The 56,475-nt window shown below is 70.1% G+C and carries 55 protein-coding genes (1 of these 55 only partly in view); 41 read left to right on the top strand and 14 right to left on the bottom strand.

Features of this window, described 5'->3' with window-relative positions; translation table 11 throughout:
- The 11 genes from SREC43747_RS0103120 to SREC43747_RS0103065 all read left to right on the top strand — a co-directional run.
- Positions 1-76: the final stretch of a type VII secretion-associated protein gene (locus SREC43747_RS0103120; RefSeq protein WP_029719695.1), read on the top strand. The gene continues 1,712 nt to the left of window position 1, outside the view; only the last 76 of its 1,788 coding nucleotides appear in the window; the start codon falls outside the window, past its left edge; it ends in the stop codon at positions 74-76.
- 241 nt (positions 77-317) lie between these two features.
- Positions 318-629, top strand: a complete 312-nt coding sequence (locus SREC43747_RS0103115) for a WXG100 family type VII secretion target (RefSeq protein ID WP_029719694.1) — start codon at positions 318-320, stop codon at positions 627-629.
- A gap of 54 nt (positions 630-683) precedes the next feature.
- Positions 684-971, top strand: coding sequence for a WXG100 family type VII secretion target (locus tag SREC43747_RS0103110; protein ID WP_029719693.1), 288 nt, complete (start codon positions 684-686; stop codon positions 969-971).
- 434 nt (positions 972-1,405) lie between these two features.
- Positions 1,406-1,849, top strand: a complete 444-nt coding sequence (gene rplM, locus SREC43747_RS0103105) for a 50S ribosomal protein L13 (RefSeq protein WP_029719692.1) — start codon at positions 1,406-1,408, stop codon at positions 1,847-1,849.
- Positions 1,850-1,872: 23 nt separating this feature from the next.
- Positions 1,873-2,313, top strand: a complete 441-nt coding sequence (gene rpsI / locus SREC43747_RS0103100; RefSeq protein ID WP_051387636.1) for a 30S ribosomal protein S9 — start codon at positions 1,873-1,875, stop codon at positions 2,311-2,313.
- A gap of 144 nt (positions 2,314-2,457) precedes the next feature.
- Positions 2,458-3,792, top strand: a complete 1,335-nt coding sequence (gene glmM / locus SREC43747_RS0103095) for a phosphoglucosamine mutase (protein WP_029719690.1) — start codon at positions 2,458-2,460, stop codon at positions 3,790-3,792.
- A gap of 51 nt (positions 3,793-3,843) precedes the next feature.
- Positions 3,844-4,008, top strand: coding sequence for a hypothetical protein (locus tag SREC43747_RS21590; protein WP_162832378.1), 165 nt, complete (start codon positions 3,844-3,846; stop codon positions 4,006-4,008).
- Positions 4,009-4,015: 7 nt separating this feature from the next.
- Positions 4,016-4,141, top strand: coding sequence for a hypothetical protein (locus SREC43747_RS22140; protein ID WP_269077828.1), 126 nt, complete (start codon positions 4,016-4,018; stop codon positions 4,139-4,141).
- A gap of 199 nt (positions 4,142-4,340) precedes the next feature.
- On the top strand, positions 4,341-4,646 hold the full coding sequence (locus tag SREC43747_RS0103080; RefSeq protein ID WP_201768616.1) for a WXG100 family type VII secretion target: 306 nt from the start codon (positions 4,341-4,343) through the stop codon (positions 4,644-4,646).
- Positions 4,646-7,573 carry a WXG100 family type VII secretion target gene (locus tag SREC43747_RS21245; protein WP_051387625.1) on the top strand — a complete coding sequence of 976 codons (2,928 nt, stop codon included), beginning with the start codon at positions 4,646-4,648 and terminating at the stop codon, positions 7,571-7,573. Before SREC43747_RS0103080 ends, SREC43747_RS21245 begins: the two co-directional genes overlap by 1 nt.
- A gap of 3 nt (positions 7,574-7,576) precedes the next feature.
- Positions 7,577-8,068, top strand: coding sequence for a hypothetical protein (locus SREC43747_RS0103065; protein ID WP_029719687.1), 492 nt, complete (start codon positions 7,577-7,579; stop codon positions 8,066-8,068).
- A gap of 132 nt (positions 8,069-8,200) precedes the next feature.
- On the opposite strand, the gene SREC43747_RS0103060 is transcribed toward SREC43747_RS0103065, so the two are convergent.
- Positions 8,201-9,034, bottom strand: coding sequence for a dienelactone hydrolase family protein (locus tag SREC43747_RS0103060; protein WP_037331246.1), 834 nt, complete (start codon positions 9,032-9,034; stop codon positions 8,201-8,203).
- Positions 9,035-9,405: 371 nt separating this feature from the next.
- On the opposite strand from SREC43747_RS0103060, the gene SREC43747_RS0103055 reads away from it, so the two are divergent.
- Positions 9,406-10,956 carry an acyl-CoA synthetase gene (locus SREC43747_RS0103055; protein ID WP_051387623.1) on the top strand — a complete coding sequence of 517 codons (1,551 nt, stop codon included), beginning with the start codon at positions 9,406-9,408 and terminating at the stop codon, positions 10,954-10,956.
- A 6-nt stretch (positions 10,957-10,962) separates the two neighbouring features.
- On the opposite strand, the gene SREC43747_RS0103050 is transcribed toward SREC43747_RS0103055, so the two are convergent.
- On the bottom strand, positions 10,963-11,409 hold the full coding sequence (locus tag SREC43747_RS0103050) for a MarR family winged helix-turn-helix transcriptional regulator (protein WP_029719684.1): 447 nt from the start codon (positions 11,407-11,409) through the stop codon (positions 10,963-10,965).
- A 115-nt stretch (positions 11,410-11,524) separates the two neighbouring features.
- On the opposite strand from SREC43747_RS0103050, the gene SREC43747_RS0103045 reads away from it, so the two are divergent.
- The 8 genes from SREC43747_RS0103045 (at position 11,525) to tsaE (ending at position 20,097) form a co-directional block, all read left to right on the top strand.
- Entirely contained in the window at positions 11,525-12,433 is a 909-nt protein-coding gene (locus SREC43747_RS0103045) for an SDR family NAD(P)-dependent oxidoreductase (RefSeq protein WP_029719683.1), read from the top strand.
- Positions 12,433-13,323: a 4-hydroxyphenyl-beta-ketoacyl-CoA hydrolase gene (couO, locus tag SREC43747_RS0103040; protein WP_029719682.1), complete on the top strand. Its 891-nt coding sequence runs from the start codon at positions 12,433-12,435 to the stop codon at positions 13,321-13,323. The genes SREC43747_RS0103045 and couO overlap by 1 nt, the downstream gene beginning before the upstream one ends.
- A gap of 136 nt (positions 13,324-13,459) precedes the next feature.
- Positions 13,460-15,322, top strand: a complete 1,863-nt coding sequence (gene glmS / locus SREC43747_RS0103035) for a glutamine--fructose-6-phosphate transaminase (isomerizing) (protein WP_029719681.1) — start codon at positions 13,460-13,462, stop codon at positions 15,320-15,322.
- 27 nt (positions 15,323-15,349) lie between these two features.
- Positions 15,350-15,721 carry a holo-ACP synthase gene (locus tag SREC43747_RS0103030; protein ID WP_029719680.1) on the top strand — a complete coding sequence of 124 codons (372 nt, stop codon included), beginning with the start codon at positions 15,350-15,352 and terminating at the stop codon, positions 15,719-15,721.
- 117 nt (positions 15,722-15,838) lie between these two features.
- The gene (locus SREC43747_RS0103025) at positions 15,839-17,335 is read left to right on the top strand and encodes a bifunctional ADP-dependent NAD(P)H-hydrate dehydratase/NAD(P)H-hydrate epimerase (RefSeq protein ID WP_029719679.1); all 1,497 of its coding nucleotides are present in this window, start codon (positions 15,839-15,841) and stop codon (positions 17,333-17,335) included.
- Positions 17,336-17,402: 67 nt separating this feature from the next.
- On the top strand, positions 17,403-18,548 hold the full coding sequence (alr, locus tag SREC43747_RS0103020; protein WP_029719678.1) for an alanine racemase: 1,146 nt from the start codon (positions 17,403-17,405) through the stop codon (positions 18,546-18,548).
- Positions 18,549-18,583: 35 nt separating this feature from the next.
- Positions 18,584-19,615, top strand: coding sequence for an alpha/beta fold hydrolase (locus SREC43747_RS0103015; RefSeq protein ID WP_051387634.1), 1,032 nt, complete (start codon positions 18,584-18,586; stop codon positions 19,613-19,615).
- Positions 19,612-20,097: a tRNA (adenosine(37)-N6)-threonylcarbamoyltransferase complex ATPase subunit type 1 TsaE gene (gene tsaE / locus SREC43747_RS0103010; protein WP_152528301.1), complete on the top strand. Its 486-nt coding sequence runs from the start codon at positions 19,612-19,614 to the stop codon at positions 20,095-20,097. Before SREC43747_RS0103015 ends, tsaE begins: the two co-directional genes overlap by 4 nt.
- Positions 20,098-20,119: 22 nt before the next feature.
- On the opposite strand, the gene SREC43747_RS0103005 is transcribed toward tsaE, so the two are convergent.
- Positions 20,120-20,899, bottom strand: a complete 780-nt coding sequence (locus tag SREC43747_RS0103005; protein ID WP_029719675.1) for an IclR family transcriptional regulator — start codon at positions 20,897-20,899, stop codon at positions 20,120-20,122.
- Positions 20,900-21,135: 236 nt separating this feature from the next.
- Here SREC43747_RS0103005 and aceB point away from each other — a divergent pair, with 236 nt between their 5' ends.
- From aceB to SREC43747_RS0102990, 3 genes are read left to right on the top strand one after another with little or no spacing between them, the layout of a single operon-like run.
- Entirely contained in the window at positions 21,136-22,728 is a 1,593-nt protein-coding gene (gene aceB / locus SREC43747_RS0103000) for a malate synthase A (RefSeq protein WP_029719674.1), read from the top strand.
- 56 nt (positions 22,729-22,784) lie between these two features.
- On the top strand, positions 22,785-24,038 hold the full coding sequence (locus SREC43747_RS0102995; protein ID WP_029719673.1) for a DUF6986 family protein: 1,254 nt from the start codon (positions 22,785-22,787) through the stop codon (positions 24,036-24,038).
- Between the two features lie 54 nt (positions 24,039-24,092).
- The gene (locus SREC43747_RS0102990; protein WP_029719672.1) at positions 24,093-24,404 is read left to right on the top strand and encodes a hypothetical protein; all 312 of its coding nucleotides are present in this window, start codon (positions 24,093-24,095) and stop codon (positions 24,402-24,404) included.
- On the opposite strand, the gene SREC43747_RS0102985 is transcribed toward SREC43747_RS0102990, so the two are convergent.
- The 8 genes from SREC43747_RS0102985 to SREC43747_RS0102945 form a co-directional block, all read right to left on the bottom strand.
- The gene (locus tag SREC43747_RS0102985) at positions 24,401-25,318 is read right to left on the bottom strand and encodes a serine/threonine-protein kinase (RefSeq protein ID WP_029719671.1); all 918 of its coding nucleotides are present in this window, start codon (positions 25,316-25,318) and stop codon (positions 24,401-24,403) included. The genes SREC43747_RS0102990 and SREC43747_RS0102985 overlap by 4 nt on opposite strands.
- Positions 25,319-25,665: 347 nt before the next feature.
- Positions 25,666-26,724 (bottom strand): S8 family serine peptidase, encoded by a 1,059-nt coding sequence (locus SREC43747_RS0102975; protein ID WP_029719670.1) that lies wholly within the window; start codon positions 26,722-26,724, stop codon positions 25,666-25,668.
- Positions 26,725-27,006: 282 nt separating this feature from the next.
- Positions 27,007-28,404, bottom strand: a complete 1,398-nt coding sequence (locus tag SREC43747_RS0102970) for a nucleobase:cation symporter-2 family protein (protein WP_051387621.1) — start codon at positions 28,402-28,404, stop codon at positions 27,007-27,009.
- 191 nt (positions 28,405-28,595) lie between these two features.
- On the bottom strand, positions 28,596-29,486 hold the full coding sequence (gene pucL / locus SREC43747_RS0102965) for a factor-independent urate hydroxylase (protein ID WP_029719668.1): 891 nt from the start codon (positions 29,484-29,486) through the stop codon (positions 28,596-28,598).
- Positions 29,487-29,492: 6 nt separating this feature from the next.
- Positions 29,493-29,828 (bottom strand): hydroxyisourate hydrolase, encoded by a 336-nt coding sequence (gene uraH / locus SREC43747_RS0102960; RefSeq protein ID WP_029719667.1) that lies wholly within the window; start codon positions 29,826-29,828, stop codon positions 29,493-29,495.
- The gene (gene uraD / locus SREC43747_RS0102955) at positions 29,825-30,340 is read right to left on the bottom strand and encodes a 2-oxo-4-hydroxy-4-carboxy-5-ureidoimidazoline decarboxylase (protein WP_029719666.1); all 516 of its coding nucleotides are present in this window, start codon (positions 30,338-30,340) and stop codon (positions 29,825-29,827) included. Before uraD ends, uraH begins: the two co-directional genes overlap by 4 nt.
- 219 nt (positions 30,341-30,559) lie before the next feature.
- Complete coding sequence (locus SREC43747_RS0102950) at positions 30,560-30,916, bottom strand: helix-turn-helix domain-containing protein (RefSeq protein WP_029719665.1); 357 nt, start codon at positions 30,914-30,916, stop codon at positions 30,560-30,562.
- 9 nt (positions 30,917-30,925) lie between these two features.
- Complete coding sequence (locus SREC43747_RS0102945; protein ID WP_029719664.1) at positions 30,926-31,183, bottom strand: thiamine-binding protein; 258 nt, start codon at positions 31,181-31,183, stop codon at positions 30,926-30,928.
- Between the two features lie 160 nt (positions 31,184-31,343).
- Here SREC43747_RS0102945 and SREC43747_RS0102940 point away from each other — a divergent pair, with 160 nt between their 5' ends.
- From SREC43747_RS0102940 to tsaD, 9 genes are all read left to right on the top strand, one after another.
- A complete protein-coding gene (locus SREC43747_RS0102940; RefSeq protein WP_029719663.1) occupies positions 31,344-32,153 on the top strand; it encodes a hydroxypyruvate isomerase family protein in 810 nt (269 codons plus the stop codon).
- Between the two features lie 11 nt (positions 32,154-32,164).
- Positions 32,165-33,040, top strand: a complete 876-nt coding sequence (locus tag SREC43747_RS0102935; protein WP_029719662.1) for a 2-hydroxy-3-oxopropionate reductase — start codon at positions 32,165-32,167, stop codon at positions 33,038-33,040.
- Positions 33,041-33,056: 16 nt separating this feature from the next.
- Positions 33,057-34,187: a glycerate kinase gene (locus SREC43747_RS0102930; RefSeq protein ID WP_152528300.1), complete on the top strand. Its 1,131-nt coding sequence runs from the start codon at positions 33,057-33,059 to the stop codon at positions 34,185-34,187.
- 70 nt (positions 34,188-34,257) lie between these two features.
- Complete coding sequence (gene allB, locus SREC43747_RS0102925) at positions 34,258-35,613, top strand: allantoinase AllB (protein ID WP_029719660.1); 1,356 nt, start codon at positions 34,258-34,260, stop codon at positions 35,611-35,613.
- Between the two features lie 38 nt (positions 35,614-35,651).
- On the top strand, positions 35,652-36,803 hold the full coding sequence (gene alc / locus SREC43747_RS0102920) for an allantoicase (RefSeq protein ID WP_029719659.1): 1,152 nt from the start codon (positions 35,652-35,654) through the stop codon (positions 36,801-36,803).
- A gap of 158 nt (positions 36,804-36,961) precedes the next feature.
- A complete protein-coding gene (locus SREC43747_RS0102915; RefSeq protein ID WP_201768614.1) occupies positions 36,962-40,705 on the top strand; it encodes a glycoside hydrolase family 2 TIM barrel-domain containing protein in 3,744 nt (1,247 codons plus the stop codon).
- Positions 40,706-40,754: 49 nt separating this feature from the next.
- Positions 40,755-41,414, top strand: a complete 660-nt coding sequence (gene tsaB / locus SREC43747_RS0102910; RefSeq protein ID WP_029719657.1) for a tRNA (adenosine(37)-N6)-threonylcarbamoyltransferase complex dimerization subunit type 1 TsaB — start codon at positions 40,755-40,757, stop codon at positions 41,412-41,414.
- Positions 41,411-41,914 carry a ribosomal protein S18-alanine N-acetyltransferase gene (gene rimI, locus SREC43747_RS0102905; protein WP_037331243.1) on the top strand — a complete coding sequence of 168 codons (504 nt, stop codon included), beginning with the start codon at positions 41,411-41,413 and terminating at the stop codon, positions 41,912-41,914. The genes tsaB and rimI overlap by 4 nt, the downstream gene beginning before the upstream one ends.
- Entirely contained in the window at positions 41,911-42,963 is a 1,053-nt protein-coding gene (gene tsaD, locus SREC43747_RS0102900; RefSeq protein ID WP_029719655.1) for a tRNA (adenosine(37)-N6)-threonylcarbamoyltransferase complex transferase subunit TsaD, read from the top strand. The genes rimI and tsaD overlap by 4 nt, the downstream gene beginning before the upstream one ends.
- A gap of 2 nt (positions 42,964-42,965) precedes the next feature.
- Here tsaD and SREC43747_RS0102895 read toward each other — a convergent pair whose 3' ends face one another.
- Positions 42,966-43,505, bottom strand: a complete 540-nt coding sequence (locus SREC43747_RS0102895) for a SanA/YdcF family protein (protein WP_152528299.1) — start codon at positions 43,503-43,505, stop codon at positions 42,966-42,968.
- A gap of 672 nt (positions 43,506-44,177) precedes the next feature.
- Between SREC43747_RS0102895 and groES the strand changes: the two genes are divergently transcribed.
- Entirely contained in the window at positions 44,178-44,468 is a 291-nt protein-coding gene (gene groES, locus SREC43747_RS0102890; RefSeq protein ID WP_029719653.1) for a co-chaperone GroES, read from the top strand.
- A 124-nt stretch (positions 44,469-44,592) separates the two neighbouring features.
- On the top strand, positions 44,593-46,209 hold the full coding sequence (groL, locus tag SREC43747_RS0102885) for a chaperonin GroEL (RefSeq protein ID WP_029719652.1): 1,617 nt from the start codon (positions 44,593-44,595) through the stop codon (positions 46,207-46,209).
- Positions 46,210-46,326: 117 nt separating this feature from the next.
- On the opposite strand, the gene SREC43747_RS0102880 is transcribed toward groL, so the two are convergent.
- Positions 46,327-46,632, bottom strand: a complete 306-nt coding sequence (locus SREC43747_RS0102880; RefSeq protein ID WP_029719651.1) for a WhiB family transcriptional regulator — start codon at positions 46,630-46,632, stop codon at positions 46,327-46,329.
- Between the two features lie 206 nt (positions 46,633-46,838).
- Between SREC43747_RS0102880 and SREC43747_RS0102875 the strand changes: the two genes are divergently transcribed.
- The 4 genes from SREC43747_RS0102875 (at position 46,839) to SREC43747_RS0102860 (ending at position 51,011) form a co-directional block, all read left to right on the top strand.
- Positions 46,839-47,924, top strand: a complete 1,086-nt coding sequence (locus SREC43747_RS0102875; protein WP_408005198.1) for a MerR family transcriptional regulator — start codon at positions 46,839-46,841, stop codon at positions 47,922-47,924.
- 309 nt (positions 47,925-48,233) lie between these two features.
- Entirely contained in the window at positions 48,234-48,830 is a 597-nt protein-coding gene (locus tag SREC43747_RS0102870; RefSeq protein ID WP_029719649.1) for a response regulator transcription factor, read from the top strand.
- A 525-nt stretch (positions 48,831-49,355) separates the two neighbouring features.
- The gene (locus SREC43747_RS0102865) at positions 49,356-49,928 is read left to right on the top strand and encodes a sigma-70 family RNA polymerase sigma factor (protein ID WP_029719648.1); all 573 of its coding nucleotides are present in this window, start codon (positions 49,356-49,358) and stop codon (positions 49,926-49,928) included.
- Positions 49,929-51,011, top strand: a complete 1,083-nt coding sequence (locus SREC43747_RS0102860) for an anti-sigma-D factor RsdA (protein ID WP_029719647.1) — start codon at positions 49,929-49,931, stop codon at positions 51,009-51,011. It begins immediately after the preceding gene.
- Positions 51,012-51,074: 63 nt separating this feature from the next.
- Here the strand turns inward: SREC43747_RS0102860 and SREC43747_RS0102855 are convergent, their stop codons facing one another.
- Positions 51,075-51,443: a DUF5319 domain-containing protein gene (locus tag SREC43747_RS0102855; RefSeq protein WP_029719646.1), complete on the bottom strand. Its 369-nt coding sequence runs from the start codon at positions 51,441-51,443 to the stop codon at positions 51,075-51,077.
- Between the two features lie 242 nt (positions 51,444-51,685).
- On the opposite strand from SREC43747_RS0102855, the gene guaB reads away from it, so the two are divergent.
- From guaB to SREC43747_RS0102840, 3 genes are all read left to right on the top strand, one after another.
- Complete coding sequence (gene guaB, locus SREC43747_RS0102850) at positions 51,686-53,197, top strand: IMP dehydrogenase (protein WP_029719645.1); 1,512 nt, start codon at positions 51,686-51,688, stop codon at positions 53,195-53,197.
- 122 nt (positions 53,198-53,319) lie between these two features.
- A complete protein-coding gene (locus SREC43747_RS0102845; RefSeq protein WP_029719644.1) occupies positions 53,320-54,453 on the top strand; it encodes a GuaB3 family IMP dehydrogenase-related protein in 1,134 nt (377 codons plus the stop codon).
- A 188-nt stretch (positions 54,454-54,641) separates the two neighbouring features.
- The gene (locus tag SREC43747_RS0102840; protein WP_029719643.1) at positions 54,642-56,345 is read left to right on the top strand and encodes an FAD-dependent oxidoreductase; all 1,704 of its coding nucleotides are present in this window, start codon (positions 54,642-54,644) and stop codon (positions 56,343-56,345) included.
- Positions 56,346-56,475 lie beyond the last annotated feature (130 nt).

Here is a 56,475-nt window from a genome sequence, read left to right as displayed (position 1 = left end):
CCAGTACACCGAGGACACCAAGGCCGCGGTGCAGCGCGCGTGCGAGCAGGTCGTCAGCTCGCTGCAGGTGCGCTGAGGTCGAACCGCGGCGACGAGAACGCCCCCGACGTCGGCCGGCCGGTGCCGGGCGGCACCGGTGGTCGCGCGGATCCGCGTCGATGTGACCCGCGCTGTGCCGTTGTCCTGCGGTTTTGGTGATGAACGTTTACATCAGCAACGGGTTTGGTGGAAACCGGGGACAACGGGGAACCGGCATGGCAATGTCAACATCACAGGTTCATCCGGACTTATGAAGATCACGAAGGGGGTCATCCCGAATGGGCGGTTTCGGTACCGATGCGGAGCTGATGCAGAAGGCCGCGGGCCAAGTCGAGGAAGTCCGCGCCAACGTCGAGAACGCCGTCAACCAGCTCCAGTCCAACCTCGAGCCGGTGCTGGCCGAGTGGCGCGGCCAGGCGGCTGACGTCTTCCGCAAGCTGACCGAGCAGTACCGCGAGAACGCCAAGGTCATCACCGACAAGCTGGGTGAGATCAGCGAGAACATCCAGTCCTCCGGGCAGGAGTACCTGCAGCAGCAGGAGGAGACCGCGCAGGAGATCTCCAAGATCGAGAACCTGCTCAACGGCTGATCCAGGCCCGTCGAGAAGTCCCGCTGGCACTAACTCACTGGAGGGGAAAAGACAATGGAGATTAGCGTTAACTTCGCGGCGCTGAGCCAGGCCGCCGACGACCTCTCGCAGACCTCCCAGAAGATCCAGGCCGAGCTGGATCAGCTGGAGAGCTACCTCAAGCCGCTGATCCAGACCTGGGAAGGTGCGGCCCAGGAGGCCTACTACGCCGCGCAGCGGGAGTGGGACAAGGCCGCCGCCAACATGCAGGAGATCACCGCCAAGATGGGGATGGCCGTCAACGCCGCCAACGAGGCCTACCAGGCCGGTGAGCGCCGCAACGCCGCTCGCTTCGGTGGCTGAGCCGAGCCGGACGACGTCTGCGATGTGACCGATGGTGGCCTCGGCGCTGCGCCGAGGCCACCGTTGTGCGACGGCGCCTCGCAGCTCGCTCGAATGCCCAGGGCATCCTGGGTGTACCGGTGCAGAACCAGGGGGCGGCGTCAGCCGCTCGTCATGGACCGCTATTCTCTATGTTGGCGATGACCCTGGTTATCGGTTCCCGTTCCCGGGCCGAGCAGGCCACCCCGCTACCGGGACCCGTTTTGACCGGGGCAGAAGCCACCAAGTACCCTGATTTTTTGTTGTGCGGTGCGCGACTGCAGTGCACGCCGAGATACGGAGTTTCCGGCGTATGCGCTGGCACGTCGGTTCCCCGGGAGCCGAGGAACCGACCGGTGTGATTGAGGCGGGCTCCGCACTGACGATTCCGACGCGAACGACGACGAGGTAGACCCGTGCGCACGTACAGCCCGAAGCCCGGCGAGGTGACCCGCGCCTGGCACTTGATCGACGCCGAGAACGTGGTGCTCGGCCGGTTGGCGACTCAGGCCGCGACGCTGCTGCGCGGCAAGCACAAGCCGACGTACGCACCGCACGTCGACACCGGCGACTTCGTCGTCATCGTCAACGCCGAGAAGGTCGCCCTCACCGGGAACAAGCGCGAACAGGCGTTCCAGTACCGGCACAGCGGCTACCCCGGCGGTCTGCGGAAGCAGTCCTTCGGTGAGGTGCTGGAGAAGCACCCCGAGCGGCTGCTCGAGAAGGCGATCAAGGGCATGCTGCCGAAGAACAAGCTCGGCCGGGCCATGGCCAAGAAGCTGAAGGTCTACGCCGGGCCGAACCACCCGCACCAGGCCCAGAACCCGCAGCCGTTCGAGATCACGAAGGGCGAGAAGTGACCGACGAACTTCAGGAAGAGCAAGTGAGCACCCCAGCCGAGGCCGTTGCCGACGTCGCTCAGGTGCCGGCTGCGGCTGGTCGTCCCGTGCAGACCGTCGGCCGCCGCAAGGAGGCCGTTGTCCGGGTCCGGCTGGTTCCGGGCAGCGGGGAGTTCAAGCTCAACGGCAAGACCCTCGAGCAGTACTTCCCGAACAAGGTGCACCAGCAGGTCGTCCGCGAGCCGCTGGTGACCGTGGACCGCGTTGACAACTTCGACGTGGTGGCCACCCTGCGCGGTGGCGGTCCCTCCGGTCAGGCCGGTGCGCTGCGGATGGCCATCGCCCGGGCCCTGGCCGCCTACGACCCGGACGACCGTCCGGCGCTGAAGAAGGCCGGCATGCTGACCCGGGACGCCCGCGAGAAGGAACGCAAGAAGTACGGCCTCAAGAAGGCCCGCAAGGCGCCGCAGTACAGCAAGCGCTGATCAGAACTACGATTTGCGGGAGCAGTGCTTCGTCCCCACTGGACGAGGAACTGCTCCCGCAGTCGTTTCCACGGGTCCTCCGGAGGCGGATCCCGTGCTGGCCCGTCCCCCGACCCGGTGGGATTTGAAGGAGGCTTCACGAGCATGTCCCGGCTGTTCGGTACCGACGGGGTGCGGGGACTGGCCAATGCCGACCTGACTCCAGAGCTGGCGATGCAGGTCGCGTCCGCGGCGGCGCGCGTCCTCTACGACCGGAACGGTGATCGTCGCAGGGTCGCCCTGGTGGGGCGCGATCCCCGCGCCAGCGGCGAGATGCTGGAGGCGGCCGTCACGGCCGGCTTGGCCGCGGCCGGGGCCGACGTGCTCCGGGTGGGGGTGCTGCCCACGCCCGCGGTGGCCCACCTGGTCGCCGAGCTGGAGGCGGATCTGGGCGTGATGATCTCGGCCTCGCACAACCCGATGCCGGACAACGGGATCAAGCTGTTCGCCGCCGGCGGGCACAAGCTGCCGGATGCGCTGGAGGACGAGATCGAGGCCCGGTTGGCCGAGCAGACCGCCCGGCCCACCGGGGCGGAGATCGGCCGGGTCCGGGACGTTCCCGATGCCGTTCAGCGCTACGTGGACCACCTGCTGGCCGCGGCTCCGCAGTCGCTCACCGGGTTGAAGGTGGTCGTGGACTGCGCGAACGGGGCTGCCGCGGTGGCGGCCCCCGAGGCCTACCGGCAGGCCGGTGCGGAAGTGGTCGCCATCAACGCGGAGCCGGACGGCATCAACATCAACGAGGGCGTTGGTTCCACCCACATCGACGGACTGCGCGAGGCGGTGCGGCAGCACGGCGCGGACCTGGGGATCGCGCACGACGGTGACGCCGACCGCTGCCTGGCCGTGGACGCCGACGGCGCTGTCGTGGACGGCGACCAGATCATGGCGGTCCTCGCCCTGGCGCTGCAGGAGCGGGGGGAGCTCGCCGACAGCACCTTGGTGGCCACCGTGATGAGCAACCTGGGGCTGCACCTGGCGATGCGCGAGCACGGCATCAAGGTGCGGACCACCGCGGTGGGGGACCGCTACGTGCTGGAGGAGCTGCGCGCGAACGGCTACTCGCTCGGTGGTGAGCAGTCCGGGCACATCGTGCTGCCGGCTTTCGCCACCACCGGTGATGGTCTGCTCACCGCGCTGCGCTTGATGGGGCGCGTGCGCGAGACCGGGGCTTCGTTGGCTTCGTTGGCGCAGGTGATGCGTCGGTTGCCGCAGGTGTTGGTGAACGTGCCGGTCGTCGACAAGGAGGCGGCGGTGGCCGCTCCGGAGGTGACCAGCGCGGTGGCGGATGCGGAAGCCGAGCTGGGGGAGAACGGCCGGGTGCTGCTGCGGCCTTCGGGCACCGAGCGGCTGGTGCGAGTGATGGTGGAGGCGCCGAGCGAGGAGCTGGCGCAGCGGGTGGCCGACCGGATCGCCCAGGCGGTTTCCGCCAATCGGTGATTTTGTGAATTGGATCTCTTTGTTCGCTCGAACTTATGAGATCCTTCTCACATGGGTGCCATTGTCGTCACCATGGTCGTAGGACTCGTCGCCGTCGGCCTCGTCGCGGTCGTGCTGCTGCTGGCGATGCTGGCGATCGCCGGGCTCAAGGTGGTCAACGCCGCGCACGAGAGCCGCTCCTGGTTGGTCGACCACTTCTCGCTGAGGCGCAGGTGAGGCCGACATGCGTGGACGGTTCTTCGGTGACGTGCTCACCATCTTCATCATCCCGTTGCTCCTGATGCTGCTCGCCGCGTTGGGCGCGGTTCTCATCTCCCAGGGCGCGTTCGTCGGGGAGATCATCAGCTAGTCCGCCGCTGCCCCACCCCTCTGCTCTCCGCGAGTCCTTTCGCGCGCCGCAGGCGGCGGGCCCGTTCGAGTCACGCGCCGGTTACGAAAGTGAACTGATTTCTGGTTCTGCCGTGCGCGGAGATCGAGTTTGTCAAGATTGAGCAGGGTGTGACCTCGCTGTCTCACATCGTGTCATCGATCTTCGCGCAGGGGGTGCCGTGTCTGGAGCGCAAACATCGGGCAGCGATCTCCAAAAAGCCGCGAGGGCTTTTTCAGACAGCTCGGAAGAGATCAGCAACCAGGTGAAGAAGATCGCCGAGTCCGGGGTGACGGCGGACAAGGCGGGCTGGAAGTTCGTCGAGGCCGGCCAGGCCTACATGGATCTCCTCGAGCGGCTCGGTGACAACGTCAAGGCGTTCTCCGAGCACAGCATGAAGCTGTCCGAGAGCTTCCAGGAATCGGCCAAGGAGTACCAGAGCAGCGATCAGAGCGGCGCGAGTGAGATCGGGAAGGTGGAAGTCTGATGGCTCCTCGTGGGCTGCGGCCTGACAAGCGTGGTGGAGGGAACAACGACGGGGGCAACAGCCACCACACCCCGAACAAGGGGGAGGAGAAGACTTCCACCACGACCACGACCACGACCACGCCGACGTACGAAAAGAAAACGAGCACCGAGTCGACGACGGGCGAGCACGACTCCTCCACGAACTCGAACACCAGCGAAACCTCGTCGAACTCGAACACCAGCAGCGTGACGCCGCAGAGCTACGACGGCGACAACAGCGCTTCGGAGTCCTACTCCAGGAGCGACCAGACGACCGGTCAGCAGAGCACCGACCAGGGTTCGGACGACGACTCCGGCGATCAGAAGGAGCCGAAGAAGCGCACCGGTGGCGACAGCACCGGTGACGACGAGACGGACGGTCACCAGAACGGCAAGAACCGGGGCAACGGCAACAAGGACCAGCAGGACGAAGGGGACTCCGGCCAGGACGACCAGGGGGATTCGAACTCGAGCCCCATAGACGACGTGATCGAGATCGCCGAAGATCTCTGGGAGGCCGGCAAATGGCTCGCTGACAAGTGGGATGAAGCCACCAACCCCTACCACGGGCGGGAGGAAGAGGTAGGCAAGGCCGAAGAGCGGCTGCACTCGACCGGTCCCGTCAACAAGTCGGACGAGTTGCTGGACGACGCCAAGATGGGGTTGGACTTCTTCCGGGACTTCATCCCGCTGTACCGGGACTGGACCGGTGGGGGCCCGCTCTACGAGACGGACGTCCTCGACGTCTACAACCAGCTGCGCGGCATCGACTTCGCCGCTTTCCGGGAAGACGCCGATCGGTTGGGCGCGGTGCACCAAGCGCTGACCGAGCAGACCGACGAGATGAAGCACGCCTTCCGCACCGCCCGGCAGACCTGGCAGGGCGAGGCGGCGGAAGCGGCCGATGCGAAGGTCGAGGGGTTCACCGAGGCCGGCACCACGGTTTGCGCGGAGACCGAGGACTTCGCCGGTGCGATCTCCCCGGCGATGGACGGCATCCAGCAGGTCGTCCGGGAGTACGCCAGTTTCGTGCTGGAACTGGGCAAGGAGATGAAGTGCGCGGGGAAAACCCCGCAGGAAACCCAGGACGAGATCCGCAAGGCGCGCGGTGACCTGGAGTTCAGCGACCTCGCCGACGTCGGGATCGACGACCTCTTCTCCGGTGCTTGGGCCGCTTTCAAAGAGCACGGGATCAGCTTGATCCTGGGCATGACGTTCAAGGTCCCGTCCTGGCTGGAGCCAGGGGTGAAAGAGGCGTGCGACACGATCCGCAACCGCCTCATCGAAGAGGCCAAGGCCTGGTTGGACACCTCGTTCAAACCCGAATTCGACGCCAAGTTCAGCCAGTTCCAGCAGCAGAGCCAAAGCACCCAGCAGCAGGTCCAGGAGATCTACGACAAGCTGCTCGGCACGCAGATCTCGGAGTCCCCGTTCGATCCGCCGGCGGAGAAGCCCCCGGCGGAGACCACCCCGTCCAGCACCAACCAGCCCAGTGCCAACGATCGCGGCGGTGGGGACATCGGCGGGGGCGGCAACGACACCGGTGGCGGTGGCATCAGCCCCCCGGACAGCGGTGGCATGCCGGAAGGGGGCATCGAACCTCCTCCGGAGGCCTCGGAGCCGCCGGACTTGCCGCAGGACGGTGAGTCCGAAGCGGACACCGAAGAGCAGTCCGTCACCCTCGGCGAGGGCGAGAAAGCCGTCACCATCCACAAGCCGGAGCAGGACGGCAAGGTGGAGGTCGAGCTCCTCGGCGAGGACGGCAAGCCCAAGAAGTACCTGCTGGACTTCGGCGACGGGTCCGGAGAGGGCACCGCGGCGCCGCTCGGCCAGTCCGCTGCCGGTCAAGCTGGACAGCAGGTGCCCGGCCAACCCGGACAGCAGATTCCGGGCCAGCCCGCCGATCCCGGTGCTGTCGGAGGTGTGCCCGGCGCCGACGAGGACGTCATCCCGGTGCAAGCCGGTGAGGACGGCAAGATCGTCATCGAGGAGGGCGACCGGACTCTCGTCTTCGAGCGCACCCCCGAGGGCGACATCAAGGTCACCGTGGACAACGGGGACGGACTGCCGCCCGTCAAGGAGACCGTGAGCTTCGGTGGCGGCGAGGACAGCGCGTTCGGGGACCTGGGCAGGTCGGAGTTCGGCGCGCCGGGAGCCGACGGTGCCGTTGGTGGGCCCGGGGTTGGGCCCGGCGCTGTGGGCGCCGAAGCCGGACTCGGGATGCCGGGGCCGGAGGCCGCTGTCGGCGAGCCCGGGATCGGTCCGGGCGGTGTGGGCGCCGGGCCTGGTGTCGGTGTACCGGGCCAGGTGGGCGCGGAAGGCGCGGTGGGAATGGCCGATTCCCCCGCCGGCGCGGGCGCGGCCGGTTTCACCGGCGGCGCGGGTGGTTTCGCCGGCGGCGCAGCCGCAGCCGGAGGTGACCCGCTCGGTGCCGTCGGGGCCGATGGGGCGCAGGCGGCTTCGGTGTCCCCGCAGTCCTCCGGGTTCACCACGTTCAGCAGTGAGAGCTCGGCGCATTCCTTCGGCAGCGCTTCCGGGCAGCTGTTCGGGGGGAGCGGTGAGGACAGCGCCCCGGGCGGTGCGGACGAGCAGCGCGCGCCGGGCGGGACCGCCGGCATCGGGAGCATGGGCCAGGCGCAGGTCGGGAGCCCGGCCGGGGCCACCGGGCTGGGGTCCATGCAGGACGCCGGCGCGGGAACCCCTGCTGGGGGGCAGGCCGGCCAGGGCGGCATGATGGGCGGCATGATGGGCATGGGCGGCATGGGCCATGCCGGTCAGCAAGGTGGTGACCAGGAGCGGAGCAACCCGAGTCCGTGGCGCACCCAAGGTGACCTGTTCGACGACGGGATCACCGGCGCCAACTACCGGTTCCGCTCCGTGCTCGGGGAAGACCAGGGGAGGGTGTGATCGGTGATCCTGATCAACCAGCGGATCGCGGACGACATCGCCACTCTGGTCGCCCGGCACCGCTACGCCATTGAGGACGCGCGGGACGCGGTCAAGGCGGCTGAAGCCGCCTCCGCCCAGCGGAACGAAGAGCTCAAGCGGGAGTCCGAGCAGCGCAGGCAGGAGATCCTCGAGAAGGCCAAGGAGGCTCGGGAAGCCGCCGAGCAGAAGGAGGAGGAAGAGGAGCAGCGCCGGCGCAACGACTGGATGGAGAACCGGCCGGCCGACCAGGGGTCGGAGATCCGCATCGGGGGAGACGACGCGGAGTTCTACGACGACCACGAGAGCGCTCCTCCGCAGTCGTCCCGGCCAGCGGCACCACCGCCTCCGCCGCCTCCGCCACCGGCGGCGTCCGCGCCGACGCCCCCGCCGGCGAAGCCGTCCCGACCCGCCCGGCGGCAGCAGGAGTTCTACGACGACGAGGAGGACTTCGAGAACATCAGCTGGTTGCAGTGAACGCCCGGTGCGGGCGTCGCCCGCCCCGCCGGCGGCTGGTGGAACGCGAAGACCGGAGCAAGGGAACTTTCCTGTCGGAAGAGGCAGGGAAGTTCCCTTGCTTTTTGCCGGTCCGGTGGCTGGTGCGGTCGGTCACCCGGTCAGGTCGCCGCGGCTGAGCGCCTGGTCGATCTTGCTGCCGCCGACGTTGCTGCTCAGCAGCGACGCGCCGCGCCGATCGCCGGCGAGCAGCTGCAGGAAGAACGCGGTGAGCAGGGCTTTCGCCGTTCGCTGCGCGCTGTGCTGCGATTTGCCGTGCAGCACCAGCTCGGTCCAGTGCCGTCCATCGGTGAAGCTGAGGTGGTTGGCCTTCTTGACGGTGCGCAGCTGAACCGGGCCGCCCCAGGCGCGGGTCAGTGGCTGGGCGTTGGCCACCGCCGGTGCCAGCAGGTCTTCCCCCGCGGCGATGTGCAGTCCGGGGACGGTCACCCGGGTGGCGGCTTCGAAGGCGGACGGGCGGGTCTCGGCGGGGGTCAGGGTGGCGACCGCTTTGATCCGGGGATCGTCGGCCGCGGCGAGCACCGCGCAGCCGCCGCCCATCGCGTGGCCGGCCGCGCCCATCCGGTCCGGGTCCACGCTGATGTCTCCGTCGCCGAGCCGCACGTTGGCGCAGATGTCCAGTGCGGTGCGCAGGTCCGCGGTGAAGAGCCGGTGCGAGGCGAACGCGCCTCGTTGCGTTCCGGGCGCTGCGGCGACGATTCCCCAGGAAGCCAGGTGCCGCAGCAGGCCGATGTACCGGCGGGGTGGCTGCAGCCAGCCGTGCCCGAACACGACGGCGGGCAGGCCGAGCCCGCTGCGCGGGGTGCACACCAGACCCGGGAGACCTGCCACGGAGAGGTCACCGTGCAGTACTTCGTGGGGGCCGCGCCGGGACAGTTCGTCGAACACCGTCCGCAACGGCGGAGCCTTCTTGGCAGTTCGGGCCATGGAAAGCACGGTAGCGGACCTGTGCCCGGGGTGCGGTGATCACTCGGCCGCTCGTGCGCTCTGCTCGTCGCTCCGGTGCGGGGGGAATGCGCTGACCAGGGCGAATCCGCTGCCGCGGGCGCGCAGGGGCTGTCGGCCGGTCGTCCGCCGGGTGGTGCGTTCCGGCAAGGGAACTTCCGTGCGGGTGGTGGCAGGAAAGTTCCCTTGCTGCCGCGTTTTCCGACCGCTGCCGCAGGGCGGAATTAATTATTGACTACTTCAATCATTGTTGTTTTTATGTTCCCGGTTGCGTTCAGTGATCGACCTAACACCAGCCGGCTCGGTGAACTGCGGACTGCTCGAAGCCTGCCCCCGTGGGAGGAGAGTCGCTCATGCACAACCAAGGTGTGGGGTCCTGGCCGTACCGGCGGGCTCGCCTGAGCCCGGAGCGGGTCGCGATCAGTTTCCGAGAGCAGAGCTGGACCTATGCCGAGCTCGCCGAGCGGGTCACCCGACTCGCTCACGCGCTGCGCGGCCTGGGGGTGGGCAAGGGGGATCGGGTCGCCCTGTTCAGCGCGAACCACCCCGCCTACCTGGAGGTGCTGTTCGCCTGCGGGCTGCTCGGGGCCGTCTTCGTCCCGCTCAACAGCCGGCTGACCGCGCCGGAGGTGGCGTTCGCGCTGCGCGATTCGGGGGCGTCGGTGCTGATCCACTCGGCGGAAGCGGGTGGGACGGCGACCGAGGCCGCGGCTCAGGCCGGCGATCCGGTTCCGGTGGTGATCGGCGATCCCAGTGCCGGTGCCGGGTACGAGGAGCTGATCGCCGAGGCGGGCACCGGCCGGTTGGACGTGCCGGTCGACCACGAGGACCCGTGCCTGGTCATGTACACCTCCGGCACCACGGGGCGCCCCAAAGGGGTGGTGCTGACCCACGGGAACGTCACCTTCGCGGCGCTCAACCCCATCGTCGACCTGGACTTGACCAGCGATGAAGTGACCCTGGTGTGCGCTCCGCTGTTCCACACCGCGGCGCTCAACTTCATGTCGCTGCCCACTTTGCTCAAAGGCGGGCGGGTGCACATCGAGGAGCGCTTCGACCCGGGGCGGGTGCTGCACTTGGTGCAGCGCGAGAAGGTGACCTTCACCTTCGGCGTGCCGACCATGTTGGACGCGCTCAGCTCGCACCCGGATTGGCCGGGGGCGGACTTGTCGTCGTTGCGCCGGGTGATCGTCGCCGCCGCTCCGGTGCCGCCGCGGACCCTGCGCACCTATCTGGAGCGGGGTGTGCGGTTGTGCCAGGGGTACGGGCTCACCGAGACCGGTCCGGGGGCGTTGATCCTCGTTCCCGACGAGGTGGAGCGCAAGGTCGGGACCGCGGGGGTGCCGCACTTCTTCACCGATGTGCGGGTGGTGGATTCGAACGGCAACCCGGTGGCTCCCGGTCAGCGCGGGGAGATCCAGATCAGCGGGCCCAACGTGCTCCGGGAGTACTGGCGGTTGCCGGAGGCCACCGAGGCCGCGTTCGTGGACGGGATCTGGTTCCGCTCCGGGGACGTGGGCGTGCCGGACGAGGACGGCTTCGTGTCCGTTGTGGACCGGATCAAGGACATGATCATCTCGGGTGGGGAGAACATCTACCCGGCCGAAGTGGAAGCCGTGCTGCTGGACGTGCCCGGTGTCGCCGCGGCCGCGGTCTTCGGGGTGCCGGACAGCAAGTGGGGGGAGGTCGGCTGCGCCGCCGTCACCTTCGAGCCCGGGGTAGAGGTCTCCGAGGCGGAGATGGTCGAGCACCTGCGGAAGCGGTTGGCCAAGTACAAGATCCCCAAGTCGTTCGTCGTGCTCGACGAGCTGCCGCGGACCGCCAGCGGCAAGGTCCGCAAGCACGAGCTGCGCGAGCGGTTCGCCGGTGGCGAGGTGGGGAAGGTCCGCTCCGGGGAGGGCTGACGCCGCTCAGCCGGCCGCCGGTTCCGCGGGGTAGGCCAGTTGCCGCAGCAGGCGGACCAGCTGCTCGAGTTCCGCCGGGGAGAGCTGGCTGAAGTGGTGGGTGTCCTGCTCGGTCACCCGGGCGTGGGCCTCGTCGTAGAGCTGGCGGCCGGCTTCGGTGGCGGTGACCAGCTTGGTGCGGCGGTCGCCGGGGGCGGCGGTGCGGGCGACCAGGCCGCGTTCTTCGAGTTGGTCCACCAGGGCCACCACTTGGCTCGGATCCAGGCCGATGATGTCGGCGAGCTGGCGCTGCGCGATGCCCTCCGGGTGCTCGGTCGCCAGCGCGAGGAGCGAGTACGAGCGCACCCGCAGGTCGAGCGGGGCCAGTGCTTTGCTGACCGAGCGCGCCACCATTCCGCTGGCCCGGGACAGCAGGAAGCCGGGGTCGTCGGTCAGCGCGCGCTTGCCGTTCATGGTGGACCTCCACGTTCAGTTCCACGCAAAACAATAGCACTCATAAACCATTGAGTTTTTCCACAATCGATGCTCTCATGCTTCGTGGACCAACTCGACACCGGGGAGCAGCAGCATGGACCTGACCGGCAAAGTCGCCATCGTCACCGGGAGCGGCCGCGGACTCGGGCTGGCCTACGCGGAAGAACTGTCCCGCCGGGGCGCCGCGGTCGTGGTCAACGACATCGACCCGGACACCGCCGAATCCGCGGCCGAGGCCCTCCGCCGGCAGGGCGGGAAGGCCTGCGCCGTCGCGGCCGCCGTCGGCACCGCCGAGGCAGCCCAGTCCTTGGTGGACACCGCGATCGCGGAGCACGGACGGCTCGACGTCCTCGTCACCAACGCGGGAATCCTGCGCGACAAGGTCCTGTGGAAGATGACCGACGAGGACTTCGACCAGGTCCTGCACGTCCACCTGCGCGGCACCTTCACCTGCGTGCGGGCCGCCGCGGTGCAGATGCGCCAGCAGGGCAGCGGCGGGCGCATCATCTGCGTCGGCTCGCCCGCCGGGCAACGCGGCAACTTCGGGCAGACCAACTACGCCGCGGCCAAGGCCGGCATCCTCGGCATGGTGCGCACCTGGGCGATGGAGCTGGCCAAGTTCGGCATCACCGTCAACGCCGTGATCCCGGTGGCCGCCACGGCGATGACCGAAACCGTGCCGTTCCTGCAGCCCCACGTCGAAGCGCTCAAGGCGGGAAAGCCGCTGCCCGCCCAGGTCAGGCGGGAACTCGGTTTCGGCGCGCCGGAAGACGCCGCCGGAGCGGTGTCCTTCCTCGCCAGCGAGCAGGCCGGGGAGATCACCGGGCAAGCCATCGGCATCGGCGGTGACCGGCTGAGCCTGTGGAGTCACCCGGACGTGGTGGTGCAGTCCTACCGGGACGGCGGCTGGAGCGCCGAAGCGATCGCCGCGGAATGGCAACACCGGTTCCACGAGCACCGGCAGAGCGTCGGTGAACAACTGCCCGCCGAAGTGAGGTCCTGATGAGCAAGTACCAGTGCGCCGTCGACTTCGACGCGATCACCGCCCTCGACGTGCACACCCACGTGGAGATCGACAGCAGCGGCCACCGCTCGCTCGACGACGAGCTGATGGCGGCCTCGGAGAAGTACTTCAAGTCCGGGGCCGAGCGCACCCCGTCGCTGGACGCCATCGCGCAGCACTACCGCGAGCGCGGCATGGCCGCCGTCGTGTTCACCGTGGACTGCGAGACCGCCACCGGGCACCCGCCCAACTCGGTGGTCGAGATCGCCGAAGGCGCGGCCCGGAACAACGACGTCCTCATCCCGTTCGGCTCGGTGGACCCGTGGCGGGGAGCCGCGGCGGTGCGCCGCGTGCACCAGCTGGTCGAACAGCACGGGGTGCGCGGCTTCAAGTTCCACCCCAGCCTGCAGGGGTTCGAACCCAACGACCGCAGGTTCTACCCGCTGTACGAGGCGATCGCCGAGCACGGGGTGCCGGCGCTGTTCCACACCGGCCAGACCGGGATCGGCGCCGGGCTGCCCGGCGGGCACGGCATCAAACTGCGCTACTCCGACCCGATGCTGCTCGACGACGTCGCCGCCGACTTCCCCGAACTGACCATCATCATGGCGCACCCGTCAGTCCCCTGGCAGGACGAGGCGATCTCCATCGCCACCCACAAGAGCAACGTCTACATCGACTTGTCCGGCTGGTCGCCGAAGTACTTCCCGCCGCAGCTGGTGCGGGCCGCCAACTCGATGCTGCGGCACAAGGTGCTGTTCGGCTCCGACTTCCCGGTCATCCAGCCGGACCGGTGGTTCGCCGATTTCGCCAAGCTGGAGATCAAGGACGACGTCAAGCCGCTGATCTACAAGGAGAACGCGCTGCGCGCCCTGCGGCTGCGCGACTGAGGCGGTGCGGAGGCCGCCGGTGGTGCCGATCGGGACCGGCGGCCTCCGGCCAGCCCATCCCCCGGCTGCTTGGTTCGCGCCCCCGCGCCGCCTCCTCCGGAGGTTCAGACCAAGAGAGGTAGCTACGCTGGGCGGGGTGTGCGGCATCGTTGGTTATGTAGGACATCGGCAGGCCCTCGACGTCGTCCTGAACGGCCTGCGACGACTCGAGTACCGCGGCTACGACTCCGCGGGCGTGGCGTTGCTGGACGGACAGGGCGGCCTGGCCGTGGAACGCGCGGCCGGCGCGCTGTCCAACCTCGAGAAGCGGCTCGGTGAGGTCGAGGCGGAGAAGTTCGCCGGGCACAGTGGCATGGGGCACACCCGGTGGGCCACGCACGGTGCCCCGAACGACCGGAACGCCCACCCGCACCGGGACGCCAGCGGCAAGCTCGCGGTGGTCCACAACGGCATCATCGAGAACTTCGCCGAGCTGCGCGCCGAGCTGGAGGCGGACGGCGTGGAGATGGCCAGCGAAACCGACACCGAAACCGCGGCTCATCTCATCGCCCGTGCCTACGAGTCCGGTCGGACCGCGGGCGATCTGCCGGCCAGCGTGCGCGCCGTGGCCCGGCGCCTGGAAGGGGCCTTCACCCTCGTCGTCACCCACGCCGACGAACCGGACAAGGTGGTGGCGGCGCGGCGCAACTCCCCGCTGGTGGTGGGGGTCGGTTCCGGGGAGAACTTCGTGGCCTCCGATGTCGCCGCGTTCATCGAGCACACCCGGCAGGCCGTGGAACTCGGCCAGGACCAGGTCGTGACCATCACCGCCGACGGGTACGAGATCACCGACTTCTCCGGTGCGGAAGCCGTCGGCAAGCCGTTCACCGTCGACTGGGACCTCTCCGCGGCGGAGAAGGGCGGCCACGACTACTTCATGCTCAAGGAGATCGAGGAGCAGCCGGAGGCGCTGCAGAACACCCTGCGCGGCCACTACGCCGACGGCCGGGTCGTGCTCGACGAGCTCCGGCTCACCGAGCAGGACCTGCGGGACGTGGACAAGGTGTTCGTGGTGGCCTGCGGGACCGCCTACCACGCCGGGCTGGTCGCCAAGTACGCCATCGAGCACTGGTGCCGCATCCCGGTCGAGGTGGAGCTGGCCAGCGAATTCCGGTACCGCGACCCGGTGCTCGGCCGGGACACCCTGGTGGTGGCGATCTCCCAGTCCGGGGAGACCGCCGACACCCTGGAGGCGGTCCGGCACGCCCGCTCCCAGCGGGCCCGGGTCCTGGCCATCTGCAACACCAACGGTGCGCAGATCCCCCGCGAGTCCGACGCCGTGCTCTACACGCACGCCGGCCCGGAGATCGGGGTGGCCGCGACCAAGACCTTCCTCGCCCAGGTGGCCGCGAACTACCTGGTGGGCCTGGCCCTGGCGCAGGCCCGGGGCACCAAGTACGCCGACGAAGTCGCCCGCGAGTTCGACGAGCTGGCCCAGATGCCCGAGGCCGTCCGCAAGACCCTCTCCACAGTGGAGCAGATGCGCCGGATCGGGCACGAGCTGGTGGACGCCAAGGCGGTCCTGTTCCTCGGCCGGCACGTCGGCTACCCGGTGGCGCTGGAAGGCGCGCTCAAGCTCAAGGAGCTGGCCTACATGCACGCCGAGGGGTTCGCCGCGGGCGAGCTCAAGCACGGCCCGATCGCGCTGATCGAGGACGACCTGCCGGTGGTGGTCGTGATGCCGTCGCCGACCGGGCGGGCCCTGCTGCACGCCAAGATGGTGTCCAACATCCGCGAGATCCAGGCGCGCGGCGCCCGCACCATCGTCATCGCCGAGGAGGGCGACGAGACGGTCCGGCCGTTCGCCGACGAGCTGATCACCGTGCCCCAGGTGCCCACCCTGCTGCAGCCGCTGGTCTCCACCGTGCCGCTGCAGGTCCTGGCGGCCGAGGTGGCCCGGGGCCGCGGGTACGACGTGGACAAGCCGCGCAACCTCGCCAAGTCCGTCACCGTCGAGTGAGCCGGTGCTCGTCCCGGAGAGCACCGGATGATCGTCGGCATCGGCACGGACCTGGTCTCGATCAGCCGGTTCGCCGCGGCCCTGCGGCGCACGCCCGCGCTCGCCGAGCGGCTGTTCACCCCGGCTGAACGCGCCGGCCCGGACGGCCAACCCCGCTCCACCGCTTCCTTGGCGGCCCGGTTCGCCGCCAAGGAAGCCGCCGCCAAAGCGGTCGGGGCCCCCGCTGGTTACCGGCTCGCCGATTGCGAGGTCGTCAGCGGGCCCGGGGGAAGACCGGAGCTGCGGATCGGCGGGCGGTTGGCCCAGGTGGCCGCCGAGCGCGGGGTCAGCGCGTGGCACGTTTCGCTCACCCACGACGCAGGTGCCGCCGTCGCCTTCGTCGTCGCGGAACGCCGCTGAACCGGCGGTCCGCTCCGCCCCGGACGGGACTCGCTAGAGTTCCCGGCACCGCTGGTCGTCTTCCGAGAACAGCAGACCGGAGTTCGTTCCGGCCGCACCACAGCCAGGAGGAAGCAGATGCTAGGAGTGTGGACCCCGGAGCAGATCCGCGCCGCCGAAGACCGGCTGTTCACCCGGGTACCGGAACCGCAGGTCATGCGTCGGGCCGCCTACGCGGTCGCGGTCCACACCGCCCAGGTCCTCGAGGAGCGCACCGGAGGAGTGGCCGGTCGCCACGTCACCTTGCTGGTGGGCGCCGGCAACAACGGGGGAGACGCCCTGTGGGCCGGGCACTTCCTGCGCCGCCGCGGAGCGGGCGTCACCGCTGTCCTGCTGGCTCCGGAGAAAGCGCACCCGGCGGGGTTGGCCGCGCTGCGCCGCAGCGGGGGGCGGGCCGTGCCGGCCCAGGACGAGCACGCGGACACCGCGGGGGTGGGTGCCCAGGCCGCGGGGGCGCTCGACCGGGCCGACGTGGTGGTCGACGGCATCGTCGGGTTGTCCGCCCGCGGTGGGCTGCGCCCGGTGGCCGCCGAGCTGGCCCGCCGCATCGACGTCCCCGTCGTCTCGGTGGACCTGCCCAGCGGGGTGGACCCGCTGACCGGGGCGGTCGAGGGCGCCGCGATCGACGCCGACGTGACCGTCACGTTCGGCGGCTACAAGCCCGCTCACGTGCTGACCCCCGCCGCCGCCCACTGCGGGCGCACCGAGGTGGTCGACATCGGGCTCGACGGGCACCTCGACGACCCCGAGCTGCACCTGCTGGAGGCGGCGGACGTGGGGGCGAACTGGCCGGTTCCCGGCCCGGAGGACAACAAGTACACCCAGGGGATCGTGGGGATCGCCGCCGGGTCGGCCCGCTTCCCGGGGGCCGCGGTGCTGGCCGCCGGCGCTGCTGTGCAGGCCAAAGCGGGCATGGTGCGCTACGCCGGTCCGGTCGCCGACCTGGTGCGGTCGCACTGGCCGGAGGTGGTGGCCACCGGTTCGGTCGGGGACGCCGGACGGGTGCAGGCGTGGGTGGTGGGCCCGGGCATCGGCACCGGGGCCAGCGGCCGGGACGTGCTGGCCGGGATCCTCGAGGACGGCCACCCCGTGTGCGCCGACGCCGACTCGATCACCCTGCTGAGCAGCGACCCGACGTTGTGGGACGCCCGGGACCCGGACACCCCGCTGGTGCTCACCCCGCACGAGGGGGAGTTCGCCCGGCTGGTGAGGGAGAAGCCCGGGCCCGACCGGGTCGCCAAGGCCCGGGAAGTCGCCGAGCGGTTCAACGCGGTGCTGCTGCTGAAGGGCAACACCACCCTGATCGCCGCCCCGGACGGGCGGGTGCTGGTCAACCACTCACCGCACGCTTGGCTGGCCACCGCCGGCTCCGGGGACGTGCTCTCCGGCTTGATCGGGGCGCTGCTGGCCGCCGGCATCGATCCGTGGCTGGCCTGCGGTTACGCCGCCTACGTGCACACCCTGGCCGCGGAGATCGCCGCCGGCGGGGCGCCGGGCGCGCCGACCGGGGCGTCCGGGGTGCTGCGGGCGGTCCCGGAAGCCATCCGCCGGGTCCGGGCCTGCGGCCGCAGCTGACGGGAGCGCTGGTCAGCCGGGGTGAGCACCGGAACGTCCCCGGGTGGTGTGCGACGATGGCAGGGCCATGACTGCCCAGTCCTACCACGCTGATCTGCTAATCGATCTCGGCGCGATCCGCCGGAACGTGACGGTGCTGTCCGGGCTCGCCCGCAACTCGGGAGCTCGGACCATGGCCGTGGTGAAGTCCGACGGGTACGGCCACGGGGCCGTGCACGTCGCCCGGGCCGCGCTCGAAGCCGGCGCCGACAGCTTGGGGGTGGCCACCCTCGACGAGGCGCTGCGGCTGCGCGAGGCCGGCTTCACCGTTCCCCTGCTGTGCTGGCTGTACACCGCGGACGTGGATTTCGCCCCGGCCATTGCCGCCGACATCGACCTCTCGGCTTCCTCCAGCGGTGAACTGCGGAGGATCGCGGCGGCCGCGGCCGCGCAGGGGCGCACCGCCCGGGTGCACTTGAAGATCGACACCGGGCTGTCCCGCAACGGCAGTCCCGCCGAGCTGTGGCCGGTGCTGGTCGAGGAGGCGGCGAAGGCCCAGGCCGACGGGCACGTCGAAGTGGTCGCGGTGTGGTCGCACCTGGCTTGCGCCGACGAACCCGGCCACCCGTCGATCGACCAGCAAGCGCACCGGTTCCAGCGGGCCTACGAGCAGGCCCGCGCGGCGGGGTTGACCCCCATCCGGCACCTGGCCAACTCGGCGGCCGTGCTGACCCGCCCGGACTTGCACTTCGAGCTGGTGCGCCCGGGCATCGCCGTCTACGGGCTGGACCCGGTGCCGCAGCACGGCGACCACGGGCTGCGGCCGGCCATGACGTTCCGCTCGTCCGTGGTGTTGACCAAGCGGATCGAGGCCGGGGAGAGTGTTTCCTACGGGCAGCTGTGGACCGCGGAACGGGCGACCACCTTGGCGCTGGTTCCCGTCGGGTACGCGGACGGGGTGCCGCGCACCCTGTCCGGTCGGATGTCGGTGTGGCTGGCCGGCAAGCGCCGCCCGGTGGTCGGCCGGGTGTGCATGGACCAGCTCGTGGTCGACTGCGGGGACGACGCAGTGGCGGTGGGGGACGAAGTGGTGCTGTTCGGCCCGGGAGATCGAGGTGAGCCGACCGCTGCCGAGTGGGCCGAGAAGATCGGCACGATCCACTACGAGATCGTCACCGGCATGTACCGGCCGCGGGTGAGCCGGACCGTGGTGGACTCGCGGGAGCCCGCGTGAGGTCCGTCTGGCAGACGGCCGCTTGGGTGAGCGGCATGGTCGGGGCCGCGGCCACCGGTGCGGTGGTGGGCGCGTTCGCCCACAGCACCCGGGCGATGGCCCGGCGCGCCGCCGCCCAGGAGGAGCCGCTGGGGCGGCTCCCCGTCGACCGCCAGTCCACGGTGGCGGCCGATGACGGGATTCCGCTGGTGGTGCGGGAAGTGCTGCCGGCGGGTGGGGCGGAAGCCGAGGTCACGGTGGTCTTCGTGCACGGCTTCGCGCTGGATTCCCGGTGCTGGCACTTCCAGCAGCGGGACCTCCCCGGTCTCGCCGACCCGCCGGTCCGCCTGGTGCTGTACGACCAGCGCAGCCACGGACGTTCCGGGCAGTCCACCAAGAGCGGCAGCACGATCGAGCAGCTCGGTCGGGATCTCGACGCGGTGCTGCGGGCCGTCGCACCCACCGGGGACGTCGTGCTGGTCGGCCATTCGATGGGCGGCATGACGATCATGGCGTTGGCCGAGCAGCGCCCGGAGCTGTTCCGCGACCGGGTGCGCGGGGTGGCGTTGATGAGCACTTCGGCGGGCGACGTGGGGTCTTCCGGGTTGGGGAAGACGTGGTTGTCCCGCCGGAACCCGCTGCCGCGGGGCTTGGCGGTGCTGGCCGGGGTGCAGCCGGAGCTGGTGGAGCGGACCCGGCGGCTCGGGGACCAGGTGACGTGGCGGCTGGTGCGCAACCTCTCCTTCGGCGACCGCGATGTGCCGCCGGAGGTCGTCGATCTGATGGCGGAGATGATCGGGGCCACCACGGTGCGGGTGGTCACCGATTTCCTGGACACCCTCAGCGAGCACGACCGGCGGGCCGCGTTGGCGGCGCTGCGCCGGTGCGAGGTGCTGATCCTCGCTGGCGAGGCGGACCGGGTGACCCCGTTCTCCCCGCACGCCGAGGTGCTGGCCGGGGAGTTGCCGGCGGCCAGGTTGGTGAAGGTCAGCGGGGCCGGGCACCAGGTGATGCTGGAGCGCCCCGAGCTGGTCACCGAGCAGTTGGCGGAACTGGTGAGGAGAGCGTGCGGGAGGTGCCGGTCGTGAGCTCTGCCCTGCGGACGGTCGAGCTGCCGCGTGAAGAGGACACCCTGGCTTTCGGGCGTCGGTTGGGGGCCCTGCTGCAGGCCGGTGACCTGGTGCTGCTGGACGGGCCGCTGGGGGCCGGCAAGACCGTGCTCACCCGGGGCATCGCCGCCGGCATGGGCGTCACCGGAGCGGTCACGTCGCCCACGTTCGTGATCGCCCGGGTGCACCGGCCGGACGTGGCGGACCGGCCGGCCCTGGTGCACGTCGACGCCTACCGGTTGGGCGGCTTGGAGGAGATCGACGACCTGGACCTGGACACCGATCTCACCGAGTCGGCCGTGGTGGTCGAGTGGGGATCGGGGATGGCGGAGCAGCTCGCCGACAGCTTCTTGGCCGTCCGGTTGCAGCGGCGGCCGGACGACGTCCGCGAGCTGACCCTGGAACCGCACGGGGAGCGGTGGGAGCAGCGGGTCGTCGAGCTGGTCGAGCAGTTCGAGTAGCGCGGGGGGTGCCCCCGCGGTTTCAGTGCGAGCGGCTGACGTTGAGCTCGGTGGACAGTTCGCGGGCCAGCCGCTGCATCAGCGGGATGACTTCGTCGGTGGAGATGCGCACCATGCGCCCTTCCGGGCCGCTGATGGAGATCGCCGCGCCGGCGGGGGCGCCGGGGACCGCGACCGCGTAGCAGCGCACCCCGACTTCCTGCTCGCCGTCGTCGACGGCGTAGCCCTGCCGGCGGATCCGCGCCAGCTCTTCGTGCATGGCGTCCACGCTGGTGATGGTGCGCTCGGTTTGCGGGCGCATGCCGTTGCGGGTGAGCAGCTGGGTGACCTCGTCCGGGGGCAGGGTCGCCAGGACGGCTTTGCCGACCGCGGTGGCGTGCGCGTCGACCCGCCGCCCGACTTCGGTGAACATCCGCATCGAGTGCTGGGACGGCACTTGCGCCACGTAGACGACTTGGTCTCCGTCCAGCACCGCCATGTTCGAGGTTTCCCCGGTGGTTTCGGTGAGCTCCGCCAGGTAGGGGCGGGCCCAGGAGCCGAGGGCGCGGCTGGCGGTTTCGCCGAGCCGGATCAGTCGGGAGCCCAGCGCGTAGCGGCGGGACGGCTGCTGGCGGGCGTACCCGGCTGCGACCAGGGTTCGGACGATGCGGTGGATGGTCGGCAGCGGGAGCCCGGACTTGTCGGCGAGTTCGGACAGCGCCACCTCGCCACCGGCGTCCGCCATCAGCTCGAGGAGTTCGAAGGCACGTTCGACCGACTGCACGCCTCCGCTGCCGTTCGTCTGGCGCGAGCCAGTAGTCATTGCTGAACTCCCCTCCACATAGCGGGCTGAGCCGCAGTTTAGCCGGTTGCGGGTGCCACAGCTCAGTTGCTTCGAACGCTATATGGAAACTAACATCCACGATGCAGAAAAACTGAGGAGTACCGCATGCGAGCCTCGTCGTCGCGCATCGCCAGGTGCGAAGACGTGCTCCGCGCGGCAAGGTGAGCCAGCAGCCACCGTCCGAATACCCCGCAGCAGAAAGAGGTTGACTTCCCATGTCCGAATTGCCACAGGGTGTGCAGGTGCTCGGCGGTGCCGTCGAGCGCGGTGACGAGATCCTCACCAAGGAGGCGCTGGAGTTCGTGGCCGGGCTCCAGCGGGCTTTCGGCGCTCGCCGGGACGAATTGCTGGAGCGCCGCAAGCAGCGTCGGGAAGAGGCCGCCAAGAAGGGCCGGCTGGACTTCCTGGAGGAGACCAAGCACATCCGCGAGGGCGACTGGAAGGTCGCCGAGCCGCCGGCCGACATCCTGGACCGCCGGGTCGAGATCACCGGCCCGACCGAGCGCAAGATGTCGATCAACGCGCTGAACTCCGGCGCCCGCGTCTGGCTGGCCGACCTGGAGGACGCCAACACCCCGCACTGGCACAACGTGGTCTCCGGCCAGGTCAACCTGTACGACCTGGTCCGCAAGCAGATCGAGTACACCTCGCCGGAGGGCAAGCACTACAAGCTGCGCGATGACGTGCGGCACGCCGTTCCGCTGGTCCGGCCCCGCGGTTGGCACTTCGACGAGAAGCACGTCCTGGTCGACGGCAAGCCCGTGGTGGCGGCGCTGCTGGACTTCGGCCTGTACTTCTTCCACAACGCGCAGGAGCTGATCAACCGGGGCAGCGGCCCGTACTTCTACCTGCCGAAGATGGAGAGCCACCTCGAGGCTCGCCTGTGGAACGACGTGTTCACCCACGCCCAGAAGGAGCTGGGCATCCCGCACGGCACCATCCGGGCCACGGTGCTGATCGAGACCTTCCCGGCCGCGTTCGAGATGGAGGAGATCCTCTACGAGCTGCGCGACCACTCCGCGGGTCTCAACGCCGGCCGCTGGGACTACCTGTTCAGCGTCATCAAGACCTTCCGCGACTCCGACAAGTACATCCTGCCGGACCGCAACGCCGTGACCATGACCGCGCCGTTCATGCGCGCCTACACCGAGCTGCTGGTGCGCACCTGCCACAAGCGCGGCGCGTTCGCCATCGGCGGCATGGCCGCGTTCATCCCGACCAAGGACCCGGCCACCAACGAGAAGGCGCTGGCCAAGGTGCACGACGACAAGAAGCGCGAGGCCAACGACGGCTTCGACGGCTCCTGGGTCGCCCACCCCGGCCTGGTCGACGTCTGCTACGAGGAGTTCACCAAGGTCCTCGGCGACAAGCCGAACCAGATCGACCGCACCCGCGAGGACGTCCAGATCACCGCTGAGCAGCTGCTCGACGTGGCCTCCACCCCGGGTGAGAAGACCATGGAGGGCCTGCGCGGCGCGGTCGACGTCGGCGTCCGGTACCTGGTGTCCTGGCTGGGCGGCAACGGCGCGGCGGCCATCCACAACCTGATGGAGGACGCCGCCACCGCCGAGATCTCCCGCTCCCAGGTGTGGCAGTGGGTGCACAACGACGTCGTGCTGGCCAGCGGCGAGCGGGTCACCAAGGACCTGGTCCGCGAGGTGCTGGCGGACACCGAGAAGCAGCTGCGGGCCGAGCCCGGCTTCCCGGTGGAGCACCTCAGCAAGGCCGTCGAGCTGTTCGAGCAGGTGGCGATTTCCGACGAGTTCGTTGACTTCCTCACCCTGCCCGCTTATGAGCAGATCGACTGAGTAGCACCGGCCGGGAGCCCGCAGCGGGCTCCCGGGTTCCCGGAAGGAGCGGGTAAGTGCCAAGGATTTCCTTGCGGTCCGAAGCGGTTTCCGCCCGGCTCTCCCGGCTGTCCGCCGTGGACGAGCTGAAAGAGCAGGTGTACCCCGGAACCAAACAGGTGCGGCAACCGGTGCACACCTGCTACGTCCCGGCCGACCAGGTGGGGGCCGGCACGGTCCGCGAGTGGGGTCAGCAGGCGCTCGCCGCGCTCGACGAACACGCGGGTGGGCCCGAGGACTTCACCGACATCCTCGGGCTCGCCCCGCAGATCGCGCCCGCGGTGCACGAGCGGGTGCGCTGGAAGCTCCGCCGGGAACCGGTGGAGGACTTGCGGATCGACTTCGAAGACGGCTACGGCAACCGCCCGGACGAGGTCGAGGACGCCGACGCCGAACGCGCCGCCGAGGTGGTCGCCGGGTGGTTGCAGGACGGGGCCGAACCGTTCTGCTTCGGGTTGCGGGTGAAGTCCTTCGACACCCCCGAGCTGCGAGCCCGTTCGATCCGCACCTTGGACATCTTCCTCACCGCCCTGCTGCAGCAGTGGGGCAGTCTGCCGAGCGGTTTCGTGGTGACCTTCCCGAAGGTCATCAGCGCGCTGCAGGTGGAGGTCTTCGTCGAGCTGCTGGAACTGCTCGAGCAGCAGCTCGGGATTCCGGACAACTCGCTGCGGTTCGAAATCCAGGTGGAAACGCCGCAGTCCGTGGTGGACGCGGAGGGGCGGATCGCGCTGCCCCGGTTCGTGCGGGCGGCCGGTGGCCGGGTGTCCGGATTGCACTTCGGCACCTACGACTACACCGCCAGCTGCGGGTTGACCGCCGAGCACCAGCACCTGGCGCACCGGGCCTGCGACTTCGCCCGCCACGTCATGCAGGTGTCGGCGGCCGGTACCGGCATATTCCTCTCCGACGGTTCCACCAACGTGCTGCCCGTCGGCGACCAGGTGCGGTCCGGCTGGCGCACGCACTACGAGCTGACCAGGCGTTCCCTCGAGCACGGTTTCTACCAGGGCTGGGACCTGCACCCCGGACAGCTGGTGACCAGGTACGCCGCGGTGTTCAGCGCGTTCCGGGAAGCCGCCCCGGCGGCGGCGCAGCGGATCGCCGACTACGTCGCGGCCACCACCGGTTCGGTGCTCGACGAACCGGCCACCGCCCGGGCGCTGGCCGGCTTCTTCGTCCGCGCGCTGGACAACGGCGGCACCGATGCGGACGAGGTCCGCCAGCTGACCGGATTGGACGAGCAGGCCCTCCGCGACTTGGCGCGGAACTGACTACAGTGGCTGGTGCCACTGGAAGCAGGACAGCGCCGTTTGCGGAGGGACGCGATGGCCGAGGAAGAGCGCAGCGGGACACCGCAAGACCTGGCCGGACGGCCGGCCCCCAACCAGGTGTTCGGCGAACCCGTCCGGCAGGGCGACACCGTCCTGGTCCCGGTGGCGAAGACCCGCTTCGGCCGGATCGGCGGCGATCGGGGCGTGGGCGTGGTCGGCAAACCGGTCGGCGCGTTCTCCGTTTCCGCCGACGGGAAGGTCGCTTGGCACCCGGCGGTCAGCGTCAACCGCATCGTGCTCGGTGGACAGATCGCCTTGGCGGTCGCGCTGGTCGCCTTCGCGGTGGCGTTCCGGCGCCGCCGCTAGTCCTCCGCCCCCACCGTCATCGGGTCCAACCCGCACCAGTCGCTCAGCTGGGCGGAGACCTCGGCGATGGTCGGCCGCGCTCCCGGGGCCGGTTCCAGGCACGTGTCGACCAGTTTGGCCAGTGCTGCCGGGACGTCCCTGCGGAAGGTGCGCAGCGGGGCGGCCACCTGATCGGTCTGCGGGTAGTACCGGCCGCCGTTGCTGGTGCGCTCCCGGTGGGAGAAGTCGGCCCACGGGGTGCGCCCGCACAGCGACTCGTACAGGGTGACGCCGAGCCCCCAGACGTCCACGGCCGGGGTCATCTCGGCACCCCGCGCCTGCTCGGGGGACAGGTAGTCGAACGTGCCGGCGGAGCTGCGCTCCCCGATCCGACAGGCCAGGCTCAGATCCAGCAGCACCGCTCGTCCGCCCACTGCGACCACATTGGATGGTTTGACGTCCAAGTGCACCCAGCCGCGCCGGTGCAGGTAGCCGAGCACCGAGCACAGTTGCATCCCCAGCACCGCCACGTCCGGCGGGTCCAGGGGGCCGTGCTCGGCTATCAGGTAGCCGAGCGTGCTGCCGGGCACGGTTTCGGTGATGACGGCCGGGCGCACCGGGGGGAGGGTCTGAACGATCTCGTAGCCGCGGACCAGGTTCGGGTGGGTCAGCTGGGTGAGCATGACGCCCTCGTTGCGCAGCCAGCCGAGAGCGCGCTGGTCGTCGGCCCGATCCGGGCGGAGGGTCTTGGCCACGCAGCGGCAGCTCCGGTCCTCGCTCCAGACGTCGTAGACGTCGAGCCGGCTCCCCCGGCGCAAGTGCGCTACTACTCGGTAACCCGTGGCGAGCAGTTCTCCGGGGGCGAGCACCTGCCTGGTGGCTGGTGAGCTGGTCTCCTCGGAGTAGTAGGAAGCTGAAGTATCAGCGGACACCATCGTCGGCAGGCGGCCCGGTCAACTGAGACTGCGCCGTCGGTAGTCGCTGGAGGAGCGACGTCGCCGATGATCGCTGCTGGAGAAGCGGCGCCGGTGATCGCTGCTGGAGCGGTAGCGCCGAGGCGCACTGCTGGAGTGCCCGTGCGAAACGTGCTTGGCCGGCGAGACCAGCTTGAACAGCTTGGAGAAGTCCACGAACGACCCCTTCCGCGATCTGCGCAACATATCGACTGGCGGGGCCATTCTCCTCGTATTTCGCGATTTGGTCGAGGCTTTTCGGTTTGTTGCCGCCCCGGCAGGCGCACCCGGGGCGGCAACGAGGCGCCGGCGAGCGGCCGGCGCAGCTCTCACGTGGAGCGGTGGTGCAGTGCGGCCGCGGCGTCGACGATCCCGTAGCCGTCGAGCGGGGTGTACACACCGCGGGTGTCGAGGTAGGGGTTGCGCGCCGTGCTCAACAGCGCTTCCTCCACCCCGTCGGCGTCCAGCCCCTGAGCAGCCAGCAGCGCGGCGACCCCGGAGACGTGCGGGGCGGCCATCGACGTGCCCGCGAAGGCGTCGTAGTCGGCGCCCCCGCACTCGCTCGAGCCGGTGCCCCGCGGAACCGTGGAGATCACGTCCTCGGTGCAGTCCCCACTGGCCCCGCCCGGGGCGGCGACCACCTTCATGTCGGGCTTGATCCCGAAGTTGGAGTACAGCGAATGCTTCTCTTCCTGGTCGGTCGCGGTCACGCACAGCGCCCCGGGCTCCCAAGCCGGGGTGGCGCACAGCGGGAAGGTGTCGTTGCCCGCCGAGGCGATCACCACCACGCCCTTCTCCCGGGCGTAGGCGATCGCGTCCTTGGCCTCGGACTGCAGGCCGAGCAGCGTCAGCAGCTGGGCGCCGGGCTGCGCGCCGAGGCTCATGTTGATGACATCGGCACCGTGGTCGGCTGCGTAGCGAATGCCGGCGGCGATGTCGGCGAACGAGCCGGAGCCGTTCTCCAGCACCTTGATCGGCATGATCTTGGCGTTCGGTGCGACGCCGGCGATGCCGGTGCCGTTGTTGGCCGCCGCCGCGGCGATGCCGGCGACGTGCGTGCCGTGCACGTCGGTTTCCTGTCCTACCCCGTCAACTCCTTTCCAGTCCCCGTTCCCGCAGGGCGCTGGCTCTTCTTCGCAGACGAAAGTGGCGCCGGGGACCAGGTTCGGCTTCAAGTCCGGGTGTTCGAGGTCGACGCCGGTGTCCACCACGGCGATGACCGCGCCCTCCCCGGTGCTCGTGCCCCACGCTTCGCGGGCCCGCACTTGGTCGAGCCCCCACTGCTGCTCAGCGAGCGGATCGCCGGAGGGTTGCCCGGCCGCCGTGGCCGGGACTGCGACGACTGACATGCCGATCAGTCCCGCAGTGATCAGAGATCGCATCCGCATTGCTGCTCCCAGAGGTTGGTGCAACTTCACGCGGAAAACGACGGAGCGATGAATGTGTTGCGCAACATTCTCGAAATGCAGCTGAGCGCAGCATCCAATTGCGACATTGGGACCAGCGTTCCGGTTATCGCCCGTTAATTTCGGATGGAAGCAGCAGTGGGGGAGAGGTCGTGCAGCGGTGCTGGTTGCTGCGTTCGGAGTCATGACCCGCTGCTCCGGACGTGCGGGGGAGCGCCTGGAGCAGCGGTGGGGAAGAAAATCCTTTGTTGCTCCGGTGTTGCGCTACCCGGTCGCCGGTTCGCCGGTGTCCGAACCGGACAGCGCGGTCCGCGTCCCGCCCCGGGTGGTGGTGAACAGCAAGTTCAACAGCAGGGCGACGATGCACCCGGTGCTGATGCCGGAATCCAGGATGGTGCGCAGGGATTCGGGGAAGTGCGCGTAGAACTCCGGTGCCACCACCGGGATCAGGCCGATGCCCAGGGAGCCGGCCACGATCAGCGCGTTGAATGGGTCGCTCAGCTTCGCCTTGCTGAGCGTCCGAATGCCACTGGCGGTGACCGAGCCGAACAGCACCAGCGCTGCGCCGCCGAGCACCGGTTGCGGCACCAGGGCGATCACCGCGCCCACCACAGGGAACAGTCCTAACAGGATCAACAGGAAGCCACCGGTGGCCACCACGTAGCGGCTGCGCACCCGGGTCAACGCCACCAGGCCGATGTTCTGGGCGAAGGCGCTGCAGGTGAAGCCGCCGAAGACCGCGCTGAGCGCGCTGCCGGCGCCGTCCGCCCGCAACCCGGCCGCGATGGTGCGCTCGTCGGCCGGGCGGTCCACGATCTCGCCGAGCGCGATCATGTCCGCCGTGCTCTCCATCATGGCCACCAGCATCACGATGCAGATCGCGACCGTGGCGGTGATGCTGAACGACGGGGCTCCCAGCGCGAAGGGCAGCGGCGCGTCGAAGATCGGCGCCTGGCGGAAGGTCGTGGCGTCCACCTGGCCCAACGGCCAGGCGATGAGGGTGCCGGCCACCAGCCCCAGCAGCAGGGCGATGCGGTTCCAGAACCCGCGGAGGAACCGGTTGAACAGCAGCACGAGGACGAACGCGGTCGCGCCCAGGGCGATCTTCTCCGGGGCGGCGTAGTCGGCCGCACCAGGGTCTTGGCCGGCTATCCAGTTGATGGCCACCGGCATCAGGGACAGGCCGATCAGCGTGATGACGGTGCCGTTGACCACCGGGGGGAAGAAGCGGACCAGTCGGGAGAAGGCCGGCGCCACCAAGAAGGCCAGCGCCCCGGCAACCAGCACCGCTCCGTAGACGACCGACAGCGGGTTCTGCGTCCCGTCCTGCTGCCCCGTGATCGCCAGTATCGGTGCCACGGAAGCGAAGGTGACGCCGTTGACGAACGGCAGCCGGGCACCCACGCGCCAGATGCCCAGCGACTGCAGGAGGGTGGCGATGCCGGCCGAGAACAAGCTGGCCCCGATCAACAGGACCAGCTCCACCGGGGGAAGGCCGATGGCTTCACCGATGATCAGCGGTGGGGCGACAACGCCGGCGTACATGGCGACGACGTGCTGCAGCCCGTAAACGGTCATCCGACCAGCCGGCAGCACTTCGTCCACCGGGTGCGAATCAGATTCCGCCGGGCTGCTCTTGCGTCGCGTCCGGAAGAAGGGCATGGGGGCTCCTGGAACGCGGGAAAACCGGTGATCTCATCCTTCTGCCAGCTGCTGACTGCTGTTTTTCGCTGGTGTTACGGGTGGTTTCGCCGTCCGCACGGCGCGGGAGCTGTCGTGGTGACCGGGGTCGCCGGTTGCTCGGCGACCCCGCTCCGGTCCTCGTTGGACGCGCGGTGGTTCTTCTCGGGACTTCAGAATTCCGGCAGGCTGTACCAGGCCATGGGGTCCTCTTCGGCGTCGTCGCGCTTCACGACACCTTCGATGAGCCCGTACGGTCGGTCGGCGGCGTGGAAGACCTCGTTGTTGTTCTCCAGGCCGCAGAACGACAGGTCGACCAGGAAGTGGTGCTTGTTCGGCAGGGACAGCCGCACTTCGGCCACTTCCGGGTGCTTGGCGAGCACGGCTTTGCCCATCTCGTAGAGCGTTTGCTGCAGCGCCAGGCTGTGGGTGACGGCGAACGCCTCCAGCATCGCCGAGCGCACCGATTCGAACGTCTTCCCCCAGTCGACGTCGGTGCTCGAGTACCGCCACCGCGCGGTGACCGCGGTGGCCAGCACCCGGTCGTCGGTTTCGGCGAGCGTGGTGTACTCGTCCTTGACGTAGCCGGAGAACTCGGAGCCGGTGGATTTGAGGACGAGCAGGTCCTTCAGCCCGGAGACCACGTGCTCGCGGTCGCCGTCGATGGTCACCGCGGTGGTGCGCTTCTCGTCGCTGCTGCGCAGGAACGAGTGGTCGTGCCCGGAGCCGCCGACCGGGATCCGGTCCCAGCTGTGCTCTTCGACCAGGATGCGGGCGCCGTGCACCGTCGGCTGGGAGGAGACGAAGTGCCGGCCCAGTCGCAGCGCGAAGTCCTCTATCTCGCCGACCGGCTGCTGCTTGGCGAAGGCGTAGACGGTGTTCTTCTGGGTGTCGGTGGGCAGGACCGCCGAGTTGTCGCCTTCGTGGTGGGTGGCGTCGAAGTCGCCGCGCAACGACGTGCTGACGGTGAGGTCCTTGATGCTGTGCCGGGGGGTGCTGCGGTCCACCGCAACCAGGCGGACTTCCGCCTTGCCGTACTGGTTGGCGCCGATGACGATCCCCATTGGTGGTCAACTCCCTCGATAAGTGGAATAGGCGAACGGGCTCAGCAGCAGGGGGACGTGGTAGTGCTGCTCCGGATCGCTGATCCGGAAAGCGATCTGCACTTGCGGGTAGAACGTCTCGACCCCGCGGTCCGCGAAGTAGGCGCTGGTCTCGAAGGTCAACCGGTAGTCGCCGGCGGTGAGCCGGTCGGGGCCGAGGTCGCGGATCCGCCCGTCGGCGTCGGTGGTCGCCTCGGCGATCGCCGTCCAGCCCGCGCCGTCGTTCTGCTCCAGTCGGACGGTGATCCCGGCGGCCGGGGTGCCTCGGCTCGCGTCCAGCACGTGCGTGGTGACGGCGCTCATTGCTCAACCACCTTCATCAGTCGAAGTCGGGCGATCTTGCGCAGTTCGTCAGCGACCACGGCCATTTCGGTCTCCGGGTCGTTGTCCAATCTGGAGTGCAGGATCTCCAGCAGTTCCGCGCCGCTGCGGCCGCTGGCGCAGACGAGGTAGACGTGCCCGAATCGGCGCTCGTACTCGGCGTTCGCCTCTCGCAGCTGTTGCATCAGCCGCTCGTCGGCTGGGTCCACACCGGACTGCTCGGTGCGCGACCAAGCTGCGGTGCTCGACCTCTCCGACGGGCGTTCGCCGATGCGCGGGTGCGCGGCCAGCGCGCGGTGGATCTCGGCGCGGGTGAGCCCGGGGGCGGCGGTGTCCGCTGCTCGGTAGAGGTGGGTGGCGGTGGCGAACGGCCGCTGCCGGATGATGTCGTCGGCCCACCGGGGGACGTCGAGGCAGGCGAGCAGTTCCGGGGCGAGTTCGTCGGCCGGTAGGGAATTGATCCTGGGCAGGCCTGGCGTGGCTGGTGTCGGCATTCCGGCCCTCCGGACGGGGCGTTCTCGTCAATCACTGCGGTCCTGGCAGCTGGTGAGGCAGAAAACTACGGCCAACCCCGCAAGGTGTCAACAGTTTGTTGAACTAGCTGGTCAGCGTGATCAAGAGGGGAATTTCCTGGTCAGGGGTGGACGAGAACGGCATCGAGTCCCGGCGTTCCGCCGGGCGGCGGAAGCGGCAGGACCACCCGCTCGCAGCAATCAGCCGCGTTCCCGGTTGAGGTAGTTGTAGACGGTGAACCTGCTGACGCCCAGTGCTCTGGCCACCGCCTCCACGGACTTGCGCACCGTGAACGCGCCGCGCTCCTCCAGCAGGCGGACCGCGCGCTGCTTCTCCTCCCGCGGGAGGTCGGCCAGCCGACCACCCAACTCCGCCTCCACCTGGGCGATCAGCCGGTCGAGCGCGGAAACCAGCCCCGCGTCCGGCAGCCGCACCGCGATCGCGGGACTGCCCTCCCAGTGCAGCACGACGTCCCCGGGCTCCCGCTCGTCCAGCGGCACGGCGACGGCGCCGATCTGCTCCAGCAGCGGGGCTATCGCGGTGGCCAGCGGATGCACGCCACCAGCCTAAGCCCGCTCTTCGGGGGAGGGCGTCGCGGATATCTGCAACGTGATTCGAGTCGCCCCCGCGCTCAGCGCGGCGTCCAGCATCTGCGCGAGAGCGGGCAGCAGCTCCTCGCGGTCCGCTTCCAGGGTCGTGCCGAACGGCCCGAAGTCCGGTTCCAACCCCGCGGTGCGCAGGCAGTCGCGCGCCGCCACGGCGTGCTCCGGCGGATCGCCTTCCCCGCGGAAGGGCTCGGTGGTGAACTCGGCTCGCAGCATCATCGGTCCTCCCCGGACGTGCCGTGGTCGCCTCTGCCGCGACCGAGTCTTCCGGATTCGCCGCGAGCGGGGAAGGCGGTGTGCCGGTGCTGGGGGTGGGCGGTGCCGGATAATGCCCGGTTGCGGGCAGCAAGAGCGGCCGACCGGAAGCGGGGGAACCCTGGTGCACATCGAACGTTTCGACGTCAACCTCTCCATCCTGTTCACCGAGCTGGACCTGCTGCAACGGCCGGCGGCGGCCAAGGAGGCCGGGTTCAGCGCGGTCGAGTTCTGGTGGCCGTTCGCCGAACCGGTTCCGGCCGACCGGGAAGTCGACCGGTTCGTCCGCGCTGTCGAGGACGCCGGGGTGCAGCTGGTCAGCCTGAACTTCTTCGGCGGCGACATGCCGGCGGGGGAGCGCGGCGTGCTCAGCAACCCGGCCCGGGCCGACGAGTTCGCCGACAACGTCGACGTGGTGGTCGGCATCGGGGAACGGCTCGGCTGCCGGGCGTTCAACGCGCTCTACGGCAGCCGCGTCGACGGGGTCAGCGCGGCGGAGCAGGACGAGACCGCCGTCGAGCAGCTGGCCCGAGCGGCCACCGCCGTCCAGCGCATCGGTGGCTCGGTGCTGGTCGAACCGCTGTCCGGGACCCCCGGCTATCCGCTGCGGACCGCGGCCGACGCGCTCGCGGTGGTCCACCGGGTCCGCGAGCAGGCCGGTGCGGGCGACGTGCGATTGCTGTGCGACCTGTACCACCTCGCGGTCAACGGCGACGACCTGGACGCGGTGATCGACGAGCACGCCGCCGAGATCGGGCACGTGCAGCTCGCCGATGCGCCGGGCCGCGGGGAACCCGGCACCGGGCAGCTCGACTTCGGGCACTTGTTGGGCAAACTCGACGCAGCCGGCTACCGGGGCAACATCGGGCTGGAGTACCGGCCGAGCGGTGCCAGCGCGGACAGCTTCGGGTGGATGGACCGGCTGCTGCGGTGAGGAGGCGGCCAATGAGCAAGATCGGTTTCATCGGACTGGGCATCATGGGCGGACCGATGGCGGCGAACCTGGTCCGCGCCGGCCACGAGGTGACCGGTTACAACCGCAGCCCGGCCAAGACCGAGCGGCTGGTCGAGCAGGGCGGTGCAGCGGCGTCCAGCGTGGCCGAAGCGGTCCGCGACGCCGACGTCGTCATCACCGTGCTGCCGGACTCGCCGGACGTCGAGGCGGTGGTGCTGGGCGAGGACGGGGTGCTGGCCAACGCCCCCGAAGGGGCTTTGCTCATCGACTGCAGCACGGTCCGCCCGGACGTGCCGCGGCGCATCGCCGAGAGGGCCGCCGGTCGACTTCGGGTGGTCGACGCGCCGGTCAGCGGCGGAGAGCCGAAGGCGATCGACGGAACGCTGTCCGTGATGGTCGGCGCGGCGGAGGAGGACTTCCCCGCGGCCCGGGAAGTGCTCCGGGCGGTGGGCTCCACCGTCGTGCACGTCGGCCCGGTCGGCAGCGGTCAGACGGTGAAGGCGGCCAACCAGCTCGTCGTCGCCGGCAACATCGCGCTGCTGGCCGAGGCCCTGGTGTTCCTGGAAGCGCACGGGGTGGAGACCGGCCCGGCCCTGGAAGTGCTGGGCGGCGGGCTCGCCGGGAGCGCGGTGCTGGACGCCAAGGCGGAGAAGATGCGCGAGCGGGAGTTCGCTCCCGGTTTCCGGCTCGAACTGCACCACAAGGACCTCGGCATCGTGCAGGACGCCGCCCGCCAGCGGCAGCTGGTTGCGCCGCTGACCGCGCTGGTCGGCCAGCTGGTTGCCGCGGCCAACGCCCAGGGGGACGGAAAGCTCGACCACTCCGCCCTGTTCCGCCAGATCGCCCAGCTCAACGGGCGCGATTGAGCGATCGGAGATCGGTTTGGCCACTCCCGTGCTGCTCGCCCCGGACAAGTTCAAGGGGTCGCTGACCGCTGCCGAGGTGGCGGCGGCGCTGGCCGACGGCATCCGCCGGGTCGCCCCGGGCGTCGACGTCCGGCAGGCTCCGGTGGCCGATGGCGGGGACGGCACCGTCGCCGCCGCGCTGGCCAGCGGCTTCCAGCCGGTGCCCGTCACGGTCAGCGGGCCGCTGGGGGAGCCGGTGGACACCGCGATCGCGGTTCGCGACCGCACCGCGGTGGTGGAGTTGGCGGCGGCGTCCGGGTTGGCGCTGCTGCCGCCGGACCGACTGGACCCGCTCCGGGCCAGCAGCCTGGGCACCGGGCAGGCGCTGCGGGCCGCGCTGGACGCCGGCGCGGACACGATCGTGCTGGGGGTGGGCGGTAGCGCCTGCACCGATGGCGGTGCCGGGTTGTTGGCCGCGCTGGGGGCGCGGTTGACCGATGCGGCGGGACGGCCGTTGCCGCCGGGGGGGGGTCCGCTGGCCCGCCTGGAATCGGTGGATCTGTCCGATTTGGATCGACGCTTGGCCGATCGGGAGATCGTTCTCGCTTCCGATGTGGACAATCCACTGCTCGGGTCGCACGGGGCAGCTCGGGTGTACGGGCCGCAGAAGGGCGTTGGGCCCGAGCAGGTGGCCGAGCTGGAGCGCTCGTTGGAGCGCTGGGCGCGGGCAGTGGTGGCTGCCGGTGGGCGCGATGCGGCCGCGCAGCCGGGCGCGGGAGCCGCCGGCGGGGTGGGGTTCGCCGCGCTGTCGGTGCTCGGCGCGCGGATGCGCCCCGGCGTGGAGGTGGTGCTGGAACTGGCCGGTTTCGAGCGGCTGCTGGCCGGCAGCGGCCTGGTGGTGGTCGGGGAGGGCTCGCTGGACGAGCAGACCCTCCGCGGCAAGGGGCCGGCCGGAGTGGCGGCCCGGGCGCGCGCCGCCGGGATCCCGGTGGTGGCGGTGGTCGGGCGCTGCCGGTTGTCGGCCGCGCAGCTGCGCGAGGCCGGTATCGCCGACGTGTACGCCCTGGTGGACCTGGAGCCCGATTCGCAGCGGTGCGTGCAGCAGGCGGCGCCGCTGCTGGGCCGAGTGGGCGAGCAGCTGGCTCGCGACTGGCTGAGCGGGACTTGAGCGGCGGTGCGGCCTTGACCGCGCACCGCAAACTGTTCAACATTTTGTTGAACACCTCGAGGAGGTCCCGTTGGACGAAACCGCGCCGTTCGATGTCGTCTTCCGCGCCCGGCGGATGATCGGTCCGGACGGGGAAGTCCCAGCAGCCGTGGCCGTGCGCGACGGCCGGATCGCCGCGGTCGAGCCGCCCGACGCGGACCTGCCAGCCGCCCGCACCGTCGAACTGCAGCCGGACGAAGTGCTGCTGCCCGGGCTGGTGGACACCCACGTGCACGTCAACGAGCCGGGCCGCAGCGAGTGGGAAGGCTTCGAAACCGCCACCCGAGCGGCCGCGGCCGGTGGGATCACCACCGTCCTGGACATGCCGCTGAACAGCCTGCCGCCGACCACCGACCCGCAGGCGCTGGCGGTCAAGCACCGCGCGGCGCGGTCGAAGGTGCACGTCGACGTCGGCTTCTGGGGTGGCGCCGTGCCCGAGAACCTCGCCGGGCTGCGCCAGTTGCACGAGGCCGGGGTCTTCGGCTTCAAGTGCTTCCTGCTCCACTCCGGAGTGGACGAATTCGCCCCGCTGGACTCCGATCAGCTCGCCCGGGCGATGGAGGAGATCGCCGCCTGCGACGCGCTGCTGATCGTGCACGCGGAAGACGCCGCCTCCATCGACTCCGCGCCGCAACCGAGCGGCCGGCGCTACGCCGACTTCCTGGCCTCCCGCCCGCCGCGCGCCGAGCGGACCGCGATCAGCGGAGTGCTGGAACTGGCCCGGAAGACCGGGGCCCGCGTGCACGTCCTGCACCTGTCCTGTGCGGACTCGCTGGCGGAGATCGCTGCCGCTCGAGCGGACGGGGTGCGGGTCACGGTGGAGACCTGCCCGCACTACCTGACCTTCTGCGCCGAGGAGATCCCCGACGGCGCCACCCAGTTCAAGTGCTGCCCGCCCATCCGGGAAGCCGGCAACCGCGAACTGCTCTGGCGAGGACTGGCCGAAGGAACCGTTGACTGCGTGGTCAGCGACCACTCGCCGTGCACGCCGGAGCTGAAGCGCTTCGACACCGGTGACTTCGGACAGGCCTGGGGCGGGGTTTCCAGCCTGCAGCTGGGCCTGTCCGCGGTGTGGACCCAGGCCCGGCAGCGCGGCCACCAGCTGGCCGACGTCGTCCGGTGGATGGCCGCCCGGCCGGCCGAGATCGCCGGGGTGGCGGGCAAGGGCGCGATAGCTCCCGGGTTCGCCGCGGACTTCTGCGTCTTCGCGCCCGACGAAGCGTTCGTCGTCGATGCCGCCCAGCTGCAGCACCGCAACCCCGTCACCCCGTACCACGGGCGCCCGCTGGCCGGCGTCGTGCGCGCCACCTGGTTGCGCGGGCAGCTCGCGTACCGCCCCGGAGAGATCCCGCCGCCCGCCGGGCACCTGCTCGACCGAGCCGGTTGAAGCGGCACCGCTCCCCACCCATCGCCCAGGAGGACTTGATGAGCAGCACCGCCCCGTCCCCGGCCGTCCTGCCGGACCTGGCGTCCCGCGCGGTCGGCGGCAGCGTCGTCCACGCCAACGACGAGCTGTTCGCGGAACGGGAGAACCTGATCAAGCCGGAGGAACCGGTCTTCCAGCCCCACACCTTCGGCCACAAGGGACAGGTGTACGACGGGTGGGAAACCCGGCGGCGCCGAGAACCCGGCCACGACTACGCGATCGTCCGCCTCGGCCTGCCCGGTGCCATCCGCCAGCTCGTCGTGGACACCGCGTTCTTCAAGGGGAACTACCCGCCCGAGGTGTCGGTGCAGGCCTGCGCGGTCGAGGGCTACCCCAGCCCGGACGAACTGATGGCCGCGGAGTGGACCGAGATCCTGCCCAGAACACCGGTGCGGGGCGACGCCCGCAACACCTTCGACGTGGACGACGACCACCGCTACACCCACGTCCGGCTGTGCCTGCACCCGGACGGAGGCGTGGCCCGGTTGCGGGTGCGCGGGGAACCGATCGCGGACCCGCGCTGGCTGCCGGCCCGGTTCGACCTCGCCGCGCTGGAGAACGGCGGCCGGATCGCCGGCTGCAGCAACATGTTCTACTCCTCGCCGACCAACCTGCTGCTCCCCGGCCCGGCCCGGGTGATGGGCGAGGGGTGGGAGACCGCGCGGCGCCGGGACGACGGCAACGACTGGGTGAGCGTGCAGCTGGCCGCCCCGGGGATCGTGCACTGGGCGGAGCTGGACACCAGCTGCTTCGTCGGCAACGCCCCCGGGTGGGCCGCGCTCTCCGGGTGCGACACCCGCGAGCACGACCCCGAGGACCCGCAGAGCTGGACCGAACTGCTGCCGCGCACCCGGTTGCAACCGGACACCCGGCACCGGTTCCGGCTGCCGGTGCGGGCCGAGGTCACCCGGGTGCGCGTGGACATCTACCCGGACGGCGGGATGGCGCGGCTGCGGCTGCACGGCGAAGCCGCGCCGGAGGGGCACCAGCAGCTCGTCCGGTCCTGGTTCAACGCGCTCCCCGAGCCGCAGGCGCGGGAAGTCCTGAGCGGTTCCGGCGGGACCTCCGCGGAGCGGGTGGCGGAGCTGGTCGCGAGCCGGCCCGTGACGGGGGCGCTGCCGGCGGAGCTGATCGGTCTGCTGCCCGACTGACCGCGGTGCGCGGTCGGGCGTTGCGCTACTCCCGCAGGAGTATTTCCGGGCGCGATCATTGACCCGGGGTGCACACATCCGAAAAAGTCCCAACAGCAACAGACATTTTTGAACAAAAAAACACATAGTGCTGCTGCGGAGGGATCATGCGGAGGCGAATGCACCCTGCCGTCCTGCTCGCCACCCTGGCGGTCACCGCCGGGCTGTTGCTCCCGGCAGCCCACGCCCAGCCGGTCGACGGTCCCAGCGATCCCGCCGAGATCGAGTCCTACCTGGAAGACCCGCAGCGCACCGGGGAAGGCCAACAGCCTCCGCACGCCTTCCTGCGCCCCTACGCCGACGCCGAACAAGCCCTGCGCAGCGCCCGCGAGGACCTCTTCGCCCCGGCCGACGAACCCACCCCGTGGACGCTGTCGCTGAACGGCCGGTGGCAGTTCCAGTACGCCGACCACTACCGGGACCTCCCGGCCGGCTGGCAGCGGGGCAGCGGGGAGTGGGACGCCGTGGACGTGCCCGGGGTGTGGCAGCAGCAGGGCTACGACCGGCCCATCTACCGCAACGTCTCCTCCGAGATCGCGCCCTACCGCCCACCGGAGGTGCCCGACGACATCAACCCCACCGGGGCCTACCGCAAGCAGTTCGAACTCCCGGAGCACTGGGCGGGGCGCCGCCAGCTGCTCCGGTTCGAAGGCGTCACCAGCGGCTACTTCGTCTGGGTCAACGGCCACTACGTCGGCTACGACCAGGGCGGCTACACCCCGGCCGAATTCGACGTCACCCCGCACCTGCGGCCCGGCACCAACACCATCGCCGTCCAGGTGCACCGGTGGAGCTCCGGCTCCTACCTGGAGAACATGGACTTCTGGCACTTCTCCGGGATCTTCCGGGAAGTGCACCTCTACAGCGTTCCCCGCACCCACCTCGAGGACGTCACCGTCCGCACCGAGCTGGACGACACCTACACCGACGCCACCCTGCGGCTGGGAGCGGAGCTGCGCCACCTGCCCGGCGGCACCACCGGGCGCCACGAACTGCGCGCCACCCTCTACGACCCGGACGGGAACCGGGTGGCCGAAGTCAGCGAACCCGTGGTGGTGGACCGGGAAACCGCTTCCGCGGAACTCGCGCAGCACGTGGCCGCCCCGCGGCTGTGGAGCGATGAGACCCCGCACCTGTACACCGCGGTGCTGGAACTGCTCCACAACGGACAGGTCGTGCACACCACCCAGCAACCGGTCGGCTTCCGCAGCGTCGAAGTGCGCGACGAGCAGCTGCTGCTCAACGGAAAACCGGTGGAGCTGCGCGGGGTCAACCGGCACGAGCACGACCCCCGCACCGGTCGCGCCGTCAGCCGCCAGCGGCAGCAGCAGGACGTCGAACTCCTGCGCCAGCACAACATCAACGCGGTCCGCACCTCGCACTACCCGAACGACCCGTACTGGTACCGCCTGGCCGACCACCACGGGATCCTGCTGGCCGACGAGGTCGACGTCGAAACCCACTACCGGGAGGACTGCTCCAACCCGGTCGACGACTGCCTCGCCGACCGGCCGGAGTGGCAGGCCGCCTTCGCCGACCGGTTCCACGCCCTGCTGGAACGCGACAAGAACCACCCCAGCGTGATCATCTGGGACACCGGCAACGAAGCCGGGCTCGGCGCAGCGCACTACGCCATGGCCGAGCACGCCCGCGCCACCGACCCGACCCGGCCGCTGTACCACCAGTCCAACTCGCCCGACGGCGACGCCCCGTACGCCGACATCTGGGGACCGCGCTACCCGTCACCGCAGCGGCTCGAGGAGATCGCCGACGAGACCACCAAGCCGGTGGTCATGGGCGAGTGGTTGCACGCCATGGGGAACAGCCTCGGCCACTACGAGGACATGTGGCGCACCATCCGCCGGGAACCGGCGCTGCAGGGCGGATTCGTCTGGGACTGGGTCGACCAGGGGCTCTACCGACCGCTGCGCACCACGCCGGCGAACATCCCGGTGCACTACGGCGGCAACCCCCGACCCGTGCCCGGGGTCTCCGGCAACGGCCTCCTGCTGTCCGGTTTGGACGACTGGGTGGAGGCCTACCGGGACCCGGCGCTGGACATCACCGGACGCCAGGTGACCCTGGACATGTGGGTCAAACCCCTGTCCTGGCAAGGATCCGGGACCTTCTTGTCCAAAGGCGACAAGCAGTGGGCGCTGCAGATGCCCGACCCCGAACACGTCGAGTTCTTCGTCTACGGCGAGGACGACTGGCACACCGCCCGGGTGCGGATCCCCGACGACTGGTGGGGGAACTGGCACCGGCTGAGCGGCGTCTACGACGGCGAGCAGGTGCGGCTCCACCTGGACGGCGAACAGGTGGCCGCCACCCCGTACCGCGGGGAGATCGCCGCCAACACGATGTACACCGCGTCCATCGGCCGCAACCAGGAGAAGCACGGGGACAGCTTCGCCGGGCGCACCGCCCACGCCGTCGTCGACTCGGTGCGCGTCTACGACACCGCGCTCACCCGGCAGCAGCTCGAAGACGACCCGGCGGAGCGCGCGGTGCTCGCCCTGGACTTCGAAACCGAGCAGCAGAACGGCGAGTTCCTCGACTACGGGTCCTCCAACTTCGTGGTCAACGGCCTGGTCAACGCCGACCGCACCCCGCAACCGGAACTGGCCCAGCTGGCCTACAGCCACGCCCCGGTGCGCTTCGAAGGCACCGGAGAACCCGGCGAGTTCCGCGTGCACAACCGCAACCACACGCTGACCACCGAGGCCTACGACCTGACCTGGCGGCTCGTCGAAGGCGGACGCGACATCGCCTCCGGCGCGCTGGACGTGGTCGTCGGCCCGGGGCAGCAGCAACTGGTCGAACTGGACCTGCCACCCGCCGGCGGGACCCAGCGGTACCTCGTCCTGGAGGCGCGCCAGCGCGCCGACGCGCCGGGCGTGCCGCGCGGACACCTGGTCGCCACCGAACAGCTGCCGGCCGGTGGCACCCAACCGCCGCCACCACCGGAGAGCGGCGGCGAGCCCCAGCCGTTGGCGGTCCACGAGCACGGCAACGCGGTGGAGGTCTCCGCCCCGGACTTCACCTACACCTTCGACCGCGAGGCCGGAACGCTCACCGGGATGACCGCGAACGGCCAGCAGCACCTGGTGCGCGGCCCGCAGCTGGACGTCTTCCGCGCGCCCATCGGCAACGAGTGGAGCGATTGGAGCGGGCTGGCCCCCGAAGCGCAGTTCCGGGCCGTCGGCCTGGACCGGCTGCGCACCGAGGTCACCGACTTCACCGTCAGCCAACCGGCCCCGGACCAGGTGCGGGTGAGCGTGCGCACCGACGTGTCCGCGCCCGACGTGCCGGACGACGGGTTCCGCAGCACGTGGGTCTACACGGTGGACGGCACCGGGGCGATCACCATCGACCACCAGGTGGACGCGTACGGGGAGCGGATGCGCGCGCTCCCGTGGTTGCCGCGGGTGGGCATGTCGATGGCCGTTCCGGACAGCTTCGGCCAGCTCGACTGGTACGGGCGCGGGCCCGGCGAGTCGTACCCGGACCGGAAGGACGCCCAGCACATCGGGCGCTGGTCGCAGACCGTGGACGAGTCCTGGTTCGACTTCCTGCCGCCCCAGGACAACGGGGTCAAGACCGACACCTGGTGGGCGGTGCTGTCCGGGGACCGGGGCGGGCTGCAGGTGTCCGGCGACCGGTTGGCGATCGCTGCCGACCGGTTCAGCAACGCCGAGCGCACCGACTTCGCCCACCAGCTGCGCCGGGACGACTTCGTCACGCTGCACGTGAGCGCAGCGGTGACCGGGCTGGGCGACACCCCGGTGCCGGTGCAGCCGGAGTACCGGGTGGCGCCGGACCAGCAGCACAGCTACTCGGTCACGCTCCGCCCGGTGCCCTGAGCGAGGGGCATCGGCCCGGGTGACCAGCGCTGACGTACGCTGAGCAACCGTGCTCATCATTGCGCTGGACACGTCGACCCCCGCGGTCACCGCGGGGGTGGTCGAACTGACCGGAACCGGCCTGCGCACCCTCGCCGAGCGCGTGACGGTCAACCCCCGGGCGCACGGTGAACTGCTCATGCCGCAGTTGCTGGAGGCCCTCGCCGAGGCCGGACGGGAGCTGGCCGACGCGGACGCGGTGGTCGTCGGCTGCGGGCCGGGCCCGTTCACCGGTCTCCGCGTGGGGATGGTGACCGCCGCGGCCCTGGGGCAGGCCGGCGACCGCCCGGTGCACCCGGTGTGCAGCCTGGACGCCATCGCGGCGCAGGCGGAGGTGACCCCGGTGGTCGTCGCCACCGACGCCCGGCGCAAGGAGGTCTACTGGGCGGCTTACGACGAGGCCGGCGAGCGCACGCACGGCCCGCACGTCAACCGGCCGGCCGACCTGCCGGACCTGGGCATCGGCTCGGCGGCCGGGGAGATGGCCGAAGCGGTCGGCCTCGAGCCGGTGCAGCCGCGCCACCCGACGCCGGCCGGGCTGGTCTCCGCAGCCCGCTCGCAGTTGCTGTCCGGCGCGGAACCGGCTCCGCTGGTGCCGCTGTACCTGCGGCGACCGGACGCCGACACGCCGGGGAAGCGCAAGTCCGTGCTGGCCGTGGGGGAGCGGTGACCGACCAGCCCGCCCCGCCCCGGGTGCTCAAGCTGCGGCGCCGGGACATCAAGCGCTGCGCCGAGCTGGAGCAGGTGCTCTTCGCCGAGGACGACCCGTGGAGCGAGCAGGCCTTCGCCGCTGAACTCGACTTCGGGCACTACTACCTGGGTGCCTACGATGAAGAGGACCGGCTCATCGGATATGCCGGACTGGCGCTGCTCGGGCGGCCCCCGTACGCGGAAGCGGAGGTCCACACCATCGGTGTCGATCCGGCGCACCAAGGTCGGGGGGTCGGCAAAGCGCTGTTGCGGGCCCTGCTCGCCCGGGCCGACGAGTACCAGGCCACCACCTTCCTGGAAGTGCGCACCGACAACGAGCCCGCGATCGGGCTCTACCGGGCGCACGGCTTCGAGATCGTCGGGCTGCGCCGGAACTACTACCAGCCTTCGGGGGCGGACGCGCACACCATGCGGCGGCTGCCGCCGGGCCAGCGGAAGGACGCGGAGGGATCGGGATGACCGACCGGATCGTGCTCGGCATCGAGAGCTCGTGCGATGAGACCGGGGTGGGGTTGGTTCGGCTGGCCGCTGACGGCTCGGTCGAGCTGTTGGCGGACGCGGTCGCCTCCAGCGTCGACCAGCACGCCCGGTTCGGCGGGGTCGTTCCGGAGATCGCCAGTCGAGCCCACCTGGAAGCCATGGTCCCGACCATGCGCCAGGCGTTGGACGAGTCCGGCCTGAAGCTGTCCGATGTGGATGCGGTGGCGGTCACCGCGGGGCCCGGTCTGGCGGGCGCGCTGATGGTGGGCGTGGCCGCGGCCAAGGCCTACGCCAGCGCCCTGCAGGTGCCGCTGTACGGGGTGAACCACCTGGCGGGGCACGTCGCGGTGGACACCCTCGAGCACGGGCCGCTGCCGGACCGCTGCCTGGCCCTGCTGGTTTCCGGCGGGCACACCCAGTTGCTGCTCGTGGAGGGCATCGCGGAGAAGATCACCGAAATCGGCACCACCATCGACGACGCCGCGGGGGAGGCCTACGACAAGGTCGCCCGCGTCCTCGACCTGCCGTACCCGGGCGGTCCGCCCATCGACGAGCAGGCCAAGGCGGGGAATCCCGAGGCGATCGACTTCCCGCGCGGGTTGACCGGTCCGCGCGACCCCGAGTTCGACTTCTCGTTCTCCGGGCTGAAGACCGCGGTGGCCCGCTGGGTGGAGACCGCGCAGCGGGACGGGCGGGAGATCCCGGTGGCCGACGTGTGCGCTTCCTTCCAGGAGTCGGTGGCGGACGTGCTGACCGCGAAGGCGGTGCGGGCCGCCCGCGAACTGGAGGTGGACACCCTGGTGATCTCCGGTGGGGTGGCGGCCAATTCGCGGCTGTCGGAACTGGCCGCTCAGCGCTGCCGGGAAGCCGGGATCACCCTGCGCGTACCGCGTCCTCGGCTGTGCACCGACAACGGGGCGATGATCGCCGCACTGGGGGCGCACGTGATCGCCGCCGGGGCGAAGCCCTCACCGCTGGACATGCCGGCCGATCCGGGGCTGCCGGTGGGAACCCTCGTGGTGCAGTGACCTCACCGGTGGCTGAGCCAGAAGGCCTTGACGGTGGCCAGCAGTTCCCGCCGCGCGCCGCGCGCCGACACCCGGCGGAGCCCCTCGGCCGCCGCGTCGTGGCCGACGCCGTAGGCGTCGATGCCCATCCGCCGGCACAGCGCGATGGCTCGGCGCAGGTGGAACTTCGTGGTCACCACGGTGACTTCGCGCAGCCCGAACTCCTCGGCGGCTCGCCGGCAGGACCGCCAGGTGTCCGTTCCGGACTCGTCGATGATGATGGCTTCCGGCGGAATTCCCTCGCTGACGAGGAAATTCCGCATCGTCACCGGTTCACTGTGGCCGCGGGAGCAGGGGCTGCCGCTGACGATGATGCGGCGCACCTTGCCGCTGTCGAACAGCTGGCGGGCGACGACCAGCCGGCCGCGCAGGATCCGGCTGGGTTGACCGTCCCAGCGCACCCCGGCGCCCAGGACCAGGGCGACGTCGGTCTCCGGCACGTCCGTCGTGCTGCGGATCCGCCGAGCGCTGCGGACGTGGGCCCACGCTGGCGGCAACAACATCAGCACACCGAAACCAATAAGCGCCCCGAGGGCCACCCGCAGTCCGTGCACGGACCAAGTGTGCCAGCACGCCGGTGGTGGTGGAGCGGGATGCCCGACCCGGGCGGGGCGGTGGCTGCTCCGGCTACTTGGGACGCCAGCTGCCCCGGGTGGGCGGGGCTGGCGGGCCGGGAGGACGGGAGGGTCGCGGACGTCTCTCCCAGGGCCGGTTCGCTGGTTTGGACCGTGCTGGCATGGCCCCAGAACCTAGAGCACGAAGCAGCCGCTTGTAACCCGAACGGGCGTATTGGTGAAATTTGCCGCATGCCGATCTACCAGCGAAGATCACGAAAAGTAGATCGCTGGTTACAACTTCGCAGGCAGGAGCGCCGCGAGGGGGAGCGCCACGCGGTGTGACCGAGCGAGCACGGATGCCGGGGTGGATCTTCCGGTGCGCCCGCGCCGCGAGCCCCCGGTGCCCTTCGGCGCGATCGCGAGCGGGTGAACTGCGCGCCACCACCCGTCCCGACGTGGGCTTGCGCGGGGCGGTAGTTGTTGAGCGTTGGCACTCTCCTCGGTAGAGTGCTAGTTGAACGGCGCCGGAGCGCCCCGGCACCCGCGACGGCGGGGAGCCACGGAGCCGTCGTGAATCCAGCCAACGCTTCGAAGGCCCCAGAAGGTGGAGGTCACACCGTGGCGAGCATTAAGCCGCTTGAGGACAGGATCGTTGTCCAGGCGAGCGAGGCCGAGACGACGACTGCGTCCGGCATCGTGATCCCGGACACCGCCAAGGAAAAGCCCCAGGAGGGCAAAGTTCTGGCCGTTGGCCCGGGTCGCGTTGATGACAAGGGCAACCGCATCCCGCTGGATGTGAAGGAAGGTGACGTGGTCATCTTCTCCAAGTACGGCGGCACCGAGGTCAAGTACAACGGCGAGGAGTACCTGATCCTCTCCGCCCGCGACGTGCTGGCCGTCGTCAACTGACGACCGCAACGTGCGAGCGCATGCCGCCCCGGCGGTCCCGACCGCGGGACCCCCGGGGCGGTCGCATGTCGGGACCTCCGTTCCCCGACTGACCGATCAGGAATTCCAGAAGGGCTGTTGAAACATGGCTAAGCAGATCTCCTTCGACGAAAACGCGCGCCGGGCGCTGGAAAGCGGCGTCAACCAGCTGGCCGACGCGGTGAAGGTGACCTTGGGCCCCAAGGGTCGCTACGTCGTGCTGGACAAGAAGTTCGGTGGGCCGCAAGTCACCAACGACGGCGTGACCATCGCTCGAGAGATCGAGCTGCCCGACCCGTTCGAAGACCTCGGCGCCCAGCTGGCCAAGAACGCCGCCACCAAGACCAACGACGTGGCCGGTGACGGCACCACCACGGCCACCGTGCTCGCGCAGGCCCTGGTCAAGGAGGGGCTGCGGAACCTGGCCGCCGGCGCCAACCCGACCGCTCTCAACCGCGGTGTGCAGGCCGCTGCGGAGGCCGTCGTCGACGAGCTGAAGCAGAAGGCCACCCCGGTGAAGGGTCGCGACAACATCGCCCAGATCGCCACCGTCTCCTCGCGGGACGAAACCGTCGGCGCCCTGATCGGCGAGGCGATGGAGAAGGTCGGCGAGGACGGTGTGGTCAGCATCGAGGAATCCTCCACACTGGCCACCGAGCTGGAGATCACCGAAGGTCTGCAGTTCGAGAAGGGCTTCATCTCGCCGCACTTCGTGACCGACTCCGAGCGGCAGGAAGCGGTGCTGGAGAACGCCCAGATCCTGCTGCACCGGGAGAAGATCTCCAACCTCCAGGAGCTGCTGCCGCTGCTGGAGAAGATCGTCCAGGACAACAAGCCGCTGCTGGTCATCGCCGAGGACGTCGAGGGCGAGGCGCTGTCGACCCTGACCGTCAACGCGATCCGCAAGACGCTGAAGGTCGTCGCGGTCAAGGCCCCGTACTTCGGTGACCGCCGCAAGGCGTTCCTGGAGGACCTGGCCATCGCCACCGGCGCCCAGGTCGTCTCCTCCGAGGTCGGCCTCAAGCTCTCCGAGGTCGGCACCGAGGTGCTCGGCACCGCTCGCCGGGTGACCGTCACCAAGGACAGCACCACCATTGTGGACGGTGGCGGCAGCGCCGAGGACGTGCAGGCGCGCGCCGAGCAGCTGCGCAAGGAGATCGAGGCCACCGATTCCGACTGGGACCGCGAGAAGCTGCAGGAGCGGCTGGCGAAGCTGGCCGGCGGCGTGGCGGTGATCAAGGTCGGTGCGGCCACCGAGACCGAGCTCAAGGAGCGCAAGTCCCGCATCGAGGACGCGGTTTCGGCGGCCAAGGCCGCGGCCGAGGAGGGCAGCGTGCCGGGTGGCGGTGCCGCGCTGGTGCACGCCTCCAAGGTGCTCGACGGCAACCTCGGGCTGACCGGCGACGAGGCCACCGGTGTTCAGCTGCTGCGCACCGCTCTGGAGGCCCCGCTGTACTGGATCGCCAGCAACGCCGGCCACGAGGGCGCTGTGGTGGTGTCCAAGGTCCGCGAGCAGGAGTGGGGCCACGGCTTCAACGCGGCCACCGGCGAGTACGTCGAGCTGGCCAAGGAGGGCATCGTGGACCCGGTGAAGGTGACCCGCTCGGCGGTCGCCAACGCGGCTTCCATCGCCCGCATGGTGCTCACCACGGAAAGCGCTGTGGTGGACAAGCCGGAGGAGGAGGAAGCCGAGGCCGGTCACGGTCACGGTCACGCGCACTGAGCGCGCTCGGACTCTGCGAGGGGCGGCACCCGGATCGGTGCCGCCCCTTTTTTCGCGCCTTCTTCCTGGCTCGGTCGAGTGGCTGGATGACGTCTCGTGGGTGTGCAGGTGCGGTCGTCAGCCCGCTGCGGCCATCTGCTGCTGCCGCTTCCGCGCCTTGATGATCATTTCTCGTTCGGATTCGGACAAACCGCCCCAGATCCCGTAGGGCTCCTGGACCGTCAACGCGTGCTGCCGGCACTGGACGATCACCGGGCAGTGCTGGCACACCTCTTTTGCCTTCGCTTCGCGCCGTGCCCGCGCGGGGCCGCGCTCGCCGTCCGGGTGGAAGAAGTAGGCGCTGTCCATGCCTCGGCAGGCGCCACGGATCTGCCAGTCCCAGATGTCGGCGTTCGGCCCTGGAAGACGGCGAGTGTCTGCCATTGCGCTAACCACCTCCCAGTGGTGGGTCCCCTCCCAACTGCGACTCCTGCTGTCGCAGCGCTCGCTGATCTGACCGTAGAACCGCGCCAAAACTTGTTCAACCGTTTCGCGCCAAAAGCTGTTCATCATTGGGGTGATCTGGTTTCACGAAGATCGGCTACTCACCTGGCTTGCCCGGCCGTGGTTGGATCCGGAACATGTCCCGCGTGACAACTCGGCCGGAACCAGAGCAGGGGCAGGACGCCGACAACCGCACTGCCCGCCGGCCCGGAACGGCAGCCCCGCAAGCCGCTCAGAGCCAGCAGGACGAGCCGAAGCTGACCGTCGCGGCGGTGGCCAGGCGGCTCGGTGTCGCACCGGCCACGCTGCGCACCTGGGACCGCCGGTACGGACTCGGGCCCAGCGACCACACCAGCGGTCGGCACCGCCGTTACGGTCCGGAGGACGTCGCCCGGCTGGAACTGATGCAGCGCGCGCTGCTGCGCGGAGCGACCCCGGCCGAAGCGGCGCGCTACGCCCGCGCCGCCACCCCGCCGCTGCCGCGCGGGCACGGCGCGGACACCGGCACCGAGCCCGGTGGTCCTGCTGAGCCGCTGCTGCTGTCCGGGGTGGTGGAAGACGCCCCGGGGCCTTTCGAGGAGGGGACCCCCACCGGCGGCGGGAAGCTGAAGCTCTCCGGTGCCGGGCCGCGCGCCAGGGGGCTCGGGAGGGCCGCGCTGTCCCTGGACGCCAGGGCCATGCAGCAGCTGCTCGCCGAATCGCTGGCCTCCGACGGCGTGGTGCAGACCTGGAACGGCGTGCTCCGGCCGGTGCTGCGGGCGGTGGCCGAACGCCGGCAGCGCACCGGGCTCGGCGTCGAAGTGCTCCAGCTGCTGGTCGAGTGCGCGGAGACCGCGCTGCGGGCGGTGATCGCGAACGCCCCCGCTCCGCGCAATCCGCGTCCGGTGGTGCTGGCTCCGGTCCCCGGGGAGTCCCGGGAGCTCGAGCTGGTGGCCCTGGCGGCCGCGCTGGCCGCGGCGGAGGTCGGGCACCAGCTGTTCGGTTCGGCGCTGCCCAGCGAGGGGTTGGCCGCCGCGGTGCGCCGCTCGGCGCCGGCCGCCGTGGTGCTCTGGGCGGAGCGGTCGCGCTACGCCGCTCCGCGGGTGCTGGAGGACGTTCCGCACACCCGGCAGCGCTCCAGGGTCTTCGCCGCTGGGCGCGGTTGGAACCCGGCCGAATTGCCCGGTCACGTGGAATTCCTCGACTCGCTGGACACCGCGGTGGCCCGGGTCGCCGGCCTGGTGCTGGACTGAGCCGATCTTGGTGTGATGTAAATCACACATAGGTTCATGAGTGCGGCGTACCGGTTCGCTCCGTCCGAGTGAAGTGATCCGAAGCAGTGTCAGCTTTGGGGCAATACCGCAGGTACGGCGGCTGTACGTGATCGCTCGGAAGCGGTGCGGAGTGATCTCGGCGGGGGTCTGCTCCGTTCTGGTGACCCGGTTTCAAACCTGGGGTTGCCGGAAATCCAGCCATATTAAGCACCGGATCGTGTCAAGGTTTCGCTCGCGGCGTCCGATAGGGGATGGTGAAACGTCACTCGCCTGCAGGAAGGAGTTCCCGTGACGACGGTCCTGATCTGCGATGACCGACGGAGCGTCCGGGAGGGGCTCACTCGCGTGATGTCAGCTGTCCCCGGAGTGAGCCGGATCGACTGCGTCGCCCACGGCGACGAGCTGCTGGCTCGCTATTCCCGGCAAGCAGTGGACGTCGTGTTGGTCGGAACCCAGCGCGCCGTGCCGAACGGGGTGGAGGCCACTCGACGGCTCGTGTCCGCCCACCCGCAAGCCAACGTGATCGTCTTCGGCGCCCCGGACGACGCGGCGAGCATCGCGGCGGCGATCGCCGGCGGAGCGCGCGGCTACCTCCGCTGGGACGCCTCCCGTCCGGAACTGGTGGCGGCACTGGCGCACACGCTGGCCAGCACTTCGGTCCCGGCTCCGCGGCAGCCGTCGGACCCTGGCGTGCAGCTCACCGAGCGCGAGCTGCAAGTGCTCCGCGGCATGAGCCAGGGCAAGAGCAACGGCCAGATCGGGCGGGAACTCTACCTGTCCGAGGACACGGTCAAGACCCACGCTCGGCGCCTGTTCCGCAAGCTCGGCGTGCGCGACCGGGCGCAGGCGGTGGCCCACGGGTTCCGCCGCGGTCTCGTGGCGTGAGGAGCGGCGCGCTCCCCGCGGGCCGATTACCCGACCTGCGCGCTGGTGGTCGTTCGGTCGGGCGGCGTCCGGCGAGGGCGACGATCGAAGTCCGGCGTTATCTGAAGTGCTGTGATCCGCGTCACCTCTTGAGGGGCTGAACCAGTTCGGTTTCCGGCGGAGGTGACGCGAAACACGCCCCGCGTCGCCCGGTGGACGACCAAGACGAAAAGTAAAAACCTCGCACTCCTGCAACTGCTGGCTCGACGGCACCCCGGTCCGGCGGCGCGGTTCCCCGCGGCGGCCGGGCCGCCTCTTCTCATCCGGGCAGTGGTCGCCGAAGCGACCGCTCTCGCCTCGGCAAACACCTTTTCCGCCAATTTCTGGTAAGTGTGAAAAGGTGACGACTGACCCCTGCTGCTCCCACTCCCCGTTCAGTGTCAGATCATTGCCCGGTACGGTGACTTCGGCGCCGCGTGCAGCGCACGCGAAGTCTGCCGGGAACTTCAAGTCGCTTAACGCGTAACACCGGGGCTGCTGTCTGCGATGACCAACGTGGGGGACGGGCTGGACGCTCTTGTAAGCGCCGCCGTCGACGGCGATCGTCAGTCGATCGAGCGCTTGCTGGCTGAAATCCGTCCTTTGGTGGTGCGGTACTGCCGCGCCAGAGTTGGGCGAGCCGAGCGGTCGTTCGCTTCGGCGGACGACGTCGCTCAAGAGGTGTGCCTGGCGGTGCTGACCGCGCTGCCCACGTACAAGGACCAAGGCCGCCCCTTTCTGGCGTTCGTGTACGGCATCGCTGCGCACAAAGTGGCTGATGCGCACCGTGCACTGGCTCGTAACCGTTCGGAGCCGGTGGCCGATATACCGGACACACCGGAGTCGGAAGCCGGACCGGAACAGCGAGCCATGCAGGGTGAGCTTTCGGGCAGGATGGCGCAACTACTTCGCGTCCTCCCGGAGAAGCAGCGGGAAATCCTGCTGCTCCGGGTGGTCGTCGGGTTGTCCGCGGAGGAAACCGCCGAAGCGGTCGGTTCGACGCCGGGCGCGGTGCGCGTGGCGCAGCACCGCGCGTTGGCCCGGCTGCGGAAGACGCTGTCCGCGGAGGAGGTGGTCTGATTGGCTGAGCGGAGTGGGCCCGAGGGGGAGAAGGAAGGACGCGACCCTGTTGAGTCCAGCCAGCAGGAAGACCGTTCGAGCGGTGTTGAGCACGTAGCTGACCACGGGGTTTCTGACTCAGCCGAGTCCGGGGCCACCGAGCTCGCCGCGGAAGATTCCGAAACCGCTGCTGGCGGCGCCGAGGTGCTGCCGTTCCGGCGGCGGGAGAACGACGACGAGGAACCCTTGGCTGAGGCCGACGAGCTGGACGAGGACAGCGAACCGATCGACCTGGCCGCGCTGCAGGCGGACGACGCGCTGCTGGACGCGCTCGGCGGGACCAACCCCGACGTTCCGGGCAGCGCTGGTGACGACGGCCCCAGTCTGGAAGAACTCCTGGTGGCTTGGCGCCAGGACGTGGACGCGGTGCCGATCGGCGACCTGGTCGACGTGGACACCGCGGCCGCCGCGATCGCGGAAGGCCGCCGCCCGCGCCGACGGCTCCGGCGCCGCCACCTGGTCCCGGTGGCGTCCGCCGCTGCCGTGCTGATGATCGCGTTCACCGGTGTCGGCGTGGCAGCTCGCGACGCGCTTCCCGGCGACATGCTCTGGGGTGTGGCGCAAGTCCTCTACACCGACCACGCCCAGGCCGTGCAGGCGGCCACCTCGGCGCGGGAGAACCTGCGCACCGCCGAGGACCTGCTGGAGCAGGGCGACCGGGAGGCGGCGGAAGCCGCGCTGCGCTCCGCCAAGGAGCAGATGCGCCAGGTGGACGCCGAGCACGGGTTGGAGGACCTGCGCGCGGCGCACGCTTCGCTGGCCGCTCGGCTGGAGGAGGAGCGGGAAACTCCCACGTACACGCCGACCCGGGAGCAGAGCGGCGACTGGGGCGGCGGAGGCGGCGACCCCGATTCGACGGTGGCGCCCACGCCGACCTTCGAACCGCCGCCGAGCCCGTCGCCGACCGGGATCACCACGCCCCCGCCGTCGTCGAGCCAGCCCTCGGAGTCCACGACCGCGCCCAGCGAGACCAGCGGGTCGTCCGAGGAGTCGACCACCAGCGGCTGGGAAGGCCTGTTCCCGCAGCAGACGACCAGCCAGTAGGCAGAAAAATCGGGGTTCCCGGTGCTTCCGGGAACCCCGATCGCTGTCCGCGGCCGGTCGTTCTCAGCGGGAGCTTTCGATCTCGGTGACGCCGTCGGCGTAGCCGCGGCAGTACTCCCACGTCACGTACCGGCTCAGGTCTGGGTCGTAGGCGGGTTCGTGCGGGCGCATCCGGCCGTCCCGCAGCAGTTGCTCGAGGCTGGCGCGCAGCAGCTCCCAGTCGTGGTAGTGAGCTTCGCCGCAATCCGCGCAGTCCACGACGATTCCCCGGATGCCGCGCGGCTCCAGCAGCGCCTGGTAGACCGCCAGGTCGGCCAGGTCCGCCAGCAGCTCGGCGCGTTCCTGCTCCCCGAGCGGCGGATAGATGGCGTCGTGATCCCCGAGCTCCATGCTCGGATCGTCCGGGTCACCCGCGAACGGGTCTGGGGGCATCGGATCGTGCGACACGGCCCGCACCGTACCGGCTGGGTCTGGTGCCAGTAGCCTCAGGGGGCGGTTTCAGTGGTGTTCGCGGTGTCGGGCCACCTGCTTCGGGAAGGCACTGACCTGCGTCTCTATCATGTAAGGAATCCTTGAGGCCGGTGGTCGCGTTGTACCTACCGACGTTCCGGCTCGGCGCAATTCCACCGCATCCTTCAGTGGACTCCTGACGTGAAGGAAGGCACATCCCTCGTATGACCAGCGAGCTGTCTGCACCCGGTCTCCCGGCGAAATTCGCGACCCTGGGCCTGACCTTCGACGACGTACTGCTCTTACCAGACGAATCCGACATCGTTCCCAGCGAGGTGGACACCTCCTCGCAGCTGTCGCGGAACATCCGGTTGAGAGTGCCGCTGGTGTCGGCCGCGATGGACACCGTCACGGAGGCACGGATGGCCATCGCCATGGCCCGCATGGGCGGTGTCGGCATCCTGCAGCGCAACCTGTCGGTCGAGGACCAGGCGGCTCAGGTCGAGGTGGTCAAGCGTTCCGAAGCGGGCATGGTCACCGACCCGGTCACCTGCTCGCCGGACGACACCCTGGCTGAAGTCGACGCGCTGTGCGCCCGGTACCGGATCTCCGGTGTGCCGGTCACCGCCCCGGACGGCACGCTGGTCGGCATCATCACCAACCGCGACATGCGGTTCGAGATGGACCACACGAAGCGGGTGCGCGAGGTGATGACCGCGGCTCCGCTGGTGACCGCGCAGGTGGGGGTGAGCGCTGAGGCCGCGCTCGGGCTGCTGCGCCGGCACAAGATCGAGAAGCTGCCGATCGTGGACAACGCCGGCAAGCTGCGCGGTCTGATCACCGTCAAGGACTTCGTCAAGACCGAGCAGTACCCGAACGCCACCAAGGACCCGGACGGCCGGTTGCTGGTCGGTGCCGCGGTCGGGGTGGGCGCCGACTCGCACGAGCGGGCGATGGCCCTGGTGGACGCCGGGGTGGACGTGCTGGTGGTGGACACCGCGCACGGGCACTCCCGGGCAGTGCTGGAGACGGTGGCCGCGCTGAAGAAGGAGCTCGGTCACTCCGTGGACGTCATCGGCGGCAACGTGGCGACCCGGGCCGGGGCGCAGGCGCTGGTGGACGCCGGTGCGGACGCGGTGAAGGTCGGTGTGGGCCCGGGCTCCATCTGCACCACCCGGGTCGTGGCCGGTGTCGGGGTGCCGCAGATCAGCGCCATCTACGAGGCGTCGATGGCGTGCCGGCCCGCGGGCGTGCCGATCATCGGTGACGGTGGCATCCAGCACTCCGGGGACATCCCGAAGGCGATCGCGGCGGGGGCCAGCACCGTGATGCTGGGCAGCCTGCTGGCCGGGACCGCCGAGGCCCCGGGCGAGCTGGTGCTGGTCAACGGCAAGCAGTACAAGGTCTACCGCGGGATGGGCTCGCTGGGGGCCATGCAGTCGCGCGGGCAGGCCAAGTCCTACTCGAAGGACCGGTACTTCCAGGACGACGTGCTCTCCGAGGACAAGCTGGTGCCGGAGGGCATCGAGGGGCGGGTCCCGTTCCGCGGCCCGCTCGCGCAGGTGGTGCACCAGCTGGTCGGTGGTCTGCGGGCCGGCATGGGCTACACCGGGGCCAGCAGCATCCCCGAGCTGCAGGACGCCCGGCTCGTCCGGATCACCTCGGCCGGGCTGAAGGAGAGCCACCCGCACGACATCCAGATGACGGTCGAGGCGCCGAACTACTTCACCCGGTGAGCGGTGGGCCAGGTGGCGCCGGGGAGAGCCGGGCGACACCTGGCCTCCCCCGCTGCGGGACCGCGGTGGCGGGATGAAGAGAATGGTCTGCTGGACATGGGTGCCGCGAGGAAGGACTGACGGTGCGGGATCAGGTTGAGATCGGCATGGGTCGCACGGCCATGCGCGGTTACGACTTGGACGATGTGGAGATCGTGCCTTCACGGCGCACCCGGTCGTCCAAAGACGTTTCGCTGGCGTGGCAGATCGATGCCTACCGGTTCGACATCCCACTGGTCACGCACCCGACCGATGCGATCGTGTCGCCGGCCACCGCGGTCCGCATCGGCGAGCTGGGCGGCCTGGGAGTGCTCAACGCCGAGGGCCTGTGGGCTCGGCACGAGGACGTCGAGCAGAAGCTGTTCGACGTGGTCCGGGCCGCTGAGGAGGGCGACGATCCGGAAGTCGCGGTGGGCCTGCTGCAGGAGCTGCACTCGGCGCCCATCCGCCTGGACCTGTTGACCGAGGCGATCCGGCAGATCAAGGACTCCGGGGTAACGGTGGCGGCGCGGGTCAGCCCGCAGCACGCCGAGGAGTTGACCCCCGACCTGCTGGCCGCGGGTGTCGAGGTGCTCGTGGTGCAGGGCACCATCATTTCGGCCGAGCACGTGGCCAAGGACGGGGAGCCGCTGAACTTGAAGCGGTTCATCGCCGAGCTCGACGTGCCGGTCATCGCCGGTGGGGTCGGGGACTACCGCACGGCGATGCACCTGATGCGCACCGGTGCGGCCGGGGTGATCGTCGGGTTCGGGCAGAGCCGGGCGGCCACCACCACCCAGGTGCTGGGGATCGGGGTGCCGATGGCGACCGCGATCGCGGACGCCGCCGCGGCCCGGCGGGACTACTTGGACGAGACCGGTGGCCGCTACGTGCACGTGATCGCCGACGGCGCCCTGTCCTACTCCGGGGACATCGCGAAGGCGATCGCTTGCGGCGCGGACGCGGTGATGCTGGGCGAGGCGCTGGCGGAGGCCACCGAGGCGCCCGGGCAGGGCTACTACTGGACCGCTGCTGCGGCGCACCCGAGCCTGCCGCGCAGCGAGATCGTGGGCTTCGCTTCGGAGGCGGGCGCTGACCTGGAGAAGGTGCTCTACGGCCCGAGCAGCGATCCGTACGGCACGCTGAACTTGTTCGGCGGTTTGCGCCGGGCGATGGCCAAGACCGGTTACCGGGAGCTGAAGGAGTTCCAGAAGGCCGCGCTGACGCTGCGCCGCTGAAGCTCCTGGTCGGGTTTTCAGGAAGGGGACTTCTCCGCCGAGCGTGGCGGAAAAGTTCCCTTCTTCCATTTCTGCCTCGGGTGTTCGGGAACGGTTCTTCGGCCGGCCGGCGCGGAAGAATCGATTCAATCGGGGGCGCCGCGAGAAACTCTGGCTACTCATGAGTAGTTACGTTTAACCTGTCGTTCATGGCTGAACGGCAGGAGAGCAACACCGATTTCGACGTCGTCGTTATCGGTTCCGGATTTGGCGGCAGTGTTGCTGCGCTCCGGCTGACCGAAAAGGGATACCGCGTCGCGGTGCTCGAGGCGGGACGGCGGTTTTCCGATGACGAACTCCCCAAGACCTCCTGGGACCTGCGGAACTTCCTGTGGGCTCCGCAGCTGGGCTGCTACGGCATACAGCGGATCCACCTGCTGCGCAACTGCCTCATCCTGGCCGGTGCCGGTGTCGGCGGCGGCTCCCTGAACTACGCCAACACGCTCTACCGGCCGCTCAAGCCGTTCTACAAGGACCCGCAGTGGGCGCACATCACCGACTGGGAAGAGGAGCTGGCGCCCTACTACGACCAGGCCACCCGGATGCTCGGGGTGGTCACCAACCCCACCGAAACGGCTGCCGACAAGGTCATCAAGCAGGTCGCCGAGGAGATGGGCGTCGGTGACACCTACCACCACACCCCGGTGGGGGTGTTCTTCGGCAAGCCCGGCGAGACCGTGCCGGACCCGTACTTCGGCGGGGTCGGGCCGGCGCGCACCGGGTGCACGGAGTGCGGTGCTTGCATGACGGGCTGCCGGGTGGGCGCCAAGAACACCCTGGTGAAGAACTACCTCTACCTGGCCGAGGCGAACGGGGCCCAGATCTTCCCGTTGACCACCGTGACCCGGTTGGCCGAGGGCAAGGACGGCCGCTGGCGCATCCTCACCCAGCGCACCGGGGCGAAGATCAACAAGCGGCCGCGGATCTTCACCGCCGACCAGGTGGTGGTGGCGGCCGGCACGTGGGGGACCCAGAACCTGCTGCACCGCTGCCGGGCGCGCGGGGACCTGCCGCGGTTGTCGGCGAAGCTGGGCGAGCTGACCCGCACCAACTCCGAGGCCATCATCGGGGCGCAGATGCCCGATGTGGACCCGGAGCGGGACTTCTCCACCGGTGTGGCCATCACGTCCTCGTTCCACCCCGACGAGGACACGCACATCGAGCCGGTGCGCTACACCAAGGGCGCCAACGCGATGGGGCTGCTGCAGACCTTGCCGACCAAGGGCAGTTCCCCCGAGCCGCGCTGGAAGCAGTGGTTCCGGTTCTTGCGCAAGCACCCGCTGCTGTCGCTGCGGATGATGTGGGTGCGCAGCTGGAGCGAGCGCACCGTGATCCTGCTGGTCATGCAGAGCTTGGACAACTCGTTGATCACCCGGCTCAAGCGCCGCTTCGGGCGTTACCGGTTGACGTCCCGGCAGGGGCACGGGAAGCCGAACCCCACCTTCATCCCGGTCGGGGAGGAGGCCAACGAGCGGGTGGCGGAGAAGATCGGTGGTTTCGCCGGCGGCACGTGGGCGGAGCTCTTCGACATCCCGATGACGGCGCACTTCATCGGTGGTTGTCCGATCGGCGAGGACGCCGAGCACGGCGTGATCGACCCCTACCACCGGGCCTACGGCCACCCCACTTTGTCCATCGTGGACGGATCGGCGATCAGCGCGAACCTCGGCGTCAACCCGTCGCTGACCATCGCCGCCCAGGCCGAGCGGGCGTTCTCGATGTGGCCGAACAAGGGGGAGGCCGATCCGCGGCCGCCGCAGGGCGAGCCCTACCGGCGGGTCGCCCCGGTGGCGCCGAAGGCCCCGGCGGTGCCGGCCGAAGCCCCGGCCGCGCTGCGACTGCCGCTGGTCTAGACCCGATCGCGGGCCGGAGGCGGTCCACCCACCCCGCGCCGGGCGGGGTGGGTGCCGCCGCGTCTTCGACTACCTGCGAGAATGGGGTCAGCTCATCGTTCTCGCGAGGAGGTCGGCGACGTGTCCGGTT

The sequence above is a fragment of the Saccharopolyspora rectivirgula DSM 43747 genome, from assembly GCF_000497205.1.
In the GTDB taxonomy this organism is placed as follows: Bacteria; Actinomycetota; Actinomycetes; order Mycobacteriales; family Pseudonocardiaceae; genus Saccharopolyspora; species Saccharopolyspora rectivirgula.
Note: the sequence above shows the minus strand (reverse complement) of the source record. Positions and strands in the feature narration are given on the sequence as shown.

Excerpts from the sequence above, each read along its gene's own strand:
- SREC43747_RS0103045 (WP_029719683.1), top strand. The coding sequence starts at position 11,525 with ATGGACCTGACCGGCAAAGTCGCCATCGTCACCGGGAGCGGCCGCGGA.
- SREC43747_RS0103110 (WP_029719693.1), top strand. The coding sequence starts at position 684 with ATGGAGATTAGCGTTAACTTCGCGGCGCTGAGCCAGGCCGCCGACGAC.
- guaB (WP_029719645.1), top strand. The coding sequence starts at position 51,686 with ATGACCAGCGAGCTGTCTGCACCCGGTCTCCCGGCGAAATTCGCGACC.
- SREC43747_RS0103030 (WP_029719680.1), top strand. The coding sequence starts at position 15,350 with ATGATCGTCGGCATCGGCACGGACCTGGTCTCGATCAGCCGGTTCGCC.
- SREC43747_RS0102990 (WP_029719672.1), top strand. The coding sequence starts at position 24,093 with ATGGCCGAGGAAGAGCGCAGCGGGACACCGCAAGACCTGGCCGGACGG.
- SREC43747_RS0103115 (WP_029719694.1), top strand. The coding sequence starts at position 318 with ATGGGCGGTTTCGGTACCGATGCGGAGCTGATGCAGAAGGCCGCGGGC.
- SREC43747_RS0102840 (WP_029719643.1), top strand. The coding sequence starts at position 54,642 with ATGGCTGAACGGCAGGAGAGCAACACCGATTTCGACGTCGTCGTTATC.
- SREC43747_RS0102915 (WP_201768614.1), top strand. The coding sequence starts at position 36,962 with ATGCACCCTGCCGTCCTGCTCGCCACCCTGGCGGTCACCGCCGGGCTG.
- alc (WP_029719659.1), top strand. The coding sequence starts at position 35,652 with ATGAGCAGCACCGCCCCGTCCCCGGCCGTCCTGCCGGACCTGGCGTCC.
- SREC43747_RS0102880 (WP_029719651.1), bottom strand. The coding sequence starts at position 46,632 with ATGGCAGACACTCGCCGTCTTCCAGGGCCGAACGCCGACATCTGGGAC.
- SREC43747_RS0102935 (WP_029719662.1), top strand. The coding sequence starts at position 32,165 with ATGAGCAAGATCGGTTTCATCGGACTGGGCATCATGGGCGGACCGATG.
- SREC43747_RS0102865 (WP_029719648.1), top strand. The coding sequence starts at position 49,356 with ATGACCAACGTGGGGGACGGGCTGGACGCTCTTGTAAGCGCCGCCGTC.
- uraH (WP_029719667.1), bottom strand. The coding sequence starts at position 29,828 with ATGAGCGCCGTCACCACGCACGTGCTGGACGCGAGCCGAGGCACCCCG.
- groL (WP_029719652.1), top strand. The coding sequence starts at position 44,593 with ATGGCTAAGCAGATCTCCTTCGACGAAAACGCGCGCCGGGCGCTGGAA.
- tsaD (WP_029719655.1), top strand. The coding sequence starts at position 41,911 with ATGACCGACCGGATCGTGCTCGGCATCGAGAGCTCGTGCGATGAGACC.
- SREC43747_RS22140 (WP_269077828.1), top strand. The coding sequence starts at position 4,016 with ATGCGTGGACGGTTCTTCGGTGACGTGCTCACCATCTTCATCATCCCG.
- alr (WP_029719678.1), top strand. The coding sequence starts at position 17,403 with ATGACTGCCCAGTCCTACCACGCTGATCTGCTAATCGATCTCGGCGCG.
- SREC43747_RS0103025 (WP_029719679.1), top strand. The coding sequence starts at position 15,839 with ATGCTAGGAGTGTGGACCCCGGAGCAGATCCGCGCCGCCGAAGACCGG.
- SREC43747_RS21590 (WP_162832378.1), top strand. The coding sequence starts at position 3,844 with ATGGGTGCCATTGTCGTCACCATGGTCGTAGGACTCGTCGCCGTCGGC.
- SREC43747_RS0102895 (WP_152528299.1), bottom strand. The coding sequence starts at position 43,505 with ATGTTGTTGCCGCCAGCGTGGGCCCACGTCCGCAGCGCTCGGCGGATC.
- SREC43747_RS0102970 (WP_051387621.1), bottom strand. The coding sequence starts at position 28,404 with ATGCCCTTCTTCCGGACGCGACGCAAGAGCAGCCCGGCGGAATCTGAT.
- SREC43747_RS0103060 (WP_037331246.1), bottom strand. The coding sequence starts at position 9,034 with ATGGCCCGAACTGCCAAGAAGGCTCCGCCGTTGCGGACGGTGTTCGAC.
- SREC43747_RS0103005 (WP_029719675.1), bottom strand. The coding sequence starts at position 20,899 with ATGACTACTGGCTCGCGCCAGACGAACGGCAGCGGAGGCGTGCAGTCG.
- SREC43747_RS0103050 (WP_029719684.1), bottom strand. The coding sequence starts at position 11,409 with ATGAACGGCAAGCGCGCGCTGACCGACGACCCCGGCTTCCTGCTGTCC.
- pucL (WP_029719668.1), bottom strand. The coding sequence starts at position 29,486 with ATGGGGATCGTCATCGGCGCCAACCAGTACGGCAAGGCGGAAGTCCGC.
- SREC43747_RS0103055 (WP_051387623.1), top strand. The coding sequence starts at position 9,406 with ATGCACAACCAAGGTGTGGGGTCCTGGCCGTACCGGCGGGCTCGCCTG.
- SREC43747_RS0102945 (WP_029719664.1), bottom strand. The coding sequence starts at position 31,183 with ATGATGCTGCGAGCCGAGTTCACCACCGAGCCCTTCCGCGGGGAAGGC.
- uraD (WP_029719666.1), bottom strand. The coding sequence starts at position 30,340 with ATGCCGACACCAGCCACGCCAGGCCTGCCCAGGATCAATTCCCTACCG.
- SREC43747_RS21245 (WP_051387625.1), top strand. The coding sequence starts at position 4,646 with ATGGCTCCTCGTGGGCTGCGGCCTGACAAGCGTGGTGGAGGGAACAAC.
- SREC43747_RS0102975 (WP_029719670.1), bottom strand. The coding sequence starts at position 26,724 with ATGCGGATGCGATCTCTGATCACTGCGGGACTGATCGGCATGTCAGTC.
- SREC43747_RS0102855 (WP_029719646.1), bottom strand. The coding sequence starts at position 51,443 with ATGCCCCCAGACCCGTTCGCGGGTGACCCGGACGATCCGAGCATGGAG.
- glmM (WP_029719690.1), top strand. The coding sequence starts at position 2,458 with ATGTCCCGGCTGTTCGGTACCGACGGGGTGCGGGGACTGGCCAATGCC.
- aceB (WP_029719674.1), top strand. The coding sequence starts at position 21,136 with ATGTCCGAATTGCCACAGGGTGTGCAGGTGCTCGGCGGTGCCGTCGAG.
- SREC43747_RS0103015 (WP_051387634.1), top strand. The coding sequence starts at position 18,584 with ATGGTCGGGGCCGCGGCCACCGGTGCGGTGGTGGGCGCGTTCGCCCAC.
- couO (WP_029719682.1), top strand. The coding sequence starts at position 12,433 with ATGAGCAAGTACCAGTGCGCCGTCGACTTCGACGCGATCACCGCCCTC.
- SREC43747_RS0102985 (WP_029719671.1), bottom strand. The coding sequence starts at position 25,318 with ATGGTGTCCGCTGATACTTCAGCTTCCTACTACTCCGAGGAGACCAGC.